Origin of the sequence: Enterococcus sp. DIV1537a (assembly GCF_051712085.1) — a bacterium.
GTDB classification, from domain to species: Bacteria; Bacillota; Bacilli; order Lactobacillales; family Enterococcaceae; genus Enterococcus; species Enterococcus faecalis.
Map to the genome: position 1 here is coordinate 2625686 of NZ_JBIOOE010000001.1, position 57671 is coordinate 2683356.

Sequence of the window (57671 nt, forward strand, 5' to 3'; positions counted from 1 at the left end):
ATACTCGACGCTGAAATTTTTGCACCATTTATTGCTTTATCATGACGTGACTTTGCAATAACAAATCCTAAACCAAGACCGACAATCAAACCGACGATAGCGAGGAGAATATTTAAAACCATATTTCCACCTCCATACTATCTTTTTGTTAATTCATATCTTGTAGTTTTTTGATAAACTAAAATCAATTATCAATATGCCTACTTGCATATTTGTGCATACACACAATTTTATTCTAATGTTTGTCGCGAAAGGTGTCAACTTAAAAAAGCCCTTTCTTTTGGAAAGGGCAGCAAATATTAGACAACGTCACATTTTTAGGTTTCCGCCGTCACGAATTGTTTAAATTTTAGAACAAACGCCGCATAGTCTGCCGTTTGACTAAGCTGCTTGATGTGGATGGGTTCGGACATGATTTCAATAAATTTTTCAAAAAAGTCATCAAAGATTGGTGCGTCTTCTTGACGAATTGCTACTAAAGCCACCAACTTCACCTCATAATTGGCCCACCGAATCGGCTCTTGTAAGGTCATGATTGAAATACCACTTTTCTCTGCTGTCCGATCAATAGCATGGGGGACAGCGATACCTGATGGAAAACTTGTTGGAGAAAGCTGTTCTCGTTTTTTCACACTTTTTTTAAAATCACTCGAACAATATTTTTGTATTCTCATTCGTTGAATCATTTGATCAAGTAACATTTCAGGGGTTAAATCTGCTGGATCAATCTGGCTAAAATATAACTCCTTAGCAATGAACTGATCTGTTCTTATCTCCATCTGCCGCTTTCGCTTTTGTCCTTTTAAAAGATACATTCGATTTTCAATTTTCCGCAGTTCTTTTGTTGTAATAAAGGGATGAATAAAGATTGCTCCTTCATATTTTGTGGCTAACCTACGATTAGTAGTGACTAGCAAATCAAATTTTTTCTGATCAATATTGGTCTGACGAACGACTTTTATATTTATTTGGTTCCCAAAATGTTCTTGAAGTTTTTTCTGAAGCACTTCACGCATATTATGATAATCTTCCACCACTAGTAAAAGGAGAAATGGTTGCTGTTCTGTTCGCTGACTTTCCAAAAATGAGCCAAGATGTAAAGCGATAAAAGAAATCTCATCTTCTGTAAACCAAATATTTAAACGTTCTTGAATAAAGGAGGAAATGTAAACAGAAATGTCATAAATCAAAGGATAGCCTGTCTTTAAGTCCCATAAACGACTATTCCTTGTAAAAGCTTCAACATTTGAACGATCATATAGTCCCTGTAAATGAATTGCTAATTTATTGAAAAACTCTTTGTTTTTCAATTGAATAAAATAGATTTGCTCAACCTTTTGTAAAACTTCTTCTAACACTTCAATAATTTTCGGATTCACAATCTGTTGTAATTGTGTTTTTTCACTATTCACTGTGTGTTCTTTTTGAATTCCTACAAATAATAACGAAAGTTGCGCTAACTCTTCTTTCGAGAATAGAATGTCGTAAGTTTCTTCTAAACGTAGGGCAATTTCTTTGGCCATTTGATATTCTTCTGAGTGATTTTCTGCTAATTTTGGTTTCGTTAACAAGGTGTGGCCTTGTCGGATACGCTCAATGCTAATCGCATAATGTAAAACAATATTGTTCAAGACATACTGGTTTAACCTTCTTTCATAATTAAAAAAAGTTTGTTGAATCATTTCCTCTAACTCTTCTAACGAAATATAGCCAATCATTTCCCGTACACTACGGGTCAATTTTTCTTGAAAATCACTTTCTGCATATAATAATGAAACCATGTATTGCCGTTTAGCGCGTTCTGTTCCTGTTAACCAAATATTCGCTCCTTTAAAACAAATCGTTGTTTGTTGATTTGCTAACTCTTCTTTTAATTGTTGAAGGTCATTTTTGGCGGTTGATTCAGAAATGTATAAACAATCAGCTAAATCGTACAGGTTCACTCCTTCAGAGGAATGTTTTAATAGTTCAAGAAAAATTCTAGCTTTTCGTTCCTTACTGGGCGTTTCCTGTAAAATCGAAATTTGATCATTTCTACGATAGCCCCGTTGACTAGACAAAATAGCTTCTGGGTAGGCTTCATTGATTTTTGCGACACGGTTGCGAATCGTTCTTGTTGTACAACCACAAAATTCTGCTAACTCTTTGGCTGTCACCCAATGATGTTGCTGACTTTCTAAAAAAAGTATTATCTCTCTTTGCTTACTTTCCAACCTTCCCACATCCCTTTAAAAGAAAAGAAGAAGACGATTGCTTTTTATTAAAACAATAATCAACTTCTTCAATTAATCTAGATTTCTTCACCATTGGTTGCAATCACTTTTTGATACCAAGTAAAGCTATCTTTTTTCATACGTTTTCCTGTTCCCTTCCCTTCATTATCTAAATCAACATAAACAAACCCATATCGTTTTTCCATTTGCGCTGAAGAACAACTAATGATATCAATCGGTCCCCAAGCACAATAAGCAATCACATCTACGCCATCATACATGGCTTTTTTCATTTGTTGGATGTGTTCAGATAAATAAGAAATTCGATAATCATCATGGATTTGACCATCTGTCACTTTATCATACATACCAAACCCATTTTCCGCTATAATTATCGGTTTCCCATAACGATCCCAATATTGAGAAAGTGAGTTGTATAATCCCTGAGGGTCTACTGCCCAGCCCCAAGGATTGACTTTCAGTGTTGGATTTGGCGTGACAGATGCTGGATTCATTGAATTTTTTTCTGAATCAACCATCTGTGAATAATAATAAGAAATTGCTAAATAATCCATTGTATTTTCTTTTAGCATTTGTTGATCTTCAAGTGTAATATCTATCTCAATTCCGTGTTCTTCAAAATAGTTCAACGCATATTGCGGGTACTCACCACGAAATTGAACATCTGTATAAAAGTATTCCATTCGATTTCGCTTCATGGCTAAAATGACGTCATCTGGCTTACACGAAAAAGGGTAGGCAGTACAGTCGGCAACCATTGTTCCCATTTGCATTTGAGGATTAATTTTTTTAGCGTACGCAACTAATTGTGCACTTGCGATAAACTGATGGTGAATCGCTTGAAAACTTGCTTCTTCATAATTATCCACTGTATCATAAGGAATTGCTGTTGAGTTAAACGGTTCAAATTGAATCAGATTAATTTGATTAATGACAATCCAATATTTTACTTTTTCTTTGTAACGTTCCAAAAGGACTTTGCCATATTTTACAAATAAATCAATAACTTTTCGATTGTTCCAACCACCATATTTCAATGAAATTTCAATCGGAGTTTCATAATGTAGAATAGTGATGATTGGTTCCATCCCTAATTCAATGATTTTGTCGATTAATCGATCATAATAAGCCAAGCCCGCTTCGTTTGGTGTTTCTTCTTCCCCTGTTGGAAAAATCCGCGTCCAATCAATAGAAGTTCGGAATGTTTTGAAACCTAATTCTTTAAGCAATGCTAAATCTTCTGGATAAGTATGATAAAAATCAATCCCATGACGTTTAGGATAGTAGCCATCAGTATCTGCTAGATTCGCTTGAATGTCTGCTACAGACATGCCTTTTATTTGTTCTTGGCTGATTTCTGCATTTGTTTTATCTGGATAGTATTTGTGTACATCCGCTAAACTGATGCCTTTACCATCTACTTGAAACGCTCCTTCTGCTTGATTTGCGGCAATTGCGCCACCCCATAAAAAATCCTTTGGCATCTGATAATCTTTAAACATTATTTTTCCTCCTGACATAATTGTTGACTAAACTTTTTAAAAAGCTTCACTAAATGCTCACCAATTAAAATTTCACTTTGAGCCGTCATTAAGGTATCTTGTGCATGACAAAACAGCGTCGAGTAACGAATTTGTTCTCCTGAAGCTTCTAATTGTAACGTATCTGTCTGTATGCCATGTGCTAAAACGACTTCTTTCCGTGCCTCTATTAACTCCTTTTGTGCCTGCTCATACGAAGTCTCTTCTAATTTTTCTAACGCTTGAACTAGATGGTCTCTCGCATTTCCTGCATGAATTAAAATATTCATTGATAACTGATTTAACTGCTCATTTTCTTCCATAATAACCTCTCCTTTAACCTTAAATAATTACTTCTTTTTGCACTTCTTTTTCTTGCTTAAGCAGTGATTGATCATATGCTTTGAAAAATGGCAAGAATACCAGCCATGTAATGACAAAAATAAGCACGCAAACAACAACCGCTCGAATATCTTGTGTCGCTAAATAAGAGGTAAATGGATATGGCATATACCATAATAAAAAGCTTTGCGTAGGAATATTGACGAATCCCCAATACATCGTAGCGTAGGCAATTGATGGAACAACGAGTGCATTAATCCACATAGGAATCATCAAGTATGGATTAAAGGCAATTGGCGCACCGAAAACTAGTGGCTCGTTGATATTAAAAATTGAAGGAATCAACACGGCTTTGCCAATTGCTTTTAGTTGTGCAGATTTGCTAAGTAAAACCATCATGACAGACAAGGACAATGTTGCACCAATCCCGCCCATCGATGAAAAAGCGTAACACGTTTCTTGTGTCGCAATATTCACTGCATGACCACCATTCGCTACAGCTTCTGCATTTGCAGCTAAACCAGCCATATAAACAGGATAGATTACAGGCATCATCACCCAACCAGAGATTCCAAATGTATAAAGAAAGACTGGAATAAACACAGATAAAACAAACCCCGGATATGATTGCACAATATTTGCTAATGGACTGAAAATTAGAATAACGATATCAAAAAAATCAATCCTAAATTGAATAGTGATCAACCAACCGACAAACAAGATAAAGGTAATTGGCAGCAGACTATTAAACCAACCAACCACAAAATCGGGAATTGGTGTATCTTCATCAAAAAAAGATTTTTTGGCAGCCAAATGCATCACAAGACTAACAAAAAGGCCTGTAATCATCGCTAAAAACATCCCTGTTGCACCAAACCTTGAAAGAATAAAGGTAATTTCACCTTTCTCAGATAACGTTGGAAAGAGCAACATCATAAACAAAACAATGCTAGTAGCACCTGCTATTAATTTTTGTCCGCTATGACCTTTCTTCTCCATCAAATAATAAGGAATCATAAACGAAACGATTAACCCAAACATTCCAAAAGAAAAATTACTAATCATTGAAAAATCTGGCATGCTTGGAAAGAGATTTTTTAACAAAGAGACCACTGTAACTAACGAACCTACAAAAACCAATGGAAGAGCCGCCATAATTGCATCCTGTATAGCAGAAATCCAAGGATTTTTAACTACTTTATTCACTTTCGGCGCGAAAGAGTTCGTCATAAAATCCATAATTTTTTTCATTCACTCATTCCTCCATTGTCATTATTAGGTCTAAGGCTTTTTCTCCATCTAAGGTTCCATAAATAGCTTGTGGAATAATCATAGCCTTCACTTTTTTCTCAGCCATTTGCTCTTGAATATCATTTAACATATAAGCTAAATGTGGTCCAATTAACAAACAATCAATTTCATTTATACGTTCATCCAGTTGAGATTCACTTGTCGCTTTAACTGTCACTTCAATCTGTCTTTTTTTAGCAGCTTTTCTAATCGCTGCAGCCATGAATCCACTTGATGCACCCGAACCACAAATTAGTAAAATATTTTTCATTTTCTCCACCACTTTCTTTTTTGTGTCTTAATTATAGAAAAAACTTGTATTCGCTTACAAATAAATATTTTTCCTATCCTTAGGAAACAAAAAAAGACAACACCTGTCCTGTTCAGTAAGTGTTGTCTTTCTTCTTAACGAGTCGTATTCACTCGTTATTTATTCATCTAAGGGTAATTCTTCTTGACCTTCTGCTTCTTCTGTAATGGTTGAACCGTCACCGATGCCATATGCATCACGGACCAATTTAGACACTTCTGCCATCATTTCAGGATGATCCGCCATGTATTGTTTGGCATTTTCACGGCCTTGGCCAATTCGTTCTTCTTTGTAGCCATACCAAGCACCACTTTTACTGATAAGGTCTTTTTCCACAGCCATATCTAGTAATTCGCCTTCTTGGGAAATCCCTTGACCATACATGATATCAACTTCTGCCACTTTAAATGGTGGCGCCACTTTGTTTTTAACGACTTTAATTTTTGTGCGGTTACCGACGATGTCTGTTCCTTGTTTTAACTGCTCTGCACGACGGACTTCTAGACGAACCGTTGCGTAGAATTTCAATGCACGTCCACCAGGAGTTGTTTCAGGATTTCCGAACATCACGCCAACTTTTTCACGAATTTGGTTAATGAAAATAGCAATTGTTTTTGTCTTATTAATTGAGCCTGATAATTTACGTAGTGCTTGAGACATTAGTCGAGCTTGTAAGCCGACATGGCTCGCTCCCATCTCACCATCAATCTCTGCACGAGGAACTAACGCAGCAACCGAGTCGATGACAACGATGTCAATCGCACCACTTGAAACTAAGGCATCGGCAATCTCTAAGCCTTGCTCACCCGTATCTGGTTGAGATAAAAGTAATTCATCAATGTTAACGCCTAGTTTCTCCGCATATTGAGGATCCAATGCATGCTCAGCATCGATAAAAGCGGCTGTTCCACCATTTCGTTGCACTTCTGCAATTGCGTGTAAAGAAACAGTTGTTTTACCTGAACTCTCAGGACCATATACTTCAATAATTCGGCCACGTGGATACCCACCTACGCCCAATGCAACATCTAACGCTAAAGAACCACTAGGGATAGTTGAAATTTTTTGATCAGCTTTTTCGCCTAATTTCATAATAGAGCCTTTCCCAAAGTTCTTTTCAATTTTTTTCAGTGCGGCATCTAAAGCCACTTTACGATCATCTGCCAATGGATAATCCTCCTTTAATTTATATAAACTTATTTTTCATTTCCTGTTAGTAGGTCTATCATATCTCTTTTGTACCAAAAAAGCAAGAAAAAACCGAACAAACATTCGCATATTTATTTTTTATTAATGATTCGGCGCCGCAAAAGATCTAACCCTCGCATAACCGCACTCTGTCTAATATAATTTCGGTCACGGTTAAAATGGAAACATTCTGCAACGGTTGGTTGGCCTTCTTCCGCCAGCCCAATCCAAACAGTGCCTGTCGGTTGACCTTCGATTGGGTCACCAGCGACCCCAGTAAATGATAAACCATAGTTAGATTTAGCTAACTGACGCGCTTTCTCTGCCATTTCTTTGGCACACGCTTCACTTACCGTGCCATGTTCTTCTAAAAGTTCATGAGAAATTCCTAAAAAGTTCTCTTTTGTTTCTTGCGAATACGTCACGAAGCCTCCCTTAAAAATCTTCGAAGCACCCGCAATTTCCCCCAGTGTACTTTGGAATAGGCCAGAGGTGAGACTCTCAGCAGCCGTGACGGTTTGTCCGTTTTGTAATAACAAATCCACTGTTACCTTGGCTAAACTATTGTCATCCCCATACCCATAAAAATAGTCTCCCACTTTAGCTAAAACCTTTTCTTCCGTCGCTGTTAATAATTCTTCGCCAGCTACTAAGTCTTTTGTTTTAACTGTTAAACGAAGTGTCACTTCATTAGGCTTAGCATAAGGCGCAATGGTTGGATTCGTTTGATGCGCAATCAACGTTTGAATCTCGGTCACCAGCTGTGATTCACCAATGCCATAAAAACGCAAGACTCTTGAAATCAATTGTTCTTCTTGTGGAAACGCATCAATCAATAAAGGTCGTGCCGCTTGTTGGAACATCGGAATTAATTCATTGGGCGGCCCTGGTAAGAGCAAATAGCTTGTTGTCCCTTCTGTTACGAAAGAACCAACCGCTAATCCTGTCGGGTTTTGAAGAACTTGTCCACCTTCAATGGCTAACACTTGTCGTAGATTATTTTCCGTCATTGGCCGCTTAGACTGTTGGAAAAACTGGTGTAAGCGGTTCAATCCTTCTTGATCTTCTACTAATGATTTATGGAGATGTTGTGCGACAACTTGCTTGGTTAAATCGTCTTCTGTAGGTCCTAGCCCTCCACAAAGGACAATTAAATCACTTCTTTGTTCTGCTTCTGTTAGTAGCGTTTCTAAGCGGCCGCCGTTATCACCAACAACGGTCTGATAGTAAACATCGATGCCTAGCGCAGCTAACTCTTCTGATAAAAAGGTTGCGTTGGTATTCACTACTTGTCCCAGTAATAACTCTGTTCCGACTGCAATGATTTCTGCTTTCATTGATTTCCCCTTCTCTAATAACATACGTAGTTAAACTCACTTTCCATTTTAGCACAACAAAATTTTTACAAAAGAATTTGAGCTTCAGGAAATAATTTTTTTATCAGGAAATTTATTAATTATTACGAAAAAAATGTTCATTTTCTCACAATACATTGTATAATAACGTTATATCGAAAGGAGAGAAATGAATGAGTGTAGTATTAGGACTTTTGGGTCTATTAGGGTTACTTGTCAGCGGGGGACTGACTATCAAAGCATTAATTAAGAAACAACCGAAAAAACAATATGGCTATGCCGCATTAGCAAGTGCCGCTCTATTTATTGGTGGGGTTGCCACGACAGATTCTTCCCCGACACTTTCACTTGATGCAGAGAGTGTTGAAACCGATGCCAATGGCTCAGCCACCATCAAAGGCGAATACGACGGCAACAGCAAACTAACGGCCAATGGCAAGGAAGTAAAAACGAAAGACAAAACGTTTGCTTACAAAGTAAAGCTGTCCGATGAAAAAACGCAAAAAATCACCTTTGTTGCTGAGAAGAAAGATACCAAAGTTGAAAAATCAGTCGAAGTCACACCATCAAAAGAATTTATTGCGAGCATCACAGATTCTGAACAAGAATTGGCCAAAACAGAAAAAGCCTTAGCTTACGCTGAAAAACAACCTTCTCAGAAAAACTATGATGAAGCCGCAACCTTAGTATCTTCATTAAGTCAAGAATACGAGGAATACAATGATCGCCTTGAAAAAATCAAAGAAGCAGTACCTGTTGATGAAGCAGTTACAACTGCTGAAAAATCTAAAAGTAAAAGCGATTATCAAGCAGCTGAAAAATTAGTAGCTGCTGCCCCAGTTGGCAAAGAAGGATTTCAACAACGATTAACGACTGTTCAAACCGCTATCGCTGAAAAAGAAAAAAATGAACAATTAGTCGCCAGTGCAACTGCCGCTGTTGAAAAAGCTGAACAAGAACCAACCAATGAAGCTTACTATAATGAAGCGATCAAACAAATTGACGCTTTAAACTCCCCAAATCAAGCTTTAACAAAACGGGTAGCCGTTGTTAAAACTCAATTAGATGCCCACAAAGAAAAACAACGAAAAGAAGCAGAAGCTCAGAAACTAGCCGCTGAAAAAGCGCAAAAAGAACAAGCCGAAGCGGCAGCAAAAGCGCAAGCTGAAGCAGAGGCGCAACAAGCCGCACAGGCGCCGGCGGAAGTCGAGACGGCTGCTGCGGAAGCACCAAGCGGTAACGCCTTAATTAAAGGGTCACGTAATGGAATTTATCATGTACCTGGAAGTAGATATTATAATAGAACTACGAATCCAGTAGCTTGGTTCTCTACTGTTGAAGAAGCAGAAGCAGCAGGATACCGAGCACCCAAACAGTAAATACATTAGTAATAATTAATCAAACAAGAAAATGGGGTCTCCGTTGTTTTAACGGAGGCCCCATTTTTCTTGTTTCTTTTATTGATACACACTAATTCGTTGATTTGGGTGTGTATTACTTTCCACTTCATCTAACATGGCAACGGCGTAGTCTGCGTAACTAATGTAGCTGTCACCTTGACTATTGGTTGTTAATTCTTCGCCAGCGACTTCATAATGACCTGTCGCAGGACCATCAGCATCAAACATGGCTGCAGGACTAATATAGGTCCAGTGAATGTTTTGAGCTTCTTTCAATAAGTTTAAAGCTTCGCCCATCGCCGAAGCTAATGGCTGAATTTCTGCTGGGAATGATGGTGTATCTTTTAATTGAGTTGTGTGTTCTGGGTCCACATACAAGGTTCCAGCGCCCCCAACGACAAACAAGCGCGTTTTTTGATTGGTTAAAATCTCAATCAAATGCTGGGTAGATTTGGGGAAATCTTGCACATCAGGGAATCCTAAGGCACTAATTAATACATCAAACGCTTGGATATCTTCTGTTGTTAATTGATAAACATCTTTTTCAATGGTCGGTGTGCCATCTGTTATTTTTGAGGCATTACGAACGATGGCTGTCACGTCCATCCCGCGACGTTTAGCTTCTGCTAAAAGTAATTGTCCTTCTTTTCCTGTTGCTCCTAATACTGCTACTTTCATGTAAATCATCCTTTCATTTTTAAACAGAACTAAAATAGTTACATTTGACACTTTAAAAGTAGAGAGATTACTTATCTCTCTTAACTTCTATTTCATGAATCACATCTGCTAAGGTGATGCTTTTCAATTCTTCTTCCATTTTTTGTTGCACTTTAGTAAATTCAGTTTCTAGTACCGATTGGATATTTGCCCCAACGGAACAGTTTGGATTAGGATTTTGATGAATATTGAAAATCTCTCGTTCCAATTCAACCGCTGTATAAATTTCATACAGTGAGATCTCTTCTGGTTTCTTTAATAAGGTATTTTTATTGGCTCCACGCATGGAATGAATCAAGCCGGCTTTTTTTAACTGGCTCATTAGTCGTCGAACAACGACTGGATTCGTATTCACGCTCGAAGCAATGTATTCAGAAGTCACTTGTTCTTGAGGACCTGTTTCAATCAAACTTAAAATATGAATCGCAACACTTAATTTCGTTGACATGGCCATGTCTAATCACTCCAAACTAAATGTAACGTTATTTGTTACATTTACAGAATACGCTGTTTCGTTTTATTTGTCAATGAGAAACCTCTGACTATTCAAAATAAAAATCATTTGTTGAAACAACACGGGCCCCAAACGGCATTAACGCTAATTTCGCCAATTTAAAGGATTGTTGCCCAAACGGAATACCGATGATTGTCAGACAAAGCAACAAGCCACTAATACAATGCCCAATTGCTAATGGTAGTCCACTGATAATCAGCCAAATAATGTTTACCACCAAAGATACGCCGCTATCACTATACACGACTCGCTTTTTAAACGGCCAAAAGCTCAATCCCGCTAATTTGAAACATTGTAAACCAATCGGAATACCAATGATTGTAATGCACCAAATCACGCCTGCGAATAGCCAAGATAAGCCACCAAAAAAGCCGCCAAAGATGAACCATAAAATATTGCCAAGTGTTTTCATTCTTGTTCCTCTACTTTCCTCATTAAAAATTATGCATGTGAGTAAGTATACCATGAAAGCTTCTTTTTGTTTCAAACAATATTGTAAGGTTGCTGACTCGTTAAAAGACGAAGACACTGTTTCATGTTACAATGAAGAAACTAACGATAAAGGAGCAGACTTCATGGACTTACATTTAACCGTTGATCTAAAAAAAACAAAGACACTCATTGATTTAGCCGATCAGGCCCACTTAATCATTGAACAAACAACTAAATTACCGAAAAAAGAAGCAGCGATTCTTTTCTTGCTAAGAGATAACCAACTAGTTGCTTTAGGACTTGCTGAAGAAAAAGCTACATATAAAGAAGTTTCTTTTGATCACTCGATTTTGTTGAAACCGACTTGGGACACAGAACTTGCCTATTTAGCGCAAGCTTTCCTAGATGATGCGAAAGAAAGTGGTTTAACATTGGAAGCAACCCCAACGACAGTCAAAATTCCGAAAAGTGCGGTAGCGACAGTGACTAACTATAAAGAAACAGTCACCTTTATCTTGGAACGTTTTGGCTACTCTCTGTTTAAAAAACCGGCGCCGAAGAAAGCCAGACCAGCCAAAGCACGCCACAAATGGACAAAAGAAGTTAGCCAAATTCCTTTTTATATTGATACTCGACAAAGCAAAGCAACTGTTTTTTGGCAAAAGCGCAATGAAATGCTTATTAAAGCTGGCGCGACAATGATGCCAGAAGCCCCTTTAAATAAAGACGGGTCTGTCGGTTTCTCCGCTAGATTTGGTGAAAAACTTCGTGATGAACGCAAGGGCCAATTTAAAAACTTTGTCACAACGGAAGATATCGTCTTAAAAAGCGTTAATGAAGTCGGCTTGTTTCTCTATTTTGCTGGAACAAACAGCTGGTTAGAGTTAGTTGATGAGAACGGCAAAACCTTAAATGAATGGACTGTGGTGGAATAAACCTTATAAAAAATGTCGCCCCTGATTCTTATGATTCAGGCGCGACATTTTTTTAATTTAAATAACTTTTTGCTATCGCTTGATACTTATCAATCATATCTAAATAATTATCAATTTCGACATATTCGTCGACTTGGTGTGCAGTAGTGGTCACACCTGGTCCAAAGACAACGCAATCAAATGTATTGTCTGATTTAGTAAATTCAGCTAAGTCTGTGGTCCCAGCGCTTGTCACTAATGGTAATGGTTGATCAAATTGGGCTTGAATGGCTTGAATTAACGCAGAATCTTTCTCAGCTTTTACAGGAATTTTATTGTAATCAATCGTTAATTCTAACTGATGTTTTTCTTTTTTGTTCAATTCATCGACAATTTTTTGTAATAATGCAATGACTTGGTCGTTGCTGAATTCTGGAATTGAACGGATATTCCCTTGCAAGGCTGCTTGACCTGGAATACTGTTCACTTGTGTGCCACCTTTAATGACGGTTACATTGTGAATCGTTCGACCCAATTCAGGATTTTCATAGTTTGCTGTGACTTCCGCCATTTGTTGGTTTGCTTCTGTAATAAATTCGTTCAAATTATTAATCGCGTTAATGCCTTCTTCTGGCATCGAACTGTGGGCTTCTTTTCCGTGTGACACAACAGAATAGTTAATTGAACCCATGTGCGCATACATCAAGTTATAATTGGTTGGTTCTCCAATGACTAAGGCACTTAAATCATCCGCATAGCCTTTTTCAGTTAATTGGCCAGCACCTAGCTCACCGACTTCTTCACCAACTGTACCTAAAAATTTAACCGCTCCATTTAATGGAACTTCCTTTTCTTTTAATTCAATCATTGCTAAAACCATTGCGACTAAGCCGCTTTTCATGTCCGTTGCGCCACGGCCATACAATTTATTTCCTTCAATATGGGCCGCAAATGGCGGGAAAGTCCATTGACTTTCGTCCCCTTCAGAAACCACGTCCATGTGGCCACTAAACCCTAAGACTTTTTCTCGGTTTTCACCTAAATAAGCAACCAAACTACTACGATTTGGTGCATAAGAAACAAGTTCAGAAGGGATCTCATATTTTTTCAAAAGATTTTGTAAATAGATTGCCACTTCTTCTTCATTTCCATTTACAGATTTAATTTTGACCACATCTTGTAAAATACTAATTTTTTCTGATTTTTCCATTGCCATTCGCCCTTTCTTGTTATGCTTAATTCTAGTGTACGCTTCTCTCAGTAAAACCGCAACTGACTTGGTTAGGTCAGCAAAAAACACGCGACAGTTTTAAGAAATGTCGCGTGTTTTTTGCTGAGTTTATTTTAAATAATTAGGCGCTGCCAATTCATTCTCAATGACTTGATTAGGAATCACAAATTCAGGGGTGCCCATATAGTAAGGCGCAATCTCTCCTTGAGGAAACACAATCACTAATTGGTGTTTTTCATTGATATAGAAAGGTTGGTCCTTTTTAATTTTTTTGAAGGGTTGAACATCACTGGGGGCATCCTCTTTTTCGGACCAGTATATTTTATTGCTATCGTTCTTCATTTGGTCTGCTATTTGTTGTTTAATTTCACTACTAATGACATCAATGTAAAAATCATTTTTAAAAATTAAGGGGAGTGAAACGACAACATTGGCTCGTTTGTCGATGGTGTCATATTTCGTTGTCGTCGCAGAGCTGCCTTTAATTTCTGTGAAGGTTCGTTTGACCACTAGGAAGCGACGGTCGTCCACAACTTTTTCATAATCTCCAGTGACTGAAACACGAGAACCATCAAACAATTGCCCTTTGACTTGTTGAAATTCTGTTTGGGCTTCTTTCAAGTATTTTTTGTTGAGCGTGTCGGCTACTGAAGATTCTTGGGATGTTTGGATTTTAGGGACATCGATGTTTACTTCACTTTCCTGTTTTTTCGCTGTCAACGTTTTGATGGTGACTAATTGAACAATTTTATCTAACACAGGAATGTTGCGGGCTGCTTCACTAAAACCTGGAAACAAATTGACTGATAAGACAAAGCCACAAGCCACCACTAAACTACTTTGCAGTGAGCGGTTTCTAAAACGAAGCCAGGTGTACCGCTTTTTCTCTTTATGAAAACGCGCTTTGACTTCCGCTTGTAGATCCGTTGGCAACGGTTGTTGGCGGTATTCTTTTGAAAAGTTTTTAACAACACTTTTTACAAAATCTTCCATTATTTTTTCGCTTCCTTTCTTTTACTAATTCAATAGACTTCGGAGTTCATTCAAACTGCGGTACATCTTCGTTTTAATCGTGTTTTCGTTAATATCCAGGATCAAGGCAATTTCTTTTAGCGTAAATCCTTCAAAAAATTTTAATAGAATAATTTCACGATTGGGACTATCTAATTGATTAATAATTTCTTCAATTTCTAAAAAACTGCGTTGGGGATTATTTAAAAGGGCTAACACATGTTCATCTTTTTCAATATGAACAGCTTCTCGTTTCTTTTTACGCCAATAATCTGTCGCTACAGAAAGCAGAATTCGAAAGAACCACGCTTCAAAATCATTAATATCTGGTCCTTTTTGGATGGCCTTCAGTGCCTTTTCAAAGCTTTCTTGAATCACATCCAAGGCATCTTCTTTCGAATGTGTATAGTTAAAGGCAATGCGATACATTTTTTCATATTTGGTATCCACAAGCGTTTCTAACGCGCGAATTTGTTTTTTTCTTTTCCAACCATCGAAAACCATCGATTTCTGGAACCTCCTTTCCTGTACACTTATATAGACGAATCACAAGCATAAAAAGTTTCAACTTTTTTATTATTTTTAATTTTTATATTCTAAAAGAAAAAGCGTGGTACAAAAATCACTTTGGATTTTTGCTTCACGCTCAAAATCTGATAAACGGCGGGAACAGAACCAGCTCCTTCGGAAATAAGCCGAAATGATCCAAAAATTAAAGAACAATTTCCGGAAATTTCTTCTTATTTCTCGGAGCTAAGCGGTGCTGTCCCGACCTTGTTTTCTTCTCCCGAGTGCGGTCTTAGTGCACTCAGCGTTTTAATAAAATGCGACCAATCAATAGGACGTGGTGGCGCTAGCCAAATAATTTGAGTAATCTCAGGCCAATCGACAAAATGAATATCCGATAAAATTAATTGTACACTTTCATCTACATGTGCTTTGAAAATGATATTCCATTCCGTAATTTTTTCAATGTTTTTTTGTATCATACGATTATAGGCTTCACCAAAGGAAAAGTCGACACACAATGTAATCGGAGCCAAAACTTTTTTCAATGGTAACGCATCCACCATTAACAACAGATACCGATAAAATAAAAACTGTCTGGCATCCCAAACAGCGGGATTCGTTTTTTGTTCTTGAATAAATTGTCGACTAGCAGAAAAATACTCTGTATACGTTTCTGCAAAGTAGGTTATATCCATTTTGCGATAACTATAGTTTGCTTCTATTGGAAAATGGAACAATTTAAAATGAACGATTGTTACTTTTTGTTCAAAACCTCGCAGGACTTCCTCGGAAAGCTGAAATTGTATTTTTAAATAGCTTAACAAGTCACGATTCAATTGTTGAATTTCTGCAAATCTTTGGCAAAGTGCTGCTGAAGCTACTTGAAGCCACTCTTCAGCAATTAAAAATAAGAGTAAATAATTGCCTTCGTTTGTTCGTTGTGGTTCTGGGACTTGAAGACTCTCTAACCAATTGAAAACATTCTGCTGATTGTCACCGGCTAATTGTTTTAACACTTGCGAATCTACTTTTTTCTCTACATAAAATTGTTGCTGCGTTCGTACTAAAGAAACCGCCAAAAAATGAAAACATTTAGCTTGTGCATAGCCCGCACGCTGATTAAGATGAACCTTCTCAGAAAAAAATAGCTCAAAGTTCCGAATCTGCTCTAAAACTTTTTTACCGTACAATGAAAAATCACGTTGGTATAATTGTAAAAAAACCAGTGTTGTTACTTCACGTAAATTGGTTTCATTTCCCACCAAGTGAAATTCTTTATTAATTGTAATTTGATAATTTTCCAGCATTTTCTTTAATTCCTTGAACTCCTTATAAGCCAATGTGTGACTAACAAAGTGTTCTAAAGCAAACTCATTCACAGAATCAAAACGCTGAAAAAAGAAATCTTGAAACATAGCAAAACGTAACGACTCTTTAATATAGCAATCAATCAAGGTAGCGGAAGTTTCCGTTCCTGATTCATTAAGAGTTAAGAAAATACCATCGCTCACAATTTGAAAATCCTCTGATAAACCAAATTCAATAAAATCGGCATTTAATTCAGCGACCGTTTTGTTCACGATAAATTCAGATAATTCTAACTCCTGCATTACGGTTTCTTTTGACTCTGTTAACATCGGTGCATTTTCCAGTAACTGAAATAAGGCGATTTTTCTTTTATCCACTTTATTTAAAAACATCATCAATATCATAGACTTCTCTCACATCCATTTTTTTCCCATACAATCCATTTCCTGAAAGAAAGTACCCAACCGCTGCTAAATAGCTTTCAGATTCTTCATCGCCGCCTGCACCAAGTCCGTTAGGAAAGACAAAATCTTTATTCACTTGTAAGGGATGAGCCGTTGTTTCTTTTGTTTGTTTCTTTTTTTCTTTTGACATTGCCGGTTTCTCCACAGGTTTGTCTTTTTTCTTGGGTGAAGGCTTTTTTTCTTCAGAAGGAACCGTTGTTTTTTGATCTTCCGGAGGGGTTGGCGCAGGTTGTTCCGGTTCTGACTTTTCCTGAGGGGTGATTGATTCTGGTTTTGGTTGAATTTCTTCCGTTGGTTCTAAGGGATTATAAATAGGTGTCGCCAATGTTTGAATTGGTTCTATTTCGACAGCCGTAAAAATTAGCAAAGAACTAAATAAAAAAAGATACTTTTTTCTCATGGCTTCTCACTCTCTCTACCTCTACTTTATGGGAAGCAATTCCTTGTAAAAGTACCTTTACTTTTACAAGGAAAACCCTTTTTGTCAATAGATAGCCCTTTTTATTGCTCAGATTGTTGTTCTTCCTCTTTTTTCTTTTTACGATACAAGAAGAAAATCAATAAGAGCAGCGCTAGAATGATTAATGCAATCAGTAGATACAACCACCAATTGGTTCCTTTAATGGTTACGTCTTTTTCATTTAATTCTTTAGCAACGTCCCCAGAAATAGTAAATTCTTTTGTAAATTCCCATTTGTACAGGTACCGTTCTTCACCATTGGCACCTTTGACTTGATAGGTGCCCTTTTCATCTTTTACACCATAGGCCGTTGATTTCAAGACATATTTCCCTGGCGTTAATCGTTCCCCTTTTAAAGAAATTGGGTAACTAAAGTTAGAGTTTGGCGCCACTTGCATATCCTCAGTATCGGATTGGTAAAGCGTTTCGCCTCCTTTTGAAACAGTATTGATTAAATGTAATTGGTTTAAGTAGGCCGCTTGTGGGTTTTGTAAAGAAACATTGATGACGTTTCGCGCGTTGACTTGGCCTGGTTTAACCCCCAGTAATTTTAAATCTGGTTGAACCTTTGTCTCATTTTGCTGAAGAATAATAGCCACAACATAGGAGTATTCATTATTAATAGCTAACCCTTTTGATTGATCCGCAGAAGTCGTGGTTTCTTTCTTTTTCTCTTTGAGTGTTATGCCGCCAGCCATCACGCCATCAAAAGAATCTTTAGGCATCGTGATGGTTAAAGGTAATGTCTTTTGGGAATGCTTCGGCAAGATGATTTCTTTCGGTGCTTCCACATAATCTTTTAAGTTAAAGCGTAAAGTTTTGTCAGGTTTGATCCCGTTTTGGCCATATTCTACTACGCCATTTAAATTTGTTGTCGCTGAGTTCACCGTATTTTCAATGATAATGTCTTCATCTGTATCATTGCGTAACTGAATTTCTACGGTTTGTTTGGCACCAGGCACCATTTTTAAGTCAAAGTAGGTTTTTGATTTATCCACTTGATTTTCGGGAATTGTTGGTGTGACCGCAAAATTAAATTCAGAAGCGTGCGCCTCCACGCCAATCCAGCCAAATAACATACAAGCGATTACCGTTGCATATACTTTCCATCTGTTCATATTCATTCTCCTATGTCTGTCATTCTTTGTTGTATTATAAGCACCAAAAGACCGAAAGATAAGCCAAAAAATTTTTGACTTATATCCCGATCTTGCGTGTATGCTGTCGTTCTTAGTTTCCTGTGTTAGCAGGTGTATCTGTCAAAGTCCAAGTAAAAGTTGTCGTGTATTTTTTCGCATATTTTGTGGTTGAACCAGGTACTTCTAATGAAATACTTGTTTTAGCGGCATCTACACTATCGCCCCAGCTCATTAAGTACGTGCCCGCACCTTCTTTATCGCCAGCAGCCATGACCACTGATTCAGCCCCAGTTGGGTTTAATTCAATCGTAGCTGGCGCTGTCGTTGGTTTTGCAGATTGTGAAGCTGAAACCACGCGTCCGTTGCTTAAAGTTACTTTGGCCGCTGTTAGTTCTTGGTTGGCTTCAGTTTTGAATTGACCATTTTGTTTTACTTTTAACGTCCAACCTGTTTCAGTCCCACGATTATCTGAGACTTGAACAAAGTTCGGGCCTTCTTGATCGGCACCAGCGTTATCTTTGTATTTTTGTGTTTCTGCATAGTAGGTCATATTTTTTGAGGTAATCGTTTGTTCCCCAAAAGATAAGCTAGATGCATAGTCAATGGATAACGGACCTGCTGTCCCTGGCTTAGGCCCTGTCGGATCAGTTGGATCAACTGGCGTAATTGGTTTATCCGGGTCTGGATTCGTCGGATCAACTGGATTCGTTGGGTTCGTATTTGGTGCAAATTGAATCGCTCCGTTTGTTTGGTATTCACCACCGTCGACTGCTAATGCACTCATTGGTACAAGTGCCAATGCGCCTAAAGTTGTGGTTGCCATCAATGTCATTACTTTTGTCTTTTTCATTTATTTCCCTCCATTATTTACTGGTACATCTGAAAGTAGCCAAGTCAATGTTGTTTTATATTGTACTGCATCCTTAGGGGTTTTCCCGGGAACAGTTAGTGAGATTGCCCGTGTGATCGTGGCATTTACTTGCTGTCCTTGTTGATTTTTTTCGGTCACTTTTTCTGCTTGCCCCCACAGCGTGATCCACGTTCCGGCGCCGGTCTTTTCTGGGGCTTGCATGACAACAGTTTCTGCGCCCGCAGCATCTAATTGAATGTTTGCGGTAGCAGTTGGCGGCAATACGTCCGTCGCATTTGAGCGCACACTGGGCTCAGTAAAGGCGACGGTGGCGCCTGTTAATTCTTTGTGTAATGTTTCTGCATTACGAAATTGACCATTTTGTTTCACTTTTAAAACCCAGCCAGCATTGGTTCCCCGTAAATCACTTACTTGTACATAATTAGCAGTTGCCAATTCACTTGCTGAACCATCTGGATTTTTATAGGTTTGCGCTCTGGCAAAATACGTTTGATCCTTATTCGATATCTCATTACTCCCAAAATCCAAACTTGAGGCATAATCGATGGAAAGTGGCCCAGGTGTGCCTGGATTAGGTCCATCAGGATTCGTTGGATCGACTGGTCGAACTGGTTTTTCTGGATCGGGATTTTCTGGATTTACTGGATCCGTCCCATCTGTGCTTGGGGTAAAAACAATCGACTGTTCGCTATCAAAAACGACCGTCGCCGCTTCAGCAGGAACAGTGGCGCCAAGCAACATTGTTCCGAATAACAAGGAGTAGACGACTGTTTTTTTCATTTACTTAGCCTCCAACATTCGTTGGTACAGATTTCAATGTCCATGTTAAGGTCGTACGATATTCTTTTGCTAATTTAATCGCTTTACCTGGAACATTTAATTTCACGGCAGTAGCACCTTCTGTCGCATCTTTCCCAAAACGATAGACCCAAGTCCCCATTCCTTTGCCATCTTCTGCTTTGACTAATTCTACTTCTGTTCCAGGAACAAAGGTATGTGCTGCTGTTGGTGTTGGCGCGTATGCGGCATCAACAATCGATGTCACACCTGCATTGGCAATCGATAAAGCGGCCCCCACTAATTCTTCATTTTGGGCTGTTTTGAATTGCGCATTTTGTACAGCGCTTAACGTCCAGCCTTCTTGTGTCCCACGTTTATCCGTTACCTGAACATAGTTTGGACCTGTTGTTCCATCTTTAAATGTTTGAATTTGTGCGTAATAATCTTTCGTGTCGGAAGTGATTTTTTGGGCGCCAAATTGAAAGCTTGAAGCATAGTCAATTGATAAGGGGCCTGCAGTCCCTGGTTTTGGTCCAGTTGGGTCAGTTGGATCTTCTGGTTCAACTTTTTCATCTGGATTGGTTGGGTTAACTGGCTTCGTTGGATCTGTATCTGGTTCAAATGTAATGGCGCCATTACTTGTATAGTTCACGTTAATGTCTTCCGCAAATGCTTGTTGTGTCGCTAGGACACCGCTAAATCCTACAATCCCTACTACTGCTAATACTGTTTTTTTCATCTTCTTTTCTCCTTTTAATAAATAATATGCCTATAGTGATAAGGCTGATTCCCAAATAAATAAATGGTCCTTGATTGGTGGTACCTGTCGCTGGTAATCTTCCTTGTCGCGACCCATATACGCCAGAAGAAAGGACGGATGAAGCGCCTCCGTCAGCTGGCTTGGTGGGTTCGGTCGTTGTGGAAGAATTACTAGTCGCTGTTGTCGACTCTTCTGTGGGATATTCATACGTTCCATAAAAGGAGACAACACCACTATTTTCATAAGCTGCTTCCCCAAACGCAGTGTCTGAATGACAGAAGCTGAAAAGACCTAAAAAACAACTAAGCAAAAGGTATTTTTTCATCTCACTTCTCTCCTCCTTGTTATGGTGCCATGACTAATGACCATGACAATGTCCCTTTGAATTCGCCAACTTTTTGTTTCTCGACTGGCACAGATAGTTTAAGCCCCCGTTGGTTTGCCGCACCCCAACCTTGGTTAATTGTATAACTACCTGAACCGGAGCCTTCATTTTCTGTAACAACCGTATCTCCCTTATTGAGTAAAAATTCTCCTTTGTCTGTAACCAATGACAAATCTTCCAATTGATCTGTGCCGTTCGTTAAGGGATTCGTTATCTGAACATTCAGTTTCCAAGGCGTACTTTCTGTCCCGCGTGTGTCTTGAACGACTAAATCATCTGAAAGAGTTGGCCAGTAAACTTCTGGCTTGGCAGAAATTTTTTGTTTGCCAAAATCAATTGTTTTAGGTACTTTTTCTAACGTTAATTCACCTGAAATAGACACATTGACTTTTTTATTTAACATTTCACCAGCTTCTGTAAATTGATAATTGGCTGGCACCGTTTTGGCTAATTCTTCTGGTTTCGCTTGTTGAATGGCTTGGAAGGTTGCGGCATCAAGACTTGGTGTTTGATTGGCCCGACCATCTGCGAAAATCACCGTTGCTTGTGTCCATTGTGCCAACTCGTCTGAATTCGTTAAGCCATTTGCTTCTTTTAATTTCAAATGCGCACTTGTCGCATACAAAGCAAACGAACGATCTTTGGCAAGGACACTTTCATTTTTCACAACAACTAAATGAACCGTTTTGTTTTGCAAATTATCCCCTGACGTCCCTGCTTCTAATTGAATATCATGTGTCCGCGATACAGTTTTTTCTGCTAACGGCGCTTGAATTTGTGGTAAATCCGTCTCTTTTAATGAGGTCTTGAAAAACGGCCGACCTTTTGCACCGAGCATTTCCACTACCTTATCAACAGTCGTTAGTTGCGCTGCCTCATCTTCTGTGACAATCACCGATTGCCCTGAAAGTTCCACTTTATTTGAAAATTGAACTTTCACCTGATAACTGTAGTTCATATTCGTCGCTTTCCATGAAAGCGGGGTGGTATCTTTTTGCTCTGGAATTTGCTCTATCGCGCTCCCAACTTCACTAGACTTAACCGTTCCTTGGTGCAACCAAGAACCTGTTACTTCGTCAGGAAGGAAGCTTAGGGTTGGTGTTAAAGCACTTGAGGTCGGAATCATCAAACGTCCTTTTTGAACTTTTTGTCCAGCTACTTCGGTGCCCCACGCTTGTAAGGTTAATGGCGCATTGCCGGCTTTGACCTCTTTTACATCATGAGAAATAGTACCTGCACCTGCCACAATTCCAGGCGTTTCCACTTCATAATCGATGATAGAGCCAGGAATTGCTATCCCATAGCCATTGGCGCCCTTGGTCACATCGTTATCGCCAATAAATGTTTTTCCAGTCGCTTTTTCAATCCCATGAAACGTTGTTGGCGTAAGTTTTGTAGCATTATTGACCGTTGGATTAATCGTCAAGACCTGATAGGCTTTGACATTTCCAAACCAAGTCCCTGTGCTATCCACCAAAGCAGTTGTATCTGTCGTTGGTTTAATCCATAAAAGTTCATCTTTTGTTGGATCGACAGCTTCAAAATCCGCAATGTTTACTTTACCTGTACCAGGAATTGTTTCTAATGTTGCATGATCCTGAACCGTTAGTTTGCTAGCTGAAATTAAATTGGCCGTGTTGGTAATCCCAATTCCAGCGTTTTTAGATAGATGAATTGATCCGAATTCATTGTAAGTCGTACTATGATTCGCGGCAGTAGCAGAAACGCCATTTTTGATGTTCCCACCATTAGCCATTAATTTAATGCCATTGGTGACATTTAATTCCGTAAAGTTGACAACGCCTAAGCCTGTCGCATTTAGTGGTTCTGTTTGATAGTTATTGGTGCCGTCAACGTTAGTCCCAAAGTTAAAGGCCACTTTATTTGAACTAGCATTCACAATTGCATTAGTAAAATTATCTGTTGATGAACCACCGGATAAACCGTTAATACTAACTGCACCTTGAACATTTGCGGTAACATCACGTAAGATTTTTCCGCCACTGATATTGGAATACTGTGTCGCATATAAATTTCCAATACTAGAACCCGTTGCTTGAATATTCATTGTAATCTTGCCGTTCTTGGTATACGCAGCATTGGTTCCACCATCACCGTAAATGCTGGCCCCATTTAAAGATTCCACACCTGTTTTAGTGAAAATATTTAAAGTAATTGTGTTTGATTCATCCGTTCCTAGTGTCGTATTTTGACCATAGGGCCGACCACCAGTAATGTAGGTATTACCAGGCAACTTAAACTCTCCGTTGTAGTTTCTTAAATCAATTAAGAGTTTGGCATTTCCAAGAAGTGAGCCCGCATTGGTAATCCCACCTGAAAAACCGTTCGCGCCTGTCCGAGGAGTTCCTGAGAAATTTCCTCCGTAAATGCGGTTGTCTGAATTACCAGTAATTGTATGACCACCGCTTGCTCCATAAGAAGCGCCCATTGAAGCATTAATTACTCCTTCATAAACCGTTACACCGACATTCCCAACATTTTTGGCATCATTCCAGCCACCGCCTGAAAGAAACCAATCGACTTGACCATTATTAACGATTGTTTGACCGTTCCCATAAACTCTAGCTGCTTGATAGCCTGTTCCTTCTAATGTGTCAGCAATCCCGCCATTCAATGTGTTAGAAGTATTTCCTTCAACGACACCTGAAAAAGAGCCACCATATGTCCAGCGAGCAATGGTATTATTTAAAACAGTCTTAGTATCTCCTTTTATATAGATATCCCAAGTATCATTACTAGCAGGATAGCCGCCGCCACCAACAATATCCCAACCTGAACTATACCCACGACTTTTATCGGTCGTTGAATAATCTAAACTCGTCGGTTTTGCGCCTGAATAAGCCATACCATCGCCACCTAAAGACCCATCACCATTCGCTGTTCCCACTTCAATTGTTGTATTTCCTTCAATATAGCCGCCGCGGCCAGCTGCAGTTGAATAAATTGCACCATTATTAAACGAACCGCTGACTAATTTAGAAGAAATATTTCCAAAAACTTTAAAAGCTGCTGCTGATTTGGCTAATTCTGCTCTTTGCTGTGGTGTATAAGCATCATACGTTGCTTCATTTGAGGCCCCAATTTGACTCTTGTTAAATTTCGAAACATTGTTACCAGCACCGCCGTTAAAATCATTAATACCACCAGCGGAATTCGTTCCTGCTGTAACCACATTCGTAATATCTCCGATGATCGTTCCAGAATATTGGTTGCCTCCTTCAAAATCTGCACGACCCGCACTATACAACTGTGTATTTAAATTTGTAGTAATTCCATCAGTCGTACGATTCGTTCCTATATCGCCACGGGAAGAGCCACCAATAAAACGTTGACCCGCTGTATACCAACGGCCATATCCAGAAATATCGTTTGTTACTTTTCCACCAATATTTCCGTATTGAACACCGCCATAATACGTACTTAATTGGAAACCTGTAGCAGCATTCGTAATCGCAACCTTTGTTGAGACGTTACCAGTAACATTCGCTGTGTTGGTTGCGTTGGTCCCATAACCGCCCCCATAAATTGAAGCAATTCTGCCACCAGAATCATTGACAACCAATGAAGTATTCCCAGTCACTGTCCCAATATTGGCGCCCCCACTTAATGTATTTAGTCCGCTCCGTGTATTGTTAATAACAATCGTAGGATTTCCAGCTAAATTACCACCATTTTGGTTTCCGCCATAGAAATTCCATGTCCCTGTACCTGTACTATTTACTGTTAAAGTTGGGTTTCCTGAAACATCTCCTGTATCCGTTCCACCGTATACGGTCAGACCGTTTCCACTAGAACCGCCATTCAAGTTCAAACTGTAACCATTTAAATACATATTCGTACCTGTATAGTTTAGATTTCTCAAAGTGATGTTTGAGCCAAAAAAGATATTTTGATTAAATCCTAACGTCTTAGAACCCGTTGGCGCCGTTTGATCCATACTAATCGGATCCGCGCTGTTTCCAGTAATCACTAAATGATTGACCTTGCCTTGCAAGGCGTAAAAGGTCATATTACTTGCCGTAACGGTGTCAGGAATCACTTTAGCGGTGGTCGCCGTACCCGTTGTAATATTAGTTCCTATATAAAGAGTGAAATCGCCATTGTTCCCCTGTTGATACAAATCAAACAAGGCTTCTTTCAAACCAGCCTCTGTCGATGCATATTCTTTGTACGCTGCTCCATCTCCTGCTGGACTTGGCACAACAATCACTTTTGTTTTATCCGCAGGAGCAATTGTGTCCGCAATGGACTGATCAACTGAAACAGCTCTGGCCATGCGTGTCCGTTTCTGTTTAAAGACAGCTGTAAGTTGTGTATCTTCTGAAAACTCTAATTGAAGAAGTTCTTCATTTGTATATGTTTTTCCTTGGTAAGACCAGCCAACGAAAGTCGCATTTTCCTCACTATTCGCCCATTTTGGTAATTCTTCTGTCCGAAGTGGCTGATTTTTTTCTTTTACCACTTGATAACTTTTGGCATCATTTAGAAACAAAGCTTGATCCGTTGTTTCAAAGGTCAACGTGATTTGCTTCTGCTCTTCGCTTGGTTTTGTTTCTGTGGAAGAGGTGGTTACTTTTTCTGTGATAGCACTAGATTCCGTCATTGATGACTGTTCTATAGAATGTGCGCTGCTTTCTTTTGTTGCTTCACTTGTACTGGTTTCTGCTGTTTTTGGCTGTGTCTGCGTACGTTCTGTTTGTTGCTCCCCTTCAATCGCCCACGCTGAAACAGATAAAAATGGTTGTACAAGTAAACAAGTTGCCAATAAAACAGCGATTTTCTTTTTCATTAACTTCATCACTCCTCCCTCGAAGTAAACTTTCCACAACCAACCTATGGCTCAAGTATACGAAGTTTTCTTCTGATTTTTTTAAAGATATTTTCTTAATTTCAAAAAAAAAATTTATTTTTTAATTTTCTTTTTGTTAACTAAACGAATTTTTTGCTGTTTTTGTAAGATAAAAATGTTAATTTGTTCACAAAAATAACAAAAACGTTATTTTTAACATTAAAATTAACAAACGAGTTCGTAGTATAGCACGGATTTTTTCTCATGTAAACATCATTAAATAAACATTTTTGTTTAATTTATACATATTTCTCAGCTAAAAAAATGACAAAAATAAATAAACAGAGGCCTTAGAAATATTTCTAAGGCCTCTGTTTATTTATACGTATTCACAAACTGGACTGTTTCTTGGTAACATTGTTTAGCTTCTTTTGTTTGATAGTCGAATTGATATTCGTGGGTGATTGTTGCTTTCTTATCTTTGAAAAAGAGAGCTGAAACTGGAACATTTAAAGTTTTTAACCGCTGAACCAAGGCTAGTCCTTGCTCTTGGAATGAAAAACTATTGCCATCTGTTAGATACGTCGGGGGAAATTCTTTGGTGACTTTATCCACTAAACTCACTTCTTGCAGTTCTGCACTCGTCTGCCAGTCTTTAGTGCCGAGCAAGGACCAAGCCACTGTTTTAACGAAAAATTTCATAAAACGATTATCACTTTGTTGGTTGGCCATTTGTTTCAAATCCACCGGACCACAATACGAGAGTGTGCCTTTTAAATGGCTAGCCGGCAACGCTGCAGTCATCCCTAGTTCTTTGGCATAGTTGGCATTGGTTTGAACTGTTGCATATTGTAGAGCAATCTGTGCACCCGCACTGTCCCCGCCAATAAAAAGCTTAGATAAATCTAACATGGGATACGCCTGTTTCTTTTCTAATAAAAATTGAACAAGTTCATTGACCTGCTGGAGCTGGCTTGGATAAGGTGCATCTGGTGCTAATTCATAATTCATTGAAATAAAGGCAACTGAGGAATCAGCCACTAAACGTGTCGCAAACTCTTTCATCCCAGACTTATCTCCTCCCACATAGCCACCACCATGGACCCATAAAACGACTGGTACCGCTTGTTTTGACGTTTTGGGATAATACAAATCAAAGGTATTATTTTTTCTTGAAGAAGGGTATGTTTGATTTTCTTGCAATTGAACATTGGGCAATGCTTTATCATAGGAAGCTGAATCTTTTATTTCAACTTCGCCTGCGAATAACTGGTTGATGACCCAAGCGCCTGGCTTAGGGGATAATTGAAAGGCGAGAAACACGCCTAAGCAAATAACCACAAGGATTCCTAACAACCAAAGGATAAAACGTACGATTTTTCTTTTCACTCTATTCACCTGCTTTAATTTGTAGCAAAATTATAGCATGTTTTTTAGCCAAAGCGTTTATTTTGAAACAGCTTTTTTAGAATTTGATGTACTTTTATCATTTGAAATGCTTTCTTAAAAGCTGTAAAATGAACAAAATGACTTTAACCTTTAGGAGGTTGCCAAATGAAAGCTCTGATTTCCATTGATTATACGAATGATTTTGTCGCCACAGACGGAAAACTAACCACTGGTGCCGCTGGACAAGCCATTGAAACGGCCCTTGTTCAACAAACAAAGCACTATTTTGACAATGGCGATTTTGTGGTTTTTGCCATTGATGGGCATGACCCCCTAGATCACTATCATCCTGAAAATAAACTTTTCCCACCCCACAATGTCTTAGGAACTGACGGGCGTAATCTGTTTGGCTCGCTAGCTGATTTTTATCAAGCTCACAAAAATGAGGCAACCGTTTATTGGATGGACAAACGGCACTATTCTGCTTTTAGTGGTACAGATTTGGACATTCGATTACGAGAACGAGGAATTACAGAGCTTTGTTTAACTGGTGTTTGTACAGATATTTGCGTGTTGCATACGGCTGTTGATGCCTATAATTTAGGCTATCAATTAATGATTCCCGAGCATGCCGTTGCTAGTTTTGATGAACAAGGACACGAATGGGCGTTACGCCACTTTAAACAAACTTTAGGAGCAACCATTCTATAAAAAGACTGGTCAATCCGACCTATCTATATTCAAAAAATCCTGTGAACAACACAAAAGAGCCTGGGACAAAAATCACTTTGAATTTTTGTCCCAGGCTTAAAAATTGATAAACGGCGGGAACAGAATAAGCAGAGACTGCTAGCTGATAGAAATTAGCTACTCATAAAAAAGTGGGATTCCTCACTTTTTTATAGACCAATGACCGTTGCAAAGAAAGGAACTACTAAAACAGTAACTACGCCAACCACTACGACAGAAATACTAGCCATAGCAGCCTCTGTTTCACCCATTTCCATGCCAACTGCCACACCTAGGGCATGTCCGGCCGCACCTAAAGCTAAACCTTTGGCGATTGGATTGTTAATCTTAAACCATTTCAATGCAATTCGACCCAAGGCATAGGTTAGTACACCATTGAAGATTACGGTAAACGCCGTAATAGAAGCAATGCCGCCAACAGTTTGAGAAATAGGTACGGCAATCGCTGTTGTAGCAGCTTGTGGTAAGATTGAGGCCACTAAATGATTATCCATGCCAATCACTTTTCCTGCAAAATAAACAGCCACTAGCGAACCGAAAGAACCAATTGTTAACGCCGTTAAAATTTCTAACCAATATTTTTTCAACACGTCTCTCTTTTTATATAAAGGAATCGCAAACGCTACTGTCGCAGGCTCTAGAAAGAAGCTGATATATTTGCCACCTTCATTGTATTGCTCGTAACTAATTCCTGTTACTTTTAAAACGACAACGCCTAAAATCATCGCAACGAATAATGGCGTAAATAAGAAGAAACCTTTACTTTTTTTAAACAACCAAGTACCTATGCCAAATACAGCTAATGAAATAATAATACCAACATACGGATTCATGCGCGAACCTCTCCTTTCGCTTTCTTCGTTGCTGCGGGTTCTTTTTCTTTTCGAGCATCTTTCATATGCAATAAAAAGGCGCCCGTCCAACCAGTCGTTGCTAGTAACGCTAGTGTCGCTACTAAAATAACAAAAACAATTTGAACGCCAAATTGTTGCATAATCCCTAAAGAATTAACTAAGGAAATCCCTGAAGGAACAAATAAAAATGTAATAACCGTTGATAAGCTATTACCTAGCCCTTCCACTTGCTCCAATTTAACAACTTTTGTACATAAACCAATGAACAATAACACCATGCCAATTACTGAAGCAGGTATTGGTATTGGGGAAATGAACGCCAAGCCGTTGGCGATTAACATAATAATAGCAAAAACTGCTGCTTGTTGTAAAAATGAATATACTTTCTTTTCCATGCTTCTTCGCTCCCTTTTGTCTGTTTTCTATGGGTTAAGTATATAAAGAAAACGTTTTTTTAAGGGCTTTTTTTCATGAAATGCCAGAATTTCTTCATCAAATGCAAAAATCACCACTTGAAATGCATTCGACATTTCAAGTGGTGATTTTTTAACTTAAGCCAAGTTTTTCTTTAAATTCTTTGACGTATGAACGGCTAACAGGTACTTTTGAGCCGTTGGTTAAAATTACTTGCAACGTGTTATTAAACCACGGCTGGATTTCTTGAATTTTTGTTCGATTCAAGATGAAACTTCGGTGCGTTTTAATAAAGAGCGCGGCAGGTAATTTTTGTTCAATACTGTTGAGGGTCCCTGTCATCTTGTAGACCTGTTGATCTACAAAAATGCTCAGTTGCCGTTCTTCGACAGAAACGAGGTAAATATCTTCTGGCGCCACAAGATAAATGCGGTCTTCCCCTTGAATAGGTATTGCTTCAGATTTTGGTCCTTTTTCAGCAGTGTTTTCTGGGACAGCTTGAGCCATTTCTTTCGATGCTTTTTCAATGACTTGTGTTATTTTTTCTTCTTCAAAAGGTTTCAAAATATAATCTTTTGCATTCACTTGAAAGGCCTTTAACGCATATTGATCATAGGCGGTTGCAAAGACCAAGTAGGGCGCTTTTTTAAGATGGGTTAATTTTTCCGCTAAATCAAACCCGCTTTCATCAGTCAAATGAATATCTAAAAATAACAGATCTGGCTTTTGATCCATCATCTCTTCCATTGCCTCCGCCACAGAATCCGCTTCTGCAACGCTCGTCACTTGCGGATGTTGGGAAACAAGATAGCTCAATTCTTCTCGTGCTAAGGGCTCATCATCAACGATTAATACGTGCATCTAATTCCTCCTGTTCCATCGGGATTTCTAAATGAACATGGCTCCCGCCTGTCTCTAAATTTTCAATTAAAAAACAACCTTCTGATCCATAAAGGTTCGCCATTCTGCGGGACAAGTTTTCCAGTGCCGTGCCGGTGCCTTTTTCCGAAGTCACTGTTGTCTTTCCTAATAGCAAGCGGCGTTCTTCAGGAATCCCTTGCCCATTGTCATACACATCCACATGTAATTTATGTTGTTTTGCTTTGACCACTACCCGAACTTGATTGTTCTCCTTCCGGCTGCCAAATGCATGCTTGATGGTATTTTCCACTAACACCTGAATCGCATACGGCGGTACCTTTTCTGAAGCAACCGCTTCTTCCACGTCAAATGTTACTTGATAACGATTCGGAAACCGTGCTTGTTCTAATGACAAATAGGCTTTTACTTGTTCTAGTTCTTGTGAAACTGGGATCGTAGTTTGCACGGCTCCCTGCAAGTTGCCTCGAAAGTATTTGCTTAATTGGAGCAATAGTTTCCGCGCTTTTTCACTGTCTTTCCGCATTAATGCGGAAATAGTATTGATGGCATTAAAGAAGAAATGCGGGTTCACTTGCGCTTGCAAGGATTTAATTTCAGCTTCTTTAAGTAATTTTGATTGTACTTCCGCTTCCCCTAATTCAATTTGTGAAGAAAAAATTGTCCCAAGACCTTCTGCTAACTGTTCCTCGACATGCGTTAACTGCGCTGGATCCGTAAAATACATTTTTAAGGTGCCAACAATTTGCTGATGGGAAAATAATGGAATCACAATCGCCGCTTGCAACGGACAATTAGGGTCCGAACAACCAACTTCTTCTTTGGCATGCGCGATGGTCATTTGGCCCGTCCGTAACACTTCCCGAGAAAGCTCCGTGATGACTTCTAGCTCTGGAATATGATGGTCGCTTCCTGCGCCAACATGAGCTAAAATTTGATGACTGTTTGTCATGCTAATCGCACTGACTTTTGTATAATGCTTAATAATCTCCGCAACTTTTTTGCTGGAATTTTTATTGAGTCCTTCTCGAAAATATGGCAGTGTTTCCGCTGCTAATTCCAAAACATCGTGCGTCTGAACCGCTTTGGCCTGCTCTTCTTGTTTTAATGTCGTCGTTAGAATCGACATAAAAATAAACGTTCCTACGCTATTTAACAAAATCATTGGCAGCGCAATAAAACGAACCAACGTGGCTCCATCCGATAGATCACCGCTGAAAAAGAAAATAAAAATCATCTGAATCATTTCCATGCACGCTCCGACAATGGCAGAAAAGCCGGCAGACGGAAAAACGGTTTGCTTTGCCATGCGGCTCCCTAAAAAACCGGCAATTAAGCCAACAATTAAAGAAGCAGGCACATAAAAGAAACTATGCCCCCCGCCTTGAATAACCCGATGAAAGCCAGCAATTAAACCAACCGTACTGCCGACAATCGGACCACCCACTAATCCAGAAACGCCAATTACTAACGTACGCGTATTCGCAATAGAAGCATTGCTGCTTAAATAGGTTAGTAAATTATTGGGAACAATCTGATTCTTAGCGATTTCGATACCTGTAAAATTAGAAATAATAGCAAATAAACCAAAAATCAAAATCAACTGAACTTTTGAAGACATTTTTTCACGACTTAATAAAACACGCTTAAAATAAGGCACATTCACTAAAAGAAAGGCCAGTAAAATAATTAAGCCCACCCGTTCCATCATTAAAATAAATAATTCGACCACACCGGCACCTCCTTCCTATTAACTATACTATAAATCAAGGAAAAGAAAAAAATGAAGCTTCTCAAAAAAGAGGCTTCATTTTTTCTATTCATTAAAACGCAGGAATATTGGCACCTTTAGAATTTTTCTTGATGTATTCAGCAACTTCTTTTGTTGTCATCGCTTCTTTTAAAACCTTGATTTTTTCGCTATCTTTTTCTCCTTTGCGTGTCACAACTTGCAATGCGTAATGTTTACTTGCTTCTTCATCTTCTAACAAAATCGCATCTTTCGTTGTTAAACCAGCAGGTTCTAAGTAGGCTGGGTAGCAGAACACCATAGCGATGTCTTTTTCATCATAGGCTTTAGCTAAATTCAGTAAATCAATGCTTTCAAAAGTGATGTTTTTAGGATTTTCCACGACATCTGCCACCGTGCCATTAAAGCCGACACCTTCTTTTAATTTAATCACGCCGTTTGCATTTAAAATTGCTAAAGCACGACCTTCATTGGTTGGATCGCTAGGAATCCCCACTTTGGCATTTTCAGGTAAATCTTTCGCATCTTGGTATTCTTTTGAATAGAAACCACCAGCAAAATAATAAATCGGTTGCACAGCCACTAAATCAGCTTTTTTCTCTTTGTTAAACATTTCCATGAAAGGTTGATGTTGCGCAAAATTAGCATCCGCTTCGTCATGTTGCACGGCATCGTTGTAGGCAACATTGTCGCTCACTTCCATAATGTTAATTTTGTACCCTTTTTTCTCAGCTTCTTTCTTGGCAATCTCCAAGATATCTTTTGAAGATTCCAATTGCACGGCCACGGTAATCTCCTTGTCTTCTTTCTGGTCTGCTTGTTTATTTCCCCCACAGGCAGCTAAAATAACTGTTGCAATAACAGCGAATGTTGCTAAATAAAACTTCTTCATTCTTTTGTCCTCCTACTTTCTTTTGTCTAGTTTTTGGGCAATGAAGTTCCCAAGCATTTGTAAAATGAAGACCAGTGCAATCATAATCACAATGGCAACATACATAATACCGTATTCATACCGTTGATACCCGACACGAACTGCAAAATCGCCAATCCCGCCGCCACCAACAACACCCATCACCGTGGAATATGAAACCATACTCACTGTCGTGGTTGTGTAAGCAAGGACCAATCCGCTACGTGCTTCCACCAATAAAAAGTGCCAAATGTATTGGACTTTCGAGGTACCTAACGAATTAGCTAAAAAATAAATTTCTTCTGGAACATCCAACAGCACTTGTTCAACCAAGCGAGCAAAAATCGCGATCGCAACAATACTCAATGGCACAGATGAAGGAATTGGGCCAAACGCCTTTCCTAAAACAGAACGAGTAACTGGAATCAACGCAATCACAAATAATAAATAAGGAAACGAGCGAATAACAGTTACAATGAAATTTAAAACCCAGTACAGCCAAGGTTGATGCCCTTTGACTTTCGGATTAGCCAAAAATAGTCCTAAGCCTAAAGGCAAGCCAACAAGCAAACAGATAGCCATCGAAATCGACATCATAATCCCTGTTTCTTTTAAACCAATCAGCATAGATGGCCAATATTCGGCAAAGGTTTCTGAAAAAGTCATGGACGCAAACTCCTTTCCACTTTTTCTAAATAGGAAAGCGGTTCTTCCTCATATTGCTGAGGATTATTCAGAAATTCGCCAATTAACTGACCTTTTTCCATCACTAAGATACGATTACATAAGCGCTTCACGGTTTCTAATTCGTGACTAACAAAGAAAATAGTCGGTCGTAATTCCTGATGCGTCTTATGTAATAGTCGAACGACACTTTCTGTATTTTCTTCATCTAATGAACTCGTTGCCTCGTCACATAATAACCATTTTGGATTACGGCTCAACGCTCGAGCAATAGAGACACGCTGTTTTTCCCCACCAGAAAGCTGAGCAGGATACGCTTCTGCCTTATGGGCCATATCAACAAACGTTAATAAACGCTCAATTTTTTCAGGCTGTTTCTCTTTTAAAAGTTTCAAAGGCAACGCAACATTATCATAAATTTTCAAATTTTCTAACAAATTGTAATGCTGAAACACCATCCCCATTTGTTGTTGCTGCTGGCGAACTTCTTTTTTAGAGAAGGTTTGAACATTTCTACCATCAATACGAATCTCCCCTTCACTCGGTTGTTCCATTAAATTCAACAAACGTAACAACGTGGACTTGCCAGAGCCACTTTTCCCAACAATCCCAACGATTTCTCCTGGTTGGACAGAAAAGTGAATATTTTTTAACGCGTGTGTCTCTTGATAGACTTTCGACACATTCACTAACTCAATCATGATTACCTCCTAAAGGCCGACAAACAAACTATAACAACTAAAAAAACTGTATAACAATTAAAGTAATTCTGTGAAACGATTTAAAAAAACTATTACGAATTAAAAAATAACACACGTTTCGAAAAACAGCGTTATATCAGAGATGTAACTACTTACATCATCTACTAAAACAGAAAAAAAAGCAACCTTTTTATTTGTGAAAAAAACACTATCTGTTTTTTGTCTGTATTATTTTGTACAAATGAATTAAAAATTTCCTGTTTCTACAGCTATTTCCCCACGCTCCTACTAAAAAAAGACATTCTCAGAAACGAGGCATCCAAAAAGGGAAAAGCGCTCGTAACGATAATGTCTCTAATAGTTTACTTTTTAAATACAACTGTTTCTTCGACAGTAATTCTTTCAGCCAATGATTGAATCACTGGACAGTTTGGGGAGACAAGCTTCAAACACCGTGTCGCCCGTGCTTGAAAGGCTTCTGGAACAGACACATAAAAGAGAATCGTCACCTGTTTTAATGGTTGTGCGCGTCTCTCTACTTCTCTTGAATACGTGACTTCTATTTTTTCAAACTCAAAGGGAATGTGCGAATTTTCCAAAACGGATTGATACACGTATCCCCCACAAGCGCCAATTGCCGAAACGAGCATTTGAACTGGCGAATATCCCTCTTCTTTTGCTAACACCCAGCGCGCTGTTTTCGTTTGTAATTCAAATTTTTCCACACCACGAATAATCGTCAAACGTTCTACCATTGCCATCTTCACTCCTTTTTACTCTTTCTTAAAAGATACTACAAAACAGCGCTAAAACAAACATTTCTAACTTCTCAACTTAGCAAGTCCTAAAAAAAACAAAATTCTCACTTGACAAACAACGCAACACCTGATAATATACTTCCGTTCAAATCGTAACCATTACGATTTATATTTTATAAATCCAAAAAGAAAGGAAGTGCCTTATGGCTAAAAAATCAAAAATTGCTAAAGCAAAAAAACAACAAGCAATGATTGCAAAATATGCGCCTATTCGCCAAGCCTTAAAAGAAGCTGGCGATTATGAAGGTCTTAGCAAATTGCCAAAAGATGCTCATCCAAGTCGCTTAAAACTCCGCGATCAAACAGATGGGCGCCCACGTGGCTACATGCGTAAATTTGGCATGTCTCGGATTCGTTTCCGTGAATTGGCTCACCAAGGCTTGATTCCTGGCGTCAAAAAAGCAAGCTGGTAACTCATTATTTCGATAAAGACAACTAGCGAGGACAGTCGCATTTGGGCTGACCTCGCAGCCCCCTTTATCTTTTATACGCAATTAAAAAAATCAAATTGGAGGACGGCACTATGCGCCAAACCATTACGTTAGCTTGCGCTGAAACTGGCGAGCGCCTTTACTTAACAAGTAAAAACAAACGAAATACACCAGAAAAATTACAGCTGAAAAAATATTCACCAAAACTACGGCGCCGCGCACTTTTCACTGAAGTCAAATAACAGGAGGAAAACTTGATGGGCATTCCAATCACCATTGTTTCTGGCTTTTTAGGCGCAGGAAAAACAACCTTAATTAACCATGCGCTTGCGCAATCACCGTTTCCTAAAGAAGAAATTATTATTATTGAAAATGAATTTGGTCAAACAGGCGTTGACCACGCATTACTTTTACAAACCACGGAACGAATTATTCAATTAAATAACGGTTGCATGTGCTGCAGCTTACGAGGAGATCTTCTTGCCTCTTTATCAGCAATCTTAGAAGTGTATCAAGAAGAACAACAACCCATTGCCCAAGTCATTTTAGAAACAACGGGCATTGCTGATCCGCAACCAATCATTCAAACAATTTTAACGACCCCGCACATCAAAAATCATTTCTATATAGACAGTCTCTTAACGGTCGTTGATGGGCATCATTGGCAACAGCAACTTCAAGAAACCGAAGCCATCAAACAACTGGCCTTAGCAGATCGCCTCTTTTTTTCTGTCAAGGAACCAGCAGACAGCACTCAGCTACCAACGTTCCAAGAAACCCTTCGTACCATTAATCCTTTTGCTGATATTTTATCCTTTCAAGCCAACGAGCCTCTTTTGGCTAGTGACTTTTTTCAATTAAATAAGTTTACGGCAACACTTACAGAACACGAAATGACTCATTCCCCGCATGAGCACGCCCACGAGCATCATCACCATACCTTTCACTCCCTTACGTTAACGGCGTCCTCAGCCCTCAACGAACCTCTTTTCACTCGTTGGCTTGATTGGTTAATGTATACGCATCAGGAAAAGTTATACCGTTTCAAAGGGATTCTCGCCTTACAGGAGCATGACTTGGCCATTGCCATGCAAGGCGTCAACCAGCAAGTGGCCTTTCAAATGACGAATCAACTCCCTCAAGAAACGACAATTGTTCTGATTGGCAAAGAATTAGAGACAAAAAAAATTCAAGAAACCTTTCAAACCCTCAACAAAATAGCTACTCCGTAAATTATTTTTTTACGAAATGGAGGTCCTATATAATGGAAAAAACTGACTTATCTAGCGCTTATCGTCGACTGAAAAGTCCCAACATCAAAACACGAAAACGCGCACTTAAAATCATTAAAGAACATAAGCGCAATAAACAAAAGAAAATTGCGTAATTCACTAAAGGAGCACACCTATGAAAAAATTTACTCTTCCCCTGTTAGCCGCCTTATCGCTAATCCTTTTCGGCGCTTGCGGCAGAACAAACACCTCTGACAAAACCGCTGACGGTAAAGAAAAACTATCCATTGTCACGACTTTTTATCCTATGTACGATTTCACTAAAAATATTGTAGGCGATGAAGGAGACGTCAAATTGTTAATCCCTGCTGGTTCTGAACCTCACGATTATGAACCATCCGCCAAAGATATGGCTACCATCCATGATGCGGATGTTTTCGTTTACCACAATGAAAATATGGAATCTTGGGTACCAAAAGCTGCTAAAGGCTGGAAAAAAGGAGCCCCGAACGTCATTAAAGGTACCGAAAACATGGTCTTACTTCCTGGCAGTGACGAAGACGGACACGACCATGACCACGAACATGGCGAAGAAGGACACCACCATGAATTAGACCCGCATACTTGGGTTTCGCCCCATCGTGCCATCCAAGAAGTTACAAACATCAAAGAACAATTAGTCAAACTTTACCCTAAAAAAGCCAAAACATTTGAAACAAACGCAGAAAAATACTTAACAAAATTAACGGCCTTAGACAAAGAGTTCCAAACAGCTTTGAAAGACGCTAAGCAAAAAAGTTTTGTTACCCAACATGCTGCATTTGGTTATCTTGCCTTAGATTACGGCTTAAAACAAGTGCCAATAGCTGGTTTAACACCTGAACAAGAGCCAACAGCAGGGCGCTTGGCAGAGTTGAAAAAATATGTCACAGACAATCAAATTCGCTATATTTATTTTGAAAAAAATGCCAACGATAAAATTGCTAAAACGTTAGCTGACGAAGCAAATGTTCAATTGGAAGTCCTAAACCCGCTAGAAAGTTTGACACAAAAACAAATGGACAATGGCGAAGATTATCTTTCTGTAATGAAAGAAAACTTAACTGCTTTGAAAAAAACAACAGATACAGCTGGTAAAGAGGTTCAGCCAGAAACCTCTGAAAAAACAGAAAAAACCGTGGCTAACGGCTATTTCAAAGACAGTGAGGTGGCTGAGAGAACACTGGCAGATTACGCTGGAAATTGGCAATCCGTCTATCCTTTATTAAAAGATGGCACATTAGACCAAGTCTTCGATTACAAAGCGAAACTGAAAAAAGATAAAACACCAGCCGAATACAAAACCTACTATGATGCCGGCTATCAAACCGATGTCGACCACATCAACATCACTGATTCCACCATTGAATTTCTGGTCAATGGCAAACCACAAAAATTCACCTATAAAGCAGCCGGTTATAAAATTTTAAACTATGCAAAAGGCAACCGTGGCGTCCGTTTCCTTTTTGAAACAGACGATGCCAATGCTGGGCGGTTTAAATACGTCCAATTTAGCGACCATAACATCGCACCAACGAAAGCCGCTCATTTCCACATCTTCTTCGGCGGCGATAGCCAAGAAAGTCTGTTCAATGAAATGGACAACTGGCCAACGTATTATCCAAGCGACTTAAGCAAACAAGAAATTGCCCAAGAAATGATTGCGCATTAAGCATTCAAAAGAGAGGAGATAGCATTAGCTAAAATGCTGCCTCCTCTCTTTTTTTATTTAGTCAAGCACACCATGTTCTACTTCAAACGTCGCTAACAACTGGCGCACTTCATCCGTTGATTTTGTATTCATTAATTGTGCTCTTAAATCACTGGCACCTGGAAAGCCTTTGACATAAATTTTAAAGAAGCGATGCAGCCCAACGATGGAGCGAGGCACCAATTTCGCATATTTGTCTTGCAAATCCAATTGTAAACGTAGCAAGCCCAGTAATTCTTGTGGCGTATGTGTTTTGGGTTCTTTTTCAAAGGCATAAGGATTTTTAAAAATCCCCCGACCAATCATGATGCCATCTACACCATATTGTTCTGCTAATTCTAGGCCCTTTTGACGATCGGGAATATCCCCATTAATCGTAATTGTCGTTTGCGGTGCGACACGGTCCCGAATAGCCATAATTTGCGGAATGACCTCCCAATGGGCATCCACTTTGCTCATCTCTTTTCGTGTTCGCAAATGAATGGATAGATTCGCAATGTCTTGCTCTAATAAATGCGTGATCCACGCCTCCATTTCCGCCATTTCAGTAAACCCAATGCGTGTTTTGACACTAACAGGTAAGCCACCTGCTTTGGCGGCGTCAATCAATTCAGCCGCGACTTCTGGGCGCAAAATTAATCCGCTGCCTTTTCCACGCTCAGCCACGTTGGGCACAGGACAGCCCATATTTATGTCTAATCCTTGAAAGCCCATCTCCGCTACACCTATACTCATTTCACGGAAAAATTCCGGTTTATCCCCCCAAATATGTGCCACCATTGGCTGTTCATCTTCTGTAAAAACGAGGCGCCCGCGCACACTGTCTTTTCCTTCAGGATGACAATAACTATCTGAATTAGTAAACTCTGTAAAAAACACATCTGGTGCCCCAGCTTCTTTCACGACATGACGAAAGACCACATCAGTGACGTCTTCCATCGGTGCTAAAACAAAAAAGGGCTTTGGCAATGTTGCCCAAAAATTCTTGCTCATCTTCATATACTCCGTTTCTGATTTTTTCTTTATTTTCAACGACAACTTGTCGACATATTCTGGTGCGAAACATTGCTATTATACAGGGAAATGCACGAAGAATCAAAAAAGGCATACTTAGAAACAAGAAAACTATCTGAATCTGCTCGCTAGAATGAGTGATTCAGACAGTTTAATCTTTTTACGGCTTAACTACGTAAGCCACGCCCTGTTTCTACAAGGTACCAACAAATGCCATATAAAACGACAATAAATAAGATTAAAATGGTCATAGAAATACCAATTGGCACATCTTGAACCCCTAGGAAACCGTAGCGGAACCCAGAAATCATGTAAACAATCGGATTAACTTTTGAGACAGCTTGCCAAAATGGCGGCAACATGGAAATGGCATAGAAAACCCCACCCAAATAGGTTAAAGGCTGTAACACAAAGGTCGGCACAATCGATACATCATCATAGGATTGCGCAAAAATACCATTTAACAAACCAGCTAAAGAAAAAAGAATCGCTGTCATCAATAAAGTCATGATGACCATCAGCCAAGAAACAACGTGCAATGGGACAAAAAATAGAGAAATGATGGTGACTAACGCACCGACCAAAATACTACGACCAACGCCACCAATCACAAATCCCCAAATAATCACATGAGTTGGAACTGGCGCCACGAGAATTTCTTCGATATTTTTCTGGAATTTTTGTGAGAAAAAGGAAGACGAAACATTGGCGTACGAGCTTGTAATGGCTGACATCATAATTAAACCTGGCACGATAAATTCCATATAAGAAAAACCGCCCATGTCGCCAATTCGCCCGCCAATCATTTTCCCAAAAATCACAAAGTATAAGGACGTCGTAATCACTGGCGGTACCAGTGTTTGGACCCAAATCCGTAAATAACGGTTGGTTTCCTTCACAGCTAAACTTTTTAAAGCAGTAAAATACAGACTAAACATGTTGATCCTCCCTTTGGTACGTATCCTCGGTAATCTTCAAGAAGAGCTCTTCCAAACGGTTGGACTTATTCCGCATTGACAATACTTTGATTCCTTGTTGACTTAGCTGTTCAAACAAGTGATTGACTCCTTGGTTTCGTTCCACTTCCACCGCTAACGTTAACTCGTCCTCAAATACGCTTTGATAGCCTTCAATAACTGGCGCCTGCGTATAAGGTGCTAAATCAAAAATAAACGTTTCAAATTGTAATTTTGCTAACAAGTGCTTCATGCTGGTGTTTTCAATCAATTCACCAGACTGAATAATCCCAATGTTGCGACACAACATCTCAGCTTCTTCTAAGTAATGGGTCGTCAAAATAATCGTGGTTCCCTGCGCATTTAACTCTTGTAAAAAGGCCCACATTTCACGGCGCAATTCAATATCGACACCTGCAGTTGGTTCATCTAAAATCAATAACTTCGGCTCATGCATCAGCGCGCGAGCAATCATCAAGCGACGTTTCATTCCGCCAGAAAGCATCCGAGCCCGCTCGTTCCGTTTTTCCCATAAGTTGGATTGTTTTAAATATTTTTCACTCCGTTTCATGGCTTCTTTACGAGACACCCCATAATAGCCCGCTTGATTGACCACAATCTGTTGGACCGTTTCAAACGGATTGAAGTTAAACTCCTGCGGCACTAACCCAATCTGTTGCTTCGCCCGCACCATTTCCGTATCTAAATCATACCCAAAAATTTTGACTTTCCCCGAAGTCTTATTAACTAACGAGGTCACAATCCCAATCGTCGTTGATTTTCCTGCGCCATTCGGTCCCAAAAGAGCATAAAAATCGCCTTCTTCGACTGTTAAATCAATCCCCCGCAACGCTTCAACACCTGAAGCGTACACTTTGCGTAAATCTTGTATCACAAGAGCATCAGTCATTCGTAACTCTCCTTAATGTATAAATATTCATGAGTATTATTGTAACACTTCTCGATAAAAACGGGGGTTATTTTGATTAAATTTCACAGTTTTGCTTAGCTATTTTTCAACAACAAACTAGCCAACGATTAACGTGTTTATTTTGACTTGAAACTGTTTAAACAGTTTCGAGAGCGTTAAAACCCTTTCAAATAAAGGATTTAGAGTTCTCTTTTTTTGGCATAGAACTTGCTTTATATAAAAGTGAGGTGAAAAGAATGAAAAGAAAATTTTTAATTGCTAGTCACGGAAACTTAGCGAAAGGCTTCCAAAGTTCCTTGGATATTCTCGCAGACAAAGGAAAAGAGCTGGCGGTCATCAATGCCTATGTGACTCCTGAGGACTACACGCCAATTATTCAAACGTTTCTTCAGTCCCTAGGCGCAGAAGAACAAGCTATTATTTTAACAGATTTATATGGTGGTAGTGTCAATCAAAAAATTGTTCAAGAAGTCATGACGACAAAACCAGACAATGTTTTTATCATTTCCAATGCCAACTTAGCCATTGCCTTGTCGCTGATTTTCTTAAAAGAAGGCGAAAAGCTAACCAAAGAAGATATTCAAGCAGCAATTGCTGAAGCACAAATTCAATTCGTTGAATTAAACCCATCAAATGAAGAAGAGAATTTTTTTTAGGAGGAAATTAAAATGATTACACAAGTACGAGTAGACGACAGATTAATTCACGGCCAAGTAGCCGTAGTTTGGACCAAAGAATTGAATGCCCCCTTATTAGTTGTAGCGAATGATGAAGCAGCCAAAAACGAAGTAATGCAAATGACGTTAAAAATGGCGGTCCCTAATGGCATGAAACTATTAATTCGCTCAGTTGATGATGCGATTGATGTCTTCAATGATCCTCGTGGCAAAGACAAACGAATTTTTGTAATTGTGAACAGTGTAGCGGATGCTACTAAAATTGCGAAAAACGTGACAGATATTGAAAGTGTGAATGTTGCCAACGCTGGCCGCTTTGATAAATCAGATCCAGCCACCAAAACAATGGTTTTCCCAAGTGTCCAATTAAACCCTGAAGAGTTAGAAGCTGCCAAAGAATTAGCCAGTTTGACTCACGTGGAAAGCTATAACCAAGTACTGCCAACCAACTCAAAATTAAGTCTAAAACAAGCCGTCAATTAAAAGGAGGAAATGAACAATGCTTATGCATGCAACAATGGCAGCCTTAGCTGTATTTATCTGTTTTGCTGGGAATTATTTAACTGGTCAAAGTATGATGGAACGTCCCTTAGTCGTTGGATTAGTCACAGGAATTTTAATGGGCGACATGAAAACAGGGGTCTTAATGGGGGCCTCTTTGGAAGCAATTTTCTTAGGAAATGTTAATATCGGTGGTGTTATCGCCGCGGAACCTGTAACTGCGACTACTTTAGCCACAACGTTTGCAATTATTTCAAATGTCGAACAAAAAGCCGCCATGACGTTAGCCGTACCAATTGGGATGTTAGCCGCTTTCGTGGTGATGTTTTTAAAAAATGTCTTTATGAATATCTTTGCTCCTTCTCTTGACAAAGCAGCACGTGAAGGCAACCAAAAAATGGTTGTGACACTGCATTACGGAACGTGGATTATTTATTATTTAATCATCGCTTCGATTTCATTTATCGGAATTTTAGCAGGAAGCGGGCCAGTAAATCTGTTTGTTGAAAGCATTCCACAAAATTTGATGAACGGCTTAAGCGCAGCTGGCGGACTTTTACCTGCCGTTGGGTTTGCTATGTTAATGAAACTATTATGGGATAATAAATTAGCCGTCTTTTACATTTTAGGCTTTGTTTTAACCGCGTACCTACAATTACCAGCCGTTGCGGTGGCGGTCATCGGGACAGTAATTTGTGTCGTGAGTGCCCAACGGGATGTAGAATTCCGCGACATTCTAAAAAGAAAACCTGCGGCGTCTTCTGCGGTTGAAGGCAGCGCGAAAGAAATCGAAGAGGAGGACTTTTTCGCATGAAGTTAAAAGAGAATTTATCTAAAGAAGAGAAAAAAATGATGCGCTCTGTTTTCTGGCGTTCTTGGACGATGAACGCTAGCCGGACAGGAGCTACACAATACCACGCAGTGGGTGTCATGTACACTTTACTCCCAGTTATCAATCGTTTTTATAAAACCAAGGAAGAACGGGCCGAGGCATTGGTGCGTCACACCACTTGGTTCAATGCAACCATGCATATCAATAACTTCATCATGGGGCTCGTCGCTTCGATGGAAAAACAAAACAGTGAAGACGAAAATTTTGATGCTAGCTCTATTACAGCAGTTAAAGCCTCACTAATGGGGCCACTTTCAGGCATCGGTGATTCCTTCTTCTGGGGCATCTTACGTGTTATTGCTGCTGGTATTGGGATTTCATTAGCCAGCACTGGTTCGCCATTAGGGGCGATTGTCTTCTTACTTTTATACAACGTTCCTGCGTTCTTAATTCACTATTATGCGTTGTATAGCGGCTACTCAATCGGTGAAAGTTTTATCCAAAAAATGTACGAATCAGGCGGAATGAAGATACTCACAAAAGTATCAAGTATGCTAGGCTTAATGATGATGGGCAGTATGACTGCTTCAAATGTAAAATTCAAAACGATTCTTGAAGTTTCCGTTAAAGGAAGCGAAGACGTAGTTAAAATCCAAGACTATTTGGATCAACTATTCGTCGGTATCGTACCATTAGCCGTGATGTTACTTGCTTTCTGGCTATTACGCAAAAAAGTCAATGTTAACGTGGTGATGTTTGGTATCATGTTCTTAGGCATCTTGCTAGGATTACTAGGCATCTGTTAAAATTGAAACAATAAACATTTAATTATTAAACACTTAGAGCCTGAGACAAAAATCCAAAGTGATTTTTATCTCAGGCTTAAAAGCTGATAAACGGCGGGAACAGAAGCAACCCCTGTCCCGACCTCTCTTTTGGAAGGACGATGAATCATGCGCTTGGAGACCTACCAACACTTAGTTGATATTTTAGAAACTAGCAATACCCCGATGAGCACACAAGAAATTGCCACAAAAATTCAATTAAGCCGCTCGGTAACCAGCTTATACTTAAATAAATTATTGGAAAAAGGTGAAGTCCAACAAACGGGAAAAAAACCCGTTTATTGGCAATTAACCCGTGCAACAACCCCCACGACCGATGTGTTTCGACAATACATCGGTAGCCAAGGCAGCGCCAAAAAAGCCATTGAACAATGCAAAGCCGCTATGTTGTATCCCCCATTGGGTATGCCTTTATTAATCCATGGAGCCAGTGGCGTCGGCAAAAGCTTTTTGGCAAAACTGATTTATGAGTATCTGAAAAATGAACAAATCATTGGCCTGGAAAAATTCTACACCTTTAACTGTGCCGATTATGCCAACAATCCCGAATTGCTATCATCCATTCTCTTCGGCCATACCAAAGGCGCATTTACTGGAGCTGAATCAGAAAAGCAAGGACTCTTGGCCCAAGCCAATAATTCTGTACTCTTTTTAGATGAAGTACATCGATTATCCAATGAAAACCAAGAAAAACTCTTTCAGTTTATGGATACAGGGACCTTCCGCCCCATTGGTGAAGAAGGAAAAATGGTCCACTCCAAGGTCCGGCTACTATTTGCGACCACCGAAAACCCGAAAAAAGTCTTATTACCAACCTTTTATCGCCGAATTTCCGTAATCGTCTCACTTCCGAACTTCAAAGAGCGCCCCATTCGAGAACGGATTGCGATTTTAAAAAACTTATTCCACCGAGAAGCGAAACGAATGACCAAAGACATCAACGTGGACGAAGAAATCTTTACGGCATTATTAGAAAATGACGAACCTGGTAACGTGGGAAGTTTATCCAACAAAGTGCAGCTCCTTTGCGCGTCGCAATTACGAAAAACTTTGCCCAATCAACCTGTCGTCATTGGCGATGCGACTCAACCAATGATTGCGATTCCTTTAGACAAAGAAGTGTTGGAAGAAGACACACTTTCTTCCGATATTTTCGCAACATTTGAAGCCTTATTTACAAAAGAAAAAACACTGGCCCACTTAAAAACTGAACTGACACAATTCATTAAATATTGTTTAGACGATGAAATAACCTTGGAAAATGATTACTTTTTACAAAACCTAGTCACGGAAGTCCAAACCAAAAACAAACTAATTATTAACCAACCTGAACAAACTGAAAAACCGATGAAAGATGTTGCCAAATTGCTGAAAATTTTACCGCCAACATTTAACGAAACAGTGCTCCTTCCGGTCCAAACACAATTAAAAGAACACTATCCGCGAACGGTTTCCCTCGTGAAAAACTTAGTCAGTCCGCTGCCAGAAGAATACCGTTTCTTGACAGAGGTACTCTTATCTATATTACTTAGCGGAGAAATTTCTGAAACGATTCCTTACCAAGCGCTCCTCGTGGCGCATGGTGAATCGACTGCCACAAGTATTCAAGCCGTTGCCAACAAATTATGTGGTACCTATATTTTCGATGCGATTAACATGCCCTTAACCTCCTCCGTCCGAGATATCGTCGCCGAAGTTAAAGACTGGCTTTCTCAGCGGGACACATCACAAGGCGTCATTATGCTCGTCGATATGGGTTCCCTGACACAACTTTATAAAAGTTTGAAACCGCAAATTCTTGGAGAACTTTTGGTGATCAATAACCTGACCACTGCCTATGCGTTGGAAATTGGTCATCAATTAATGAACGAACAACTTTTCTATGGTATTGCTAAAACCGCTGAAAAAAAATTTAAAACCGATGTACAGTACTTTGAAGGCTTTTCAGTAGAAAAAAATATCATTGTCTCTAGTATTTCAGGTCTGGATATTGCCAAGCAAATCAAACAAATCTGTCAAAAATACCTGTATACTGACATTAAAGTCATTACCCTAAAATACAAAGATTTGGTGAACACGTTAGACATTGCCAACGCCGAAGAAAATTATTTAAAAGAAACCTCGCTCATTTTGACGACGTCTTACTTAGACAACCATACGAATGTTGCTAGCGTAAATCTCTTAGACATGTTAGACGAAGATGCAGGAACCCAGTTGATGGAACCTTTCCAAAACTTGATGCATCCCAATAACATTGATAGCATGATTAACGAATTTGTTCACTTCTTCTCGAAAGAAGGCTTGTCAGAAAAACTAGAATTTCTAAATCCTGACGTCATTATTAAACAAGTCGAAAACGTTACAAAAAACATTGAAAAACGCTTCGATCTCACACTCAGCGGCAAAATGAAATTTAACTTAATGATGCACAACGCGCTCATGGTAGAGCGGACAATGCTCGGCGTTGAAGACTATGAAATCCCTGCTAACCTAGAGGAACTAACCATTAACCAAAAACCATTTTTCCAAAATGCTAAAAACATTTTCTATACTCTAGAACAGTTTTATCGAATAGAAATTTCCAACTGGGAACTCTATGTGATTTATGAAATTTTGTCTTCTCGGTGAGGGGGGATGGGAAAAGCCACTTTCCAGAGGAAAGTGGCTTTTTTTAGTTTGTGTTCTGCGTTAAAAATTCATACATATTAGGTTCTACAGGTGTTTCTAAGGTAAAGTCTAATTTAACGACGCTTTTTTTCTTACCCTCTTTGTCTTGTTTTTCGACTTGTTGGATAGTTTCTTGAAGAGGGACTACTTCGCCTAGATAATAGAAATCTGTTTCGTTCTCTTTTTGATTATATTTCCGTTTCACAAATAAATGAAATTTATATTCCCCAGGATTCCGCAAAAGTTGAACTTCTGGTGAGCGTAGATTTCTAGGCGCTTTTGTATACCAATGGAATGTTCGTTCATCAATAAATTCATCCTCATAAGCAATACGTGCAGCTTTAAAATCTTTGCCTTTATCCAAAGTTACAAAAATAGCAAAATGATTGTTACTGTTTGTATATCCACCAATGCTTTGTTCATTTTGATTAAAGTTCATATTTAATAATCGTAAAACATCTTTACGACGATATTTTTTGTATAAATTTAACGGTTGTGATAAATCATACTCCATAGATTTGTTAATCCCTGTATGGATTACATCTAACATCAAATTGATAAAATAAGAATTCTTTTTAAACTCTCTGAATTTTTCTGTTATTTGTAAACAATTCTCTTTCATCTTAAACATTTGTGATAACAAATAACGTTTTCTAATTGTTGACTCGTAAAAAGATAAATCTAAGACTTTAACAACAGATGCTAGAGTATCTGTCGTATACGTCAGGTTAAACGTATCAAACAGCGCTGTGATTTCCTCTAAAGATAACTGTTCTTTATCTGTCATTAAAAATTCTTCAATAACATAAAGTTCATGCGGGCGAATTCCTGATAGCAATTCTACAGAAACAAATTTTAGTGCACCGTTTTCTTCTTCACTTAATTTAGCTTCTGTTTCCCCAATTCTCTCCAAGAAATTATAGTATGTTTTTTCTTTACCTATAATCAACAATGGATCCACGCCATCTAACACTTGAAAATCATTCAGGTAAGGAACCCTATTCAACCGATTTTTCAACTTAAAATAACTAGCTTTTAGTTCTGACATCGCATCTAATTTAGCTTGATCAATTGATTTAAAGATACGTTCACGAGCAACTTTTTCAAAATTAATTGAAGATAAACCACTGATATACGTCACATCAATTGTATCGCGACGTAAACTATTCTTAGTTTGAGAACTATCTCCAGATAAAGCCATAGGAATCATATAGTTATTTTTATAATTACCAATAAAATCAATTACCGTAACAAATTCTTTTGATGGGTCTTTTCTTAGCCCCCGACCTAATTGCTGAATAAAAATAATACTAGATTGCGTATTTCGCAGCATAATTACTTGATTTACTTTAGGGATATCAATGCCTTCATTAAAAATATCAACCGTGAAGATATAATGAATCTCTCCAGTATCTAAACGCTTAATTTCCTTTTCTCTTTTATCAAAATTATGGTCACCAGATAAATAAGCACTCGGAATTCCACGATCGTTAAACATCTCTGCTAACTGCCTTGCTTCGTCTTTACGACTACAAAACACCAAGCCTCGAGGACTATCTCCCGAATAACCATAATAGTTAATTTTTTTTATTAAAAAATCAACTCGCTCTTCCTGTAGCAAACGTTTTAAATCGGTTGTTTCATCAATGATTTCACCATCTTTTTCATAATCAGTTACGCCAAAATAATAAAATGGACAAAGCAGTTCTGCTTCTAAAGCGGCTTGCAAACGTATTTCATACGCTACATTATAATCAAATAGCTCAAAGATATTAAAATTATCTGTTCTTTCAGGTGTAGCCGTCATCCCCAATAAAAACTTGGGATTGAAAAATTCAATGGCTTTAATATAAGATTTCGCTCCAGCTTTATGGACTTCATCAATCAAAATATAGTCAAACGCTTCTTTTCCTAAACGCTCTTGATATTCACTTTTAGATACTGTTTGAATTGTTCCAAATAGATATTTTGCATCAAAATTCTTAGAATTCCCTGATAAAACACCATAATCATCATCTTTTCCACCTAAAATCAATTTGAATGATTCTAATGCTTTCATTAAAATTAGCTCACTATGAACAATAAATAATACACGTTTAGGATTGAATTGCTGCACATCAAATGCTGCTAGATACGTTTTCCCTGTACCAGTCGCCGAAACAATCATTCCCTTAGTTGCGCCCGTTTCTCTAAGCGATTTTAAACTTCTAAGCGCTTCTTTCTGCATAGAGTTCGGCAAAATATATTGCGTATCTAAACACTCGTTTTCAGAAACATCTTGTACTAACATCTTTCTATTAACAATAGGATGATAATTTTTTTCAAATGCATCGACCCATTCTAGGGTTAGCGACTGTGCCTCATGCCATTCTTGAATGAGATGCTTTTGAATAGAAGAAACCATCTCGCCATTCTCTCTTGAAGTTAATCTAACATTCCATTCATAGTTAAGTTTCAAAGCAGACATTGTTAGGTTCGAACTACCAATAACAAAGCTTTGATAATCCTCCATCTCAAACAAATATCCTTTTGAATGAAAACCTTCTTTTTTAGAAACTCGTACTTCTACATTTGGAATATTCAACAATGCTCGAAATACGTGTGGATCATTAAAATTTAAGTATGTTGATGTTAAAATTTTTCCAGAGATTCCACGCAAAGCCAGATCAGCCAGTTGTGTTTTTATTGCATTTAAACCACTAGGTGTTATAAATGCAACGGCTATAAAAAAAGTCTTACAGCTTTTCAAATCTTTACTTAATGTATTCAATAAATAATCATGTTTTTTGGGATTGTTCACAATAAATTTAGGTGTAAGTTCGTCACCTAGAGCTTCCTTATTAATAAATGCCTTTTGTAACGCCAATTCTAAATTATCCATTTTGTTCAGTTCCCACACCTTTTTCTACTAATTTTTCCACAGTAGGAATATCAGCAGGCGCCCACTCAAGTTGGTTTAATTCATTTGGTGTTAGCCATTTAATTTGTAGATGTTCTGTCAACTGAGGTTCACCTGATTCTAAATAACAGATAAATGTAGTTAAATTAACGAAACCAAAATCATACTCATATCGACAAAAAGCATACTCTTCCTTGACGATCGTTACTTCTATTTTTAATTCTTCTTGCAATTCACGTTCAAGCGCTTGAACTTTCGTCTCACCATTCTCGATTTTTCCACCAGGAAATTCCCAAAGATTTGCTAATGCACGTTCAGGTCCTCTTTGACAACACAAAACTTTCCCGTTCTCCACTATGATTGCTCCTACTACGTGAATTTCTTTTTTCATATATTTTAACCCTCTAATCTAATTGATTTTGTTAGTTTTATTATATTTAGGATCGCATAAATCAGCTAGGGTTGCAATATTAGTGGCGTAAATTTCATTTATTATATTTGTTTTTTGATTTACTATACTTTAATTATTTAATAACTCTTCAGTTTAAACATACTAATCTCTCAAAAAACCGCAACTTACTCCCTCCAAAACGCAAGAGAGAAAAAGTTAATAAAGAAATATCTCCCAAAAACGTATGATGAATTCAAAGAAAAAAGAAATAGCGGCGATCAAAATGAGGAAATCAACTAAAAAGAAATGTATCATCTGCGTAAGTGCGTTATTCGTAATGAGTATACTTGCTGAAATCGGAATCAATTATTCTCTTGGTAAGAAAGATAAACATATTGTCAGTATGTGAATTTTTATATACTGGTTTATGACAGAACCCACACTGTCGCTACCATAAAAAAAGACACCTTCCAAAAAATGGAAAGTGTCTTGAAACATTGTAATTGATTCGTAAGCGAACACGTTCGCAACGACTCCAAATAATTAACGTATTGAGAACAGAACTTGCTATCATTTAGGAATTCCAATCCATCAGAATCCTTTTATATAAATAACTTACTAGTTTAGAATATGGATTGAGATGGACAGATTTGGATGTTTATTGATGGTACTTGAACCAATTTGAACCAAAATAGATGTTAGTTGAATACAATATCTGTGAATAATCACTCAAATATACTATTAAAAATCATTTGTTTTTAGTTCGTAATTTTTCATTTATTTTTCTCGACAAGTCTCTTCCAATATCTTTAAAAAACTTCTCTTCTTTTCTCATTGACCATTTTTTTGAATCTATTTCATCGGAAAAAATTGAAATAAGGTTGGGTATTACATCCACAAAAACTTTTATTGCGACTTTTGATTTAAGTTCTTCTTTCCCTACAAAAAAGTCCTCACCTTCAAAAGAATTGAAATCAATCTCTACCAGGCTCTTTTCACCTAACGTCAACTTGAAGCGTTCATCTTTTCTAAAAACAGTTGTTTCCACTTTGGAAATTTTTTGATTCTCAAAAAGAAATAAAAGCGTCGTTAACATCTTCATTATCTTTTCTCCTGAACCAGAAATTTCTGCTAATTTATCTGCTGTAGAGCCTTTAAACCCAATAACACTCTCTACTTTTGTGTTATTTTGATCATTAAGGAACGAATTGGGATTATCAAGTAAATGGTGAATCATCCATATAAACAAATCAGTTTTAATACCAATAATTCGTTGCTCCGATATCTCCATCTTACCCGAATATCCGGCTAAAGTTCTTAAATTCCCAAGAGTGGGGGTAGTGTATCCTTTATCTACAATGTAGTAATTTTTAAAATTATAGTTAAAAATTATTATATCTGCAACATACAATCCTACTCTTTTTTCTCTTATTGGGTTAGTTATCTCATTCTTTCTTATATACTCATATTGATAAACTAAATAGTTATATGTAACTACCTTTTCGTCAATTTTAAATGTTTGGTTATCATCAAATGCCAAATCTACTTTGTGTAATAGAGTTTCATTACTAAATGGGTCCAATGTCCCCTCTCTATTTATTAAAAACTTATCTATCAAACTTTCTAAAGAATTATCTGTATTATCCACCCACTTTGAATATGCCATTATGCTTCAACCACCCTATTTTTGAATTAATTTAAGCCCATTACTATTAATGCTGATCAAACCCCAATTTTTTTCCCTTTCAAACCTTAGTTCATCTTTATTCCCTCGATTATGCTCTTCTAGTAAAAGAGAAAAATGAATTTCTCTTGAAAAAGAAATATCAAATTCGGGACTTTTAGATAACATTTCATTTAAGTCTATCTCATACTCTTCTGATGTCGTAATTTCTTTTATAAAAGAAACATTTTTCCTTTTTTCTAACTGTAGAATATATGATGTTGGACATTTTATCATTATGTTCTTTTTACAAAACCGCTTTTTCCCACTTACATCTATATTTACTACAACATCAATCGTTTTTTCTTCATCCACATCATCATTAGAAATATATAATTTATTCGATTCTTGGCTACCCGATTTCACAGAGACTGTTACATTCATCTTCTTTTTCATAAAAAAGTCTTGAATGACTGCCAGTAATATACTTATACAGGTATTAAAAATAGCAATATCAAATCCTATTAATATCTTATCTGACTGAATATTTAGAAACTTAGATGCTATAGGAAAAAAATACGCACATATTCCCGAACTAATAACAACAACCAATTGTATTAATTGTTTCTTTATATTATCCTTCATCAAAATACCTCATTAACTGCGGATATATAAACTGTTTGAATAACGAATCAATTTCATCGCCATAAACAATACCATTGGACTTTAAAACTGTTTTGCTTGATGTTTCTTTATCATAGAAATGTATTTCAAAAATATCAATAGATTCTCTATCAGAATACCATTCGAGTTCATCAATTATTCTAAATATTAATTCTCTATTTGAACGGGATTCTATTACTAAATCATCAATTTCAGACTGAACATTTTCTTCTGCATCTGAACACATTTTGATTTTTTGCAAATACAAATCTGGATAAATATAAACGGCTTTAACTAAGTCTAGCATTAACTCTACATTAAACAGGACTTGTCTAAACCCTTCCTGCTTTTGCTTTTTTATCAATTCTGAATAATTAGAGGGAGCACAATCATAAGGAACTAACTTAAAATTATAGTTTTGTTCATACAATTTCTTAAATATTTTCCCATATTTCATCATCAAGCTCCTCTCATCAGTTTATACCTAATGCACAGTAATTATAACACAAAAATTATACATTTATATACTAACACAAGAAATAGTGAAATTACTTAGAAAAAACATCGTTGTAACTAAAAAATAAAGAGAGGTAAACATGAAAAAGGTTTAGTTTAATTATAGTTATTGCACTTACATTGTTAATTAATTGTACTCAAAACATCAACGGAGAAATGTAAAAATAATACACATCAACAACTAAGAAACAATTCATATTAAGTGAATTTTTAAAATCTAATAAAAATTCCCAAATTTGATTTTATGTAAATGAGGTTATTCAAGATTTCAGGAAAGATACATCTGTTAGCGAAATTTATGCATTTAAAAAGTTGCTAAATATGATGGCGATCTTTACTCAAATTTAGGATGATTAGCACAACTAATGATAAATAATTTCTATCGTCTATAGATGACAAGCAAGTAGATTATGATAATACCTTTGTATCAAAACGCTTAAGTCATATTAATGTCCAAACAACACAAAACTACTATCTTGAATTAATGCAAAAAAAAAGCACCAGCAAAATGCTGATGCTTTAAACTTGTTAAATTCTTTGTCCAGTTGATTTGAACCAACTTGAACCAAAAATCTCTTGTAAACGTTGATACAACAAGGAGTTGATTAACGTTTTGAGAACTGTGAAGCTTTACGAGCTTTTTTAAGACCTGGTTTTTTACGTTCAACCATACGTGCGTCACGAGTAAGTAACCCAGCGCGTTTTAAAGCAGAACGGAAGTCAGGATCTACTTGTAACAATGCACGAGCGATTCCGTGACGGATAGCTCCTGATTGTCCAGCATAGCCACCACCGTTTACGTTTACGATTACATCGTAAGCGCCTTTTGTTTCAGTTACGCCAAATGGTTGGTTGATAACTTCACGCAAGTCAGCATGTGGAATATATTCTTCTACGTCTTTTTTGTTTACAGTAATTTTACCAGTACCTGGTACTAAGCGTACGCGGGCAACTGCATTTTTACGACGGCCTGTGCCGCTATATTGTACTTGTGCCAATGAATTTCCCTCCTTAAATTAAGTTCGTGATATCTAATACTTCTGGTTGTTGTGCAGCATGTGGATGCTCAGCTCCACCGTATACGTTCAATTTAGTAAATTGTTTACGTCCTAAAGTGTTTTTAGGTAGCATACCTTTTACAGAAGTTTCGATAAGACGGCGAGAGTTTTTGTCGCGTAATTCACCAGCAGTCACTGATTTTAATCCTCCAGGATACATTGAGTGACGGTAGTAAATTTTGTCTGTAGCTTTTTTACCTGTTAATTTTACTTTATCAGCGTTAATTACGATTACGAAATCTCCAGTATCCACATGTGGTGTGAATGTTGGTTTATTTTTACCACGTAGTACAGAAGCAACAACTGCTGATAGACGTCCTAAAGGAACATCTGTTGCATCTACTACGTACCATTTACGTTCTACTTCGCCAGCTTTGGCCATATATGTTGTACGCACGTTTCTTTCCTCCAATTTTGTTTTCGATGTTTGACATACACTTGAGTTTCCGGGGCTCATTGTGGGGCAAACAATACCATTTAATATTTTACCTTCAATCACTGATAAAGTCAATGTTTTTCTGCGCTTTCAGAAAATAGATTTTCACTTATTTTTTTGTGCCTTTTAAACAGAAAAAAACCGCCAACGTCAACGTCAGCGGCTTTGGGAGTTGTTTTAAATTATGCGTCAATACCAGGCGCTTTGCCAAGTTTGGCTTGTAACATCCAAATATTTTTTTCGATGTCTGTTTTGTTTGCGATGAAAATGTCTTGTGTGCAGTCGTCGCCTTCTTCACCAGAAACTTCGATTCCTTTTGCGTAAAGATCTGCTAAGTAACGGTAGCCTGCTACTAATTTTTCCATACGTTCTGGAATGGTGCGGTCCCAATTACCAATTTCATCTTCAATTTTTGTATTTTCTGCGAATTCACGCAATGTTGAGAATGGAGAGCCGTCCAATGTGATTAAACGTTCTGAAACAACATCTAATTGCTCATTGATTTGATCCATGTATTCATCCATTTGTGGGTGAAGTGTTAAAAATTCAGGTCCACGCATATACCAATGTGTTTGATGAATTACCACGGAAAATTGGCTTAAATCTGCAACGAGTTGGTTCAAAATTTCTTTTGTTTTTTCAAATTTCATTCTTTGTCATCCTCCTAAATATTTTTTCTACACTCTTAGTGTAATATGAATTGTGAAAAAAGTACACTGAAAACCTTTCTTTTTTAAAATTATTATCAAATTATAATAATTACAATTAAGAATCTAATTAATTTCCTGAAATCGCTGTTTTTTCATCCGCAGTGACGACTTTTTGTTCCGCTTGAGTGAGGATCGTGTCGAGTGCCTCCGTCAACTTGTCAGTATCTTCTTTTCCTGTGACGAAAGCTAAAAAAAACTGATTCAGTCTCAGTTGCTCCGCTGCCGGCAAGTACCATTGCCCTTCTACTTGCTTAACCGTTAATGGCAGTTCAACTGGCACATGGCTGACATTGATTTGTTGGATTTCTTTTTTTAAAACGGCTAACGTGTGCTGCATGTCTAGCGCTTGTGTCGCCTGTTGCGTTTGCTGAAGAAGAGCAGTGGTTGTATCTTCAATCGCCGTCACAAAATCTAAGCCCTTAATCTGAAAAGTGATTGTCGCTTGCCCATTCAATTCTTTCGTGGCTACTAGTTGATATGACGCTTTTTTCTTCACTTGAGCTAGTAATTCTGCGCTAAGCTTCTGGGCTTCGGTCTCGGTGACTTCAGCGTTCATTTCTTTTAAGCTATTGAAAAACTGCTTCTGGAACTGTTGACGGCTCGTCTGCAAATGCTCCACTAAGACTTTCGATTCACGAAAAGTTTGAGAGAATGTCGCTGTCTTTTCTTGATAAATAAAGTAATCTACCAACTGTTGCGCTGCTTTTTCGCCGGAATGAGACGGTGCACTGCAACTTGCTAACGCCCCAATGAATAACAGAAATAGTGGTAGTAGCTGCTTCTTCATTTCTCATCCTCATTTCCTCAAGTCTTTGTCTCTCTTCTAGTTAAGCAACTTCTCAGCCATTTGTCAAAGCTATTTACTATCAATTATTTTCGGAATTCTGCTAATTTTTGATAACTTTGTGCTAAAATTTGTTGGGTTTCTTGAAAAACAGGATACAGTTCTTGATAAACTAGCAATTGATCCGCTCGTGGCGTGACCGTTTCATGAATCAGCACCTGTTGCGCCGCTGCTTGTAAATTTGGTAACTGACCTAAGCCTTGCCAACCTAGCAAAACAGCGCCTAATGCCGAAGCTTCGGTGCTATCAGTGAACGATAACGTTTCTCCCAGCACATCAGCCATGATTTGACGGAACACAGGGGAATCAGCAAAGCCGCCTGTCGCCCGAATCTCCTGAACGGGTCCACCGAGTTGTTTCAAATCCTCTAAAATAGTTTTTAAATTGAAACAGATTCCTTCCACCACCGCTCGAGCTAAATGTCCGGCGTGGTGATTTTTGCGCAAGCCAATAAAACTTGCGCTCGCCTCTGCATTCCACAGCGGTGCTCGTTCACCTAGCAAATAAGGATGAAACAGTAAGCCATTTGCCCCAGCTGGCACGGTTGCAATTTTGGCCATAATTGGGTCATAGATATTGGTCCCGTTTTGAATAGCTTGCTGACGTTCTTCTGCAAAAATCGTTTGGCTCGCCCAATCTAATGCAACTGCACCATTACTACTGGCGCCACCAATCACCCAGTGCTGTTCATCTAGAGCAAAACAAAACGTTTCACCTTGCGGATGCAAAAAAGGTTCTTCGACAATATACCGAAGTGCACCGCTCGTACCGACGGTCAAAGTCGCTACACCCGTTCCTAGCGCTCCCAAACCTAAATTAGACAACGGGCCATCCGCGCCACCAAGAACTAAAACCGTTTCCTCTGTAACACCAAGCATCTCTTGCCAAGAAGGCGCTAACGCTGGAAAAATGAACGTTGACGGGGCAACTTTTGGCAACTGTTCCTCCTCAATAGATAAATACGCTAAAATCGACGATTCCCATTGCCGCGTGCGAATATTAAATAAACCCATTCCTGAAGCACTACTATAATCTGTCCAGTATTCGCCAAAGAAACGGTAAAAAATGTAGTCCTTAATCCCAATAAACTTGGCCGCGCTCTGCGCAACGGCTGGCTGATTTTCCTGCAGCCAGCGAATCTTGTACAAAGGTGCCATTGGATGAACTGGCATCCCTGTCAATTGATAAAACAATTGGGCCGCTGGCGTTTCTTTTAACGCTTCCGCATAATCAGATGCTCGGGTGTCAGCCCAAGTAATCACTTGGGTCAATGGGCGTCCTTGCGCATCCATGGCAATTAAGCCATGCATCGCCGAAGCAAAAGAAATGAGCCCAATTGGTTGATTCTTCACTTGCTGTGTGACGGTTCGAATACAGTTCACCACAGCTTGGAACAGCGTTTCTGGGTCTTGCTCCGCCATTCCTTCAGTCTCTTGAATTAATGGATAACGCACATAGCTAGAAGCTACGACTGTGCCATTTGCTTGAAAAGCCACTGCTTTGGCTTGCGTGGTGCCAACGTCGACACCAATCGCTAATTTTTCCATTTGATTCCCTCATT

General features: G+C 38.5%; 57 protein-coding genes and 1 pseudogene (1 of these 58 cut by a window edge). 14 read left to right on the plus strand and 44 right to left on the minus strand.

The window, feature by feature from the left end; all coding sequences use genetic code 11:
* The 8 genes from rny to IGJ41_RS12920 form a co-directional block, all read right to left on the minus strand.
* Positions 1-122, minus strand: partial view of a ribonuclease Y gene (rny, locus tag IGJ41_RS12885; protein ID WP_002354863.1) — the beginning only. 1435 nt of this gene lie to the left of the window's left edge; the window shows 122 of its 1557 coding nt (coding positions 1-122); it begins with the start codon at positions 120-122; its stop codon lies beyond the left edge, outside the window.
* Between the two features lie 195 nt (positions 123-317).
* Entirely contained in the window at positions 318-2222 is a 1905-nt protein-coding gene (locus IGJ41_RS12890) for a BglG family transcription antiterminator (RefSeq protein ID WP_002383208.1), read from the minus strand.
* A 68-nt stretch (positions 2223-2290) separates the two neighbouring features.
* Positions 2291-3754, minus strand: a complete 1464-nt coding sequence (locus IGJ41_RS12895) for a glycoside hydrolase family 1 protein (RefSeq protein ID WP_219259713.1) — start codon at positions 3752-3754, stop codon at positions 2291-2293.
* The gene (locus IGJ41_RS12900) at positions 3736-4077 is read right to left on the minus strand and encodes a PTS lactose/cellobiose transporter subunit IIA (protein WP_002359005.1); all 342 of its coding nucleotides are present in this window, start codon (positions 4075-4077) and stop codon (positions 3736-3738) included. The genes IGJ41_RS12895 and IGJ41_RS12900 overlap by 19 nt, the downstream gene beginning before the upstream one ends.
* Positions 4078-4096: 19 nt before the next feature.
* Complete coding sequence (locus tag IGJ41_RS12905) at positions 4097-5347, minus strand: PTS sugar transporter subunit IIC (RefSeq protein ID WP_002383206.1); 1251 nt, start codon at positions 5345-5347, stop codon at positions 4097-4099.
* 4 nt (positions 5348-5351) lie between these two features.
* Entirely contained in the window at positions 5352-5657 is a 306-nt protein-coding gene (locus IGJ41_RS12910; RefSeq protein WP_010715477.1) for a hypothetical protein, read from the minus strand.
* 159 nt (positions 5658-5816) lie between these two features.
* A complete protein-coding gene (gene recA / locus IGJ41_RS12915) occupies positions 5817-6863 on the minus strand; it encodes a recombinase RecA (RefSeq protein ID WP_002354860.1) in 1047 nt (348 codons plus the stop codon).
* A gap of 113 nt (positions 6864-6976) precedes the next feature.
* Positions 6977-8221: a competence/damage-inducible protein A gene (locus IGJ41_RS12920; RefSeq protein ID WP_104855652.1), complete on the minus strand. Its 1245-nt coding sequence runs from the start codon at positions 8219-8221 to the stop codon at positions 6977-6979.
* A gap of 191 nt (positions 8222-8412) precedes the next feature.
* Between IGJ41_RS12920 and IGJ41_RS12925 the strand changes: the two genes are divergently transcribed.
* Complete coding sequence (locus tag IGJ41_RS12925; RefSeq protein ID WP_002359001.1) at positions 8413-9618, plus strand: sunset domain-containing protein; 1206 nt, start codon at positions 8413-8415, stop codon at positions 9616-9618.
* A gap of 78 nt (positions 9619-9696) precedes the next feature.
* Here the strand turns inward: IGJ41_RS12925 and IGJ41_RS12930 are convergent, their stop codons facing one another.
* The 3 genes from IGJ41_RS12930 to IGJ41_RS12940 form a co-directional block, all read right to left on the minus strand.
* Entirely contained in the window at positions 9697-10326 is a 630-nt protein-coding gene (locus IGJ41_RS12930) for an NAD(P)-dependent oxidoreductase (RefSeq protein WP_173963706.1), read from the minus strand.
* A gap of 58 nt (positions 10327-10384) precedes the next feature.
* Positions 10385-10810 carry an Rrf2 family transcriptional regulator gene (locus tag IGJ41_RS12935; RefSeq protein WP_002383201.1) on the minus strand — a complete coding sequence of 142 codons (426 nt, stop codon included), beginning with the start codon at positions 10808-10810 and terminating at the stop codon, positions 10385-10387.
* 88 nt (positions 10811-10898) lie between these two features.
* Positions 10899-11282, minus strand: coding sequence for a YccF domain-containing protein (locus IGJ41_RS12940; RefSeq protein ID WP_002358999.1), 384 nt, complete (start codon positions 11280-11282; stop codon positions 10899-10901).
* A 163-nt stretch (positions 11283-11445) separates the two neighbouring features.
* Between IGJ41_RS12940 and IGJ41_RS12945 the strand changes: the two genes are divergently transcribed.
* The gene (locus IGJ41_RS12945) at positions 11446-12237 is read left to right on the plus strand and encodes a hypothetical protein (RefSeq protein WP_002372754.1); all 792 of its coding nucleotides are present in this window, start codon (positions 11446-11448) and stop codon (positions 12235-12237) included.
* Between the two features lie 52 nt (positions 12238-12289).
* Here the strand turns inward: IGJ41_RS12945 and IGJ41_RS12950 are convergent, their stop codons facing one another.
* The 12 genes from IGJ41_RS12950 to IGJ41_RS13005 all read right to left on the minus strand — a co-directional run bounded on the left by IGJ41_RS12950 (position 12290) and on the right by IGJ41_RS13005 (position 27334).
* Entirely contained in the window at positions 12290-13426 is a 1137-nt protein-coding gene (locus tag IGJ41_RS12950; RefSeq protein ID WP_002367472.1) for an ArgE/DapE family deacylase, read from the minus strand.
* A gap of 129 nt (positions 13427-13555) precedes the next feature.
* A complete protein-coding gene (locus tag IGJ41_RS12955; RefSeq protein ID WP_002365402.1) occupies positions 13556-14440 on the minus strand; it encodes an RsiV family protein in 885 nt (294 codons plus the stop codon).
* 24 nt (positions 14441-14464) lie between these two features.
* A complete protein-coding gene (locus tag IGJ41_RS12960) occupies positions 14465-14962 on the minus strand; it encodes an RNA polymerase sigma factor (RefSeq protein ID WP_010820335.1) in 498 nt (165 codons plus the stop codon).
* A 236-nt stretch (positions 14963-15198) separates the two neighbouring features.
* Positions 15199-16680: a helix-turn-helix domain-containing protein gene (locus IGJ41_RS12965; protein ID WP_173963705.1), complete on the minus strand. Its 1482-nt coding sequence runs from the start codon at positions 16678-16680 to the stop codon at positions 15199-15201.
* Entirely contained in the window at positions 16655-17140 is a 486-nt protein-coding gene (locus IGJ41_RS12970; protein ID WP_002354843.1) for a hypothetical protein, read from the minus strand. Before IGJ41_RS12970 ends, IGJ41_RS12965 begins: the two co-directional genes overlap by 26 nt.
* A gap of 101 nt (positions 17141-17241) precedes the next feature.
* Positions 17242-18324 (minus strand): DUF916 and DUF3324 domain-containing protein, encoded by a 1083-nt coding sequence (locus IGJ41_RS12975; RefSeq protein WP_438714558.1) that lies wholly within the window; start codon positions 18322-18324, stop codon positions 17242-17244.
* 106 nt (positions 18325-18430) lie between these two features.
* Positions 18431-19189, minus strand: a complete 759-nt coding sequence (locus IGJ41_RS12980; RefSeq protein ID WP_002383195.1) for a WxL domain-containing protein — start codon at positions 19187-19189, stop codon at positions 18431-18433.
* Positions 19190-19990: a WxL domain-containing protein gene (locus tag IGJ41_RS12985; RefSeq protein WP_002385162.1), complete on the minus strand. Its 801-nt coding sequence runs from the start codon at positions 19988-19990 to the stop codon at positions 19190-19192.
* A gap of 4 nt (positions 19991-19994) precedes the next feature.
* Positions 19995-20729 (minus strand): WxL domain-containing protein, encoded by a 735-nt coding sequence (locus IGJ41_RS12990; protein WP_002354838.1) that lies wholly within the window; start codon positions 20727-20729, stop codon positions 19995-19997.
* Positions 20686-21075 carry an LPXTG cell wall anchor domain-containing protein gene (locus IGJ41_RS12995; protein WP_010713699.1) on the minus strand — a complete coding sequence of 130 codons (390 nt, stop codon included), beginning with the start codon at positions 21073-21075 and terminating at the stop codon, positions 20686-20688. Before IGJ41_RS12995 ends, IGJ41_RS12990 begins: the two co-directional genes overlap by 44 nt.
* A gap of 19 nt (positions 21076-21094) precedes the next feature.
* On the minus strand, positions 21095-25954 hold the full coding sequence (locus IGJ41_RS13000) for a hypothetical protein (RefSeq protein WP_438714561.1): 4860 nt from the start codon (positions 25952-25954) through the stop codon (positions 21095-21097).
* Between the two features lie 366 nt (positions 25955-26320).
* A complete protein-coding gene (locus tag IGJ41_RS13005; RefSeq protein ID WP_438714563.1) occupies positions 26321-27334 on the minus strand; it encodes an alpha/beta hydrolase in 1014 nt (337 codons plus the stop codon).
* 165 nt (positions 27335-27499) lie between these two features.
* Between IGJ41_RS13005 and IGJ41_RS13010 the strand changes: the two genes are divergently transcribed.
* Entirely contained in the window at positions 27500-28045 is a 546-nt protein-coding gene (locus IGJ41_RS13010) for a cysteine hydrolase family protein (protein ID WP_002398192.1), read from the plus strand.
* Between the two features lie 188 nt (positions 28046-28233).
* Here the strand turns inward: IGJ41_RS13010 and lrgB are convergent, their stop codons facing one another.
* The 8 genes from lrgB to IGJ41_RS13050 form a co-directional block, all read right to left on the minus strand.
* Positions 28234-28917: an antiholin-like protein LrgB gene (gene lrgB, locus IGJ41_RS13015; RefSeq protein WP_002354830.1), complete on the minus strand. Its 684-nt coding sequence runs from the start codon at positions 28915-28917 to the stop codon at positions 28234-28236.
* Positions 28914-29333, minus strand: coding sequence for an antiholin-like murein hydrolase modulator LrgA (lrgA, locus tag IGJ41_RS13020; RefSeq protein WP_192189327.1), 420 nt, complete (start codon positions 29331-29333; stop codon positions 28914-28916). Before lrgA ends, lrgB begins: the two co-directional genes overlap by 4 nt.
* Positions 29334-29484: 151 nt before the next feature.
* The gene (locus IGJ41_RS13025) at positions 29485-30213 is read right to left on the minus strand and encodes a LytR/AlgR family response regulator transcription factor (protein ID WP_002408379.1); all 729 of its coding nucleotides are present in this window, start codon (positions 30211-30213) and stop codon (positions 29485-29487) included.
* Positions 30194-31963: a sensor histidine kinase gene (locus tag IGJ41_RS13030; RefSeq protein WP_002380990.1), complete on the minus strand. Its 1770-nt coding sequence runs from the start codon at positions 31961-31963 to the stop codon at positions 30194-30196. The genes IGJ41_RS13025 and IGJ41_RS13030 overlap by 20 nt, the downstream gene beginning before the upstream one ends.
* Positions 31964-32054: 91 nt before the next feature.
* Complete coding sequence (locus tag IGJ41_RS13035; RefSeq protein ID WP_002354826.1) at positions 32055-32873, minus strand: MetQ/NlpA family ABC transporter substrate-binding protein; 819 nt, start codon at positions 32871-32873, stop codon at positions 32055-32057.
* Between the two features lie 12 nt (positions 32874-32885).
* A complete protein-coding gene (locus tag IGJ41_RS13040) occupies positions 32886-33557 on the minus strand; it encodes a methionine ABC transporter permease (protein WP_002354825.1) in 672 nt (223 codons plus the stop codon).
* A complete protein-coding gene (locus IGJ41_RS13045; protein ID WP_438714568.1) occupies positions 33554-34276 on the minus strand; it encodes a methionine ABC transporter ATP-binding protein in 723 nt (240 codons plus the stop codon). The genes IGJ41_RS13040 and IGJ41_RS13045 overlap by 4 nt, the downstream gene beginning before the upstream one ends.
* A 362-nt stretch (positions 34277-34638) precedes the next feature.
* Complete coding sequence (locus tag IGJ41_RS13050) at positions 34639-35037, minus strand: OsmC family protein (protein WP_002394733.1); 399 nt, start codon at positions 35035-35037, stop codon at positions 34639-34641.
* Between the two features lie 200 nt (positions 35038-35237).
* On the opposite strand from IGJ41_RS13050, the gene rpsN reads away from it, so the two are divergent.
* The 5 genes from rpsN to IGJ41_RS13075 all read left to right on the plus strand — a co-directional run bounded on the left by rpsN (position 35238) and on the right by IGJ41_RS13075 (position 38468).
* Positions 35238-35507, plus strand: a complete 270-nt coding sequence (rpsN, locus tag IGJ41_RS13055) for a 30S ribosomal protein S14 (RefSeq protein ID WP_002354822.1) — start codon at positions 35238-35240, stop codon at positions 35505-35507.
* Between the two features lie 110 nt (positions 35508-35617).
* Positions 35618-35767 (plus strand): 50S ribosomal protein L33, encoded by a 150-nt coding sequence (gene rpmG, locus IGJ41_RS13060; RefSeq protein ID WP_002354818.1) that lies wholly within the window; start codon positions 35618-35620, stop codon positions 35765-35767.
* Between the two features lie 15 nt (positions 35768-35782).
* The gene (locus tag IGJ41_RS13065; protein ID WP_010827853.1) at positions 35783-36757 is read left to right on the plus strand and encodes a CobW family GTP-binding protein; all 975 of its coding nucleotides are present in this window, start codon (positions 35783-35785) and stop codon (positions 36755-36757) included.
* 32 nt (positions 36758-36789) lie between these two features.
* The gene (locus IGJ41_RS13070; RefSeq protein ID WP_002383181.1) at positions 36790-36912 is read left to right on the plus strand and encodes a putative metal homeostasis protein; all 123 of its coding nucleotides are present in this window, start codon (positions 36790-36792) and stop codon (positions 36910-36912) included.
* Positions 36913-36932: 20 nt separating this feature from the next.
* A complete protein-coding gene (locus IGJ41_RS13075; RefSeq protein WP_113793118.1) occupies positions 36933-38468 on the plus strand; it encodes a zinc ABC transporter substrate-binding protein AdcA in 1536 nt (511 codons plus the stop codon).
* A 57-nt stretch (positions 38469-38525) separates the two neighbouring features.
* On the opposite strand, the gene IGJ41_RS13080 is transcribed toward IGJ41_RS13075, so the two are convergent.
* The 3 genes from IGJ41_RS13080 to IGJ41_RS13090 all read right to left on the minus strand — a co-directional run bounded on the left by IGJ41_RS13080 (position 38526) and on the right by IGJ41_RS13090 (position 41387).
* Complete coding sequence (locus IGJ41_RS13080) at positions 38526-39500, minus strand: tRNA dihydrouridine synthase (RefSeq protein ID WP_153854172.1); 975 nt, start codon at positions 39498-39500, stop codon at positions 38526-38528.
* A gap of 188 nt (positions 39501-39688) precedes the next feature.
* Positions 39689-40459: an ABC transporter permease gene (locus tag IGJ41_RS13085; RefSeq protein ID WP_002354811.1), complete on the minus strand. Its 771-nt coding sequence runs from the start codon at positions 40457-40459 to the stop codon at positions 39689-39691.
* Positions 40452-41387, minus strand: a complete 936-nt coding sequence (locus IGJ41_RS13090; RefSeq protein ID WP_002354809.1) for an ABC transporter ATP-binding protein — start codon at positions 41385-41387, stop codon at positions 40452-40454. Before IGJ41_RS13090 ends, IGJ41_RS13085 begins: the two co-directional genes overlap by 8 nt.
* 257 nt (positions 41388-41644) lie before the next feature.
* On the opposite strand from IGJ41_RS13090, the gene IGJ41_RS13095 reads away from it, so the two are divergent.
* The 5 genes from IGJ41_RS13095 to IGJ41_RS13115 all read left to right on the plus strand — a co-directional run bounded on the left by IGJ41_RS13095 (position 41645) and on the right by IGJ41_RS13115 (position 46891).
* On the plus strand, positions 41645-42064 hold the full coding sequence (locus tag IGJ41_RS13095; RefSeq protein ID WP_002354802.1) for a PTS sugar transporter subunit IIA: 420 nt from the start codon (positions 41645-41647) through the stop codon (positions 42062-42064).
* A 12-nt stretch (positions 42065-42076) separates the two neighbouring features.
* Positions 42077-42568: a PTS system mannose/fructose/N-acetylgalactosamine-transporter subunit IIB gene (locus IGJ41_RS13100; RefSeq protein WP_002354800.1), complete on the plus strand. Its 492-nt coding sequence runs from the start codon at positions 42077-42079 to the stop codon at positions 42566-42568.
* 16 nt (positions 42569-42584) lie between these two features.
* Positions 42585-43400, plus strand: a complete 816-nt coding sequence (locus tag IGJ41_RS13105; protein WP_002365419.1) for a PTS mannose/fructose/sorbose/N-acetylgalactosamine transporter subunit IIC — start codon at positions 42585-42587, stop codon at positions 43398-43400.
* Positions 43397-44224: a PTS system mannose/fructose/sorbose family transporter subunit IID gene (locus IGJ41_RS13110; RefSeq protein WP_438714572.1), complete on the plus strand. Its 828-nt coding sequence runs from the start codon at positions 43397-43399 to the stop codon at positions 44222-44224. Before IGJ41_RS13105 ends, IGJ41_RS13110 begins: the two co-directional genes overlap by 4 nt.
* 147 nt (positions 44225-44371) lie before the next feature.
* Entirely contained in the window at positions 44372-46891 is a 2520-nt protein-coding gene (locus IGJ41_RS13115) for a sigma 54-interacting transcriptional regulator (protein WP_104855542.1), read from the plus strand.
* Between the two features lie 43 nt (positions 46892-46934).
* Here IGJ41_RS13115 and IGJ41_RS13120 read toward each other — a convergent pair whose 3' ends face one another.
* From IGJ41_RS13120 to IGJ41_RS13140, 5 genes are all read right to left on the minus strand, one after another.
* Entirely contained in the window at positions 46935-49811 is a 2877-nt protein-coding gene (locus tag IGJ41_RS13120) for a DUF3427 domain-containing protein (RefSeq protein ID WP_162783075.1), read from the minus strand.
* Positions 49804-50220, minus strand: a complete 417-nt coding sequence (locus IGJ41_RS13125) for a (deoxy)nucleoside triphosphate pyrophosphohydrolase (RefSeq protein ID WP_002381045.1) — start codon at positions 50218-50220, stop codon at positions 49804-49806. Before IGJ41_RS13125 ends, IGJ41_RS13120 begins: the two co-directional genes overlap by 8 nt.
* A gap of 748 nt (positions 50221-50968) precedes the next feature.
* Positions 50969-51886, minus strand: a complete 918-nt coding sequence (locus IGJ41_RS13130; protein ID WP_002383175.1) for a hypothetical protein — start codon at positions 51884-51886, stop codon at positions 50969-50971.
* 15 nt (positions 51887-51901) lie between these two features.
* Positions 51902-52528, minus strand: coding sequence for a hypothetical protein (locus tag IGJ41_RS13135; protein ID WP_002383174.1), 627 nt, complete (start codon positions 52526-52528; stop codon positions 51902-51904).
* The gene (locus IGJ41_RS13140) at positions 52518-53006 is read right to left on the minus strand and encodes a hypothetical protein (protein WP_002383173.1); all 489 of its coding nucleotides are present in this window, start codon (positions 53004-53006) and stop codon (positions 52518-52520) included. The genes IGJ41_RS13135 and IGJ41_RS13140 overlap by 11 nt, the downstream gene beginning before the upstream one ends.
* 462 nt (positions 53007-53468) lie before the next feature.
* On the opposite strand from IGJ41_RS13140, the pseudogene IGJ41_RS13145 reads away from it, so the two are divergent.
* Positions 53469-53611 (plus strand): annotated as a pseudogene (locus IGJ41_RS13145) (site-specific integrase); the annotation flags it as partial.
* Between the two features lie 56 nt (positions 53612-53667).
* On the opposite strand, the gene rpsI reads toward IGJ41_RS13145, so the two are convergent.
* The 5 genes from rpsI to IGJ41_RS13170 all read right to left on the minus strand — a co-directional run bounded on the left by rpsI (position 53668) and on the right by IGJ41_RS13170 (position 57657).
* Positions 53668-54060: a 30S ribosomal protein S9 gene (gene rpsI, locus IGJ41_RS13150; protein ID WP_002354786.1), complete on the minus strand. Its 393-nt coding sequence runs from the start codon at positions 54058-54060 to the stop codon at positions 53668-53670.
* A 13-nt stretch (positions 54061-54073) separates the two neighbouring features.
* Complete coding sequence (gene rplM / locus IGJ41_RS13155; RefSeq protein WP_048670019.1) at positions 54074-54502, minus strand: 50S ribosomal protein L13; 429 nt, start codon at positions 54500-54502, stop codon at positions 54074-54076.
* Between the two features lie 236 nt (positions 54503-54738).
* The gene (locus IGJ41_RS13160; protein ID WP_002354782.1) at positions 54739-55206 is read right to left on the minus strand and encodes a Dps family protein; all 468 of its coding nucleotides are present in this window, start codon (positions 55204-55206) and stop codon (positions 54739-54741) included.
* A 127-nt stretch (positions 55207-55333) separates the two neighbouring features.
* Complete coding sequence (locus tag IGJ41_RS13165; protein ID WP_202524709.1) at positions 55334-56053, minus strand: DUF5105 domain-containing protein; 720 nt, start codon at positions 56051-56053, stop codon at positions 55334-55336.
* A gap of 83 nt (positions 56054-56136) precedes the next feature.
* Positions 56137-57657, minus strand: coding sequence for a gluconokinase (locus IGJ41_RS13170; protein WP_438714576.1), 1521 nt, complete (start codon positions 57655-57657; stop codon positions 56137-56139).
* Between the last annotated feature and the right edge of the window lie 14 nt (positions 57658-57671).

Coding starts and splice junctions, on each gene's coding strand:
- IGJ41_RS12895 (WP_219259713.1), bottom strand. CDS start 3,754: ATGTCAGGAGGAAAAATAATGTTTAAAGATTATCAGATGCCAAAGGAT.
- IGJ41_RS12900 (WP_002359005.1), bottom strand. CDS start 4,077: ATGGAAGAAAATGAGCAGTTAAATCAGTTATCAATGAATATTTTAATT.
- IGJ41_RS12905 (WP_002383206.1), bottom strand. CDS start 5,347: ATGAAAAAAATTATGGATTTTATGACGAACTCTTTCGCGCCGAAAGTG.
- IGJ41_RS12910 (WP_010715477.1), bottom strand. CDS start 5,657: ATGAAAAATATTTTACTAATTTGTGGTTCGGGTGCATCAAGTGGATTC.
- IGJ41_RS12920 (WP_104855652.1), bottom strand. CDS start 8,221: ATGAAAGCAGAAATCATTGCAGTCGGAACAGAGTTATTACTGGGACAA.
- IGJ41_RS12925 (WP_002359001.1), top strand. CDS start 8,413: ATGAGTGTAGTATTAGGACTTTTGGGTCTATTAGGGTTACTTGTCAGC.
- IGJ41_RS12930 (WP_173963706.1), bottom strand. CDS start 10,326: ATGATTTACATGAAAGTAGCAGTATTAGGAGCAACAGGAAAAGAAGGA.
- IGJ41_RS12935 (WP_002383201.1), bottom strand. CDS start 10,810: ATGGCCATGTCAACGAAATTAAGTGTTGCGATTCATATTTTAAGTTTG.
- IGJ41_RS12940 (WP_002358999.1), bottom strand. CDS start 11,282: ATGAAAACACTTGGCAATATTTTATGGTTCATCTTTGGCGGCTTTTTT.
- IGJ41_RS12945 (WP_002372754.1), top strand. CDS start 11,446: ATGGACTTACATTTAACCGTTGATCTAAAAAAAACAAAGACACTCATT.
- IGJ41_RS12950 (WP_002367472.1), bottom strand. CDS start 13,426: ATGGAAAAATCAGAAAAAATTAGTATTTTACAAGATGTGGTCAAAATT.
- IGJ41_RS12955 (WP_002365402.1), bottom strand. CDS start 14,440: ATGGAAGATTTTGTAAAAAGTGTTGTTAAAAACTTTTCAAAAGAATAC.
- IGJ41_RS12960 (WP_010820335.1), bottom strand. CDS start 14,962: ATGGTTTTCGATGGTTGGAAAAGAAAAAAACAAATTCGCGCGTTAGAA.
- IGJ41_RS12965 (WP_173963705.1), bottom strand. CDS start 16,680: ATGATATTGATGATGTTTTTAAATAAAGTGGATAAAAGAAAAATCGCC.
- IGJ41_RS12970 (WP_002354843.1), bottom strand. CDS start 17,140: ATGAGAAAAAAGTATCTTTTTTTATTTAGTTCTTTGCTAATTTTTACG.
- IGJ41_RS12975 (WP_438714558.1), bottom strand. CDS start 18,324: ATGAATATGAACAGATGGAAAGTATATGCAACGGTAATCGCTTGTATG.
- IGJ41_RS12980 (WP_002383195.1), bottom strand. CDS start 19,189: ATGAAAAAGACAAAAGTAATGACATTGATGGCAACCACAACTTTAGGC.
- IGJ41_RS12985 (WP_002385162.1), bottom strand. CDS start 19,990: ATGAAAAAAACAGTCGTCTACTCCTTGTTATTCGGAACAATGTTGCTT.
- IGJ41_RS12990 (WP_002354838.1), bottom strand. CDS start 20,729: ATGAAAAAAACAGTATTAGCAGTAGTAGGGATTGTAGGATTTAGCGGT.
- IGJ41_RS12995 (WP_010713699.1), bottom strand. CDS start 21,075: ATGAAAAAATACCTTTTGCTTAGTTGTTTTTTAGGTCTTTTCAGCTTC.
- IGJ41_RS13000 (WP_438714561.1), bottom strand. CDS start 25,954: ATGAAGTTAATGAAAAAGAAAATCGCTGTTTTATTGGCAACTTGTTTA.
- IGJ41_RS13010 (WP_002398192.1), top strand. CDS start 27,500: ATGAAAGCTCTGATTTCCATTGATTATACGAATGATTTTGTCGCCACA.
- lrgB (WP_002354830.1), bottom strand. CDS start 28,917: ATGAATCCGTATGTTGGTATTATTATTTCATTAGCTGTATTTGGCATA.
- lrgA (WP_192189327.1), bottom strand. CDS start 29,333: ATGGAAAAGAAAGTATATTCATTTTTACAACAAGCAGCAGTTTTTGCT.
- IGJ41_RS13025 (WP_002408379.1), bottom strand. CDS start 30,213: ATGCACGTATTAATCGTTGATGATGAGCCCTTAGCACGAGAAGAATTG.
- IGJ41_RS13035 (WP_002354826.1), bottom strand. CDS start 32,873: ATGAAGAAGTTTTATTTAGCAACATTCGCTGTTATTGCAACAGTTATT.
- IGJ41_RS13040 (WP_002354825.1), bottom strand. CDS start 33,557: ATGACTTTTTCAGAAACCTTTGCCGAATATTGGCCATCTATGCTGATT.
- IGJ41_RS13045 (WP_438714568.1), bottom strand. CDS start 34,276: ATGATTGAGTTAGTGAATGTGTCGAAAGTCTATCAAGAGACACACGCG.
- IGJ41_RS13050 (WP_002394733.1), bottom strand. CDS start 35,037: ATGGCAATGGTAGAACGTTTGACGATTATTCGTGGTGTGGAAAAATTT.
- rpsN (WP_002354822.1), top strand. CDS start 35,238: ATGGCTAAAAAATCAAAAATTGCTAAAGCAAAAAAACAACAAGCAATG.
- rpmG (WP_002354818.1), top strand. CDS start 35,618: ATGCGCCAAACCATTACGTTAGCTTGCGCTGAAACTGGCGAGCGCCTT.
- IGJ41_RS13065 (WP_010827853.1), top strand. CDS start 35,783: ATGGGCATTCCAATCACCATTGTTTCTGGCTTTTTAGGCGCAGGAAAA.
- IGJ41_RS13070 (WP_002383181.1), top strand. CDS start 36,790: ATGGAAAAAACTGACTTATCTAGCGCTTATCGTCGACTGAAAAGTCCC.
- IGJ41_RS13075 (WP_113793118.1), top strand. CDS start 36,933: ATGAAAAAATTTACTCTTCCCCTGTTAGCCGCCTTATCGCTAATCCTT.
- IGJ41_RS13080 (WP_153854172.1), bottom strand. CDS start 39,500: ATGAGCAAGAATTTTTGGGCAACATTGCCAAAGCCCTTTTTTGTTTTA.
- IGJ41_RS13085 (WP_002354811.1), bottom strand. CDS start 40,459: ATGTTTAGTCTGTATTTTACTGCTTTAAAAAGTTTAGCTGTGAAGGAA.
- IGJ41_RS13090 (WP_002354809.1), bottom strand. CDS start 41,387: ATGACTGATGCTCTTGTGATACAAGATTTACGCAAAGTGTACGCTTCA.
- IGJ41_RS13095 (WP_002354802.1), top strand. CDS start 41,645: ATGAAAAGAAAATTTTTAATTGCTAGTCACGGAAACTTAGCGAAAGGC.
- IGJ41_RS13100 (WP_002354800.1), top strand. CDS start 42,077: ATGATTACACAAGTACGAGTAGACGACAGATTAATTCACGGCCAAGTA.
- IGJ41_RS13105 (WP_002365419.1), top strand. CDS start 42,585: ATGCTTATGCATGCAACAATGGCAGCCTTAGCTGTATTTATCTGTTTT.
- IGJ41_RS13110 (WP_438714572.1), top strand. CDS start 43,397: ATGAAGTTAAAAGAGAATTTATCTAAAGAAGAGAAAAAAATGATGCGC.
- IGJ41_RS13115 (WP_104855542.1), top strand. CDS start 44,372: ATGCGCTTGGAGACCTACCAACACTTAGTTGATATTTTAGAAACTAGC.
- IGJ41_RS13120 (WP_162783075.1), bottom strand. CDS start 49,811: ATGGATAATTTAGAATTGGCGTTACAAAAGGCATTTATTAATAAGGAA.
- IGJ41_RS13125 (WP_002381045.1), bottom strand. CDS start 50,220: ATGAAAAAAGAAATTCACGTAGTAGGAGCAATCATAGTGGAGAACGGG.
- IGJ41_RS13130 (WP_002383175.1), bottom strand. CDS start 51,886: ATGGCATATTCAAAGTGGGTGGATAATACAGATAATTCTTTAGAAAGT.
- IGJ41_RS13135 (WP_002383174.1), bottom strand. CDS start 52,528: ATGAAGGATAATATAAAGAAACAATTAATACAATTGGTTGTTGTTATT.
- IGJ41_RS13140 (WP_002383173.1), bottom strand. CDS start 53,006: ATGATGAAATATGGGAAAATATTTAAGAAATTGTATGAACAAAACTAT.
- rplM (WP_048670019.1), bottom strand. CDS start 54,502: ATGGCCAAAGCTGGCGAAGTAGAACGTAAATGGTACGTAGTAGATGCA.
- IGJ41_RS13160 (WP_002354782.1), bottom strand. CDS start 55,206: ATGAAATTTGAAAAAACAAAAGAAATTTTGAACCAACTCGTTGCAGAT.
- IGJ41_RS13165 (WP_202524709.1), bottom strand. CDS start 56,053: ATGAAGAAGCAGCTACTACCACTATTTCTGTTATTCATTGGGGCGTTA.
- IGJ41_RS13170 (WP_438714576.1), bottom strand. CDS start 57,657: ATGGAAAAATTAGCGATTGGTGTCGACGTTGGCACCACGCAAGCCAAA.